Raw genomic sequence first — 57671 nt, forward strand, 5'->3', positions numbered from 1 at the left:
ACGGTCTCCCGCGTTCTCAACAATTCAGCCAATGTTTCCGCAAAAACGCGCAAGAAGATTGAGCTGGCCATTGCCGAACTGAAGTACGTCCCTAACCGTGTTGCCCAGCAACTGGTGGGGAAAGAGAGCAAAACGCTGGGGCTGGTTACCACCTCGCTGGCGCTGCATGCCCCGTCACAAATCGCCGCGGCGGTGAAGAAATATGCCAGTGAGCAGGGCTATCAGGTGCTGATTTCGATGATTGATGACGGTAGCGACAGCAGCATTCAGTACGCCATCAACGAGCTTAAATCCCAGCGCGTTGAACGCATGATTATCAACGCCCCGCTCGAAACGCCGGTGGCGGAAAGCCTGGTCGATGAGAACCCGGACGTGGAGTGCCTGTTCCTCGACGTTGACCCCTACAGCTCGGTGTTCAACGTTACCTTTAACCCAGCCGAGGGTGCGCGGGCCAGCGTGAAGTACCTGTACGATTTAGGCCATCGCCAGTTTTGTCTGCTCTCCGGCCCGGAGGACTCGGTACCTGCCCGTCTGCGTTTGAACACCTGGCGCGACACTCTCGCCTCCTACCAGCTAACCCCGCTGACGGTGCACCACGGACAGTGGGATGCGCAAAGCGGCTACCTGGCAACGCTGCAAATGCTACGCGAAACCCCGCAGACCACCGCTTTGTTGATCGCCAATGACCAGATGGCGCTGGGCGCACTCAGCGCTCTGCACCAGCACAAGCGCAAGATCCCACAGGACATTTCGCTGATTGGCTATGACGATACCTATGAGAGTGCTTTCTTCGAACCGGCATTGACTACAGTAGCTATAGATTTTGATTTACAAGGGAAAATGGCCGTCCAGCAGCTATTACAATCCGCAGAATCACCGCTGGCGTCACGCGCATCGACCATCCTGCCTAGCCGTCTGGTCATCCGTAACTCGGCAGGGCCGCTGCATAACCCCGAAACCGATCTCCAAAGTATCGCCGAACAGCTGCGTACTCTGGCGGATAAATTGACGCCAAAAATCTAAAAAGTCATACGCTCGCATAAATGATTAAGTGATCGCCATCGCTAATCGAGGCTAAACAGCCTATGCATTCGTGAAGCCAATCACAATTAAACGCCATAGGCATTGCGAGCCGATGGCGTTCAGATGTCAGATTAAAACAGAAATTGTTAACGTATGACATTTTTAAAACGAGACATACAAAAACAATATTCAGTGGGCGCATCACCGTTGTGGTGTGCCAGGGGGATGGTCTGATTTTTGATGAGGATGTGGCGATGCTACTACCCGGCAAGCGTAATTATATTCTGCTCAGCATTTTCGATTTTCTGTATCTTTTCGCCTGGTCAGCAACCATGGCGTTCTTCGTTATCTGGACCACACAACATTTAGGGATCAGCGCGACGCAAACCGGGCTACTTTATGCCATCAACGCCTTTATCGCGCTGCTGATGCAGCCGTTCTTTGGGTTTATCTCCGATAAATTTGGCCTGAAAAAACAACTCATCTGGATAATCGTCGCCCTGCTGCTGCCGGTCGGCCCGTTCTTTATCTACGTCTACGCTCCGCTGCTGGTACACAGCTTCTGGCTCGGCGCGATACTCGGCGGGATTTACCTTGGTATTATCTTTAATTCCGGCTGCGGTGTTATTGACTCTTATATCGACAAAATCTCGCGCCGCTACAGCTTTGAGTATGGCCGCGTGCGGATGTGGGGCTCGCTGGGCTGGGCGGCGGCGGCGTGGATCGTCGGTAAATATATCGACACGCTGCCTAACCTCTCCTTCTGGCTTGCCAGCTGTGCGATTGTGGCGGCGGCGCTGTGCTTTATGATGACCAAAATCGAGCTAACCGACGCGGAAATTCAAAAGACCAACTCGCTGAAAGCCGTCCACGCGCTGGAGTTGGCAAAAAACGGTCAGTTCTGGATGCTGCTCATTTTCACCTTGTTCGTCACGCAGATTTACGACACCTACGATCAGCAGTTCGCCCAGTATTTCTCCATGCAGTTCCCGACTAAAGAGGAAGGTAACCATTGGTACGGTATTCTCGCCTCCGTACAGGTATGCGGCGAAACGTTGTTCCTGTGCTTAATGCCGTGGTTTGTGAACCGCACCGGGGCAAAATGGGCGCTGGTGATTGCCGGAACCATTATGTCTGTGCGTATCGCAGGCTCAGCGATTCAACTGGGGCCAGTGTGGATTGCGGCGGTGAAAATGCTTCACGCTATTGAAAAACCACTGATTCTGGTATCGGTCTTTAAGTTCATCTCCGCTAACTTTGATAACAAACTGCTGTCGACGGTCTATCTGCTGGTGCTGTTCGTGGCATCCATCGCCACCGCTATTTATTCACCCATTGCCGGTTATCTGTATGACACCATCGGCTTTGCTGACACTTACCTGATTCTGGGCTCAATTGCTGGCTTTTTCACCCTTGTCTCGGTCTTTACACTCCGGGATGCACGGGTGGACAAACCCGTCATAGCACAACCGCAGGGGTCAACTCTCGCAGGATAAAATGGCTGGGGGACACTCGTCCCCCAGGTTTCAGGCGTGCGTCATGGACGACTCAGCATCCAGATTGCAGATGCTTTTGGTGAGCACCATCAGGCAGCGATCGAGCATATCAACATTTACTGCAATATAAGACGGGCAGTCGTAGCGCCCGCTCATCAAACAGACCGCAGCAGAAGCCATCGCCTCGCCCGCCTGTCGTATCATTTCCAGTTCATCAGGCAAGCAACACCGCTTAAGCAGTGCCGTATGCGCCCGTAATTCACGACACAAATCGAGCAGGTTAGTACGCAGATGATCGTTTTCACCGACTGACATATACCCCTTTGCCTTTCTTAACTGCAAATAAGCATCAAGGTCATTTCGCGCGTTGATGAGTTGCCCCATCAGCTTGCTTTTCAGTTTGCTTTCCATCATGCATTTACCTCCCTTGCCACCCATTGGCTTTATCATTATGAGATTACTTAACGTACAGGATGCTGCGCGATATCAATAAATCACCATTGGAAACAATTTTAACATTACAACAACCCGCGCAAATGGCGGCGGGCGGGCAAAGTAGCAGTAGAGAGTCGACGTAAAGCCGTGTAGAATCGCCCGGTTTTTCTTTTCTGTTTACTTTGTGAGCGTACTAGCATGCAACAACCGCGAATTGGATTCGTCTCCCTCGGCTGCCCAAAAAACCTGGTGGATTCTGAACGTATCCTGACCGAACTGCGTACTGAAGGTTATGACGTAGTGCCAACTTACGATGACGCCGATATGGTCATCGTCAATACCTGTGGCTTTATCGACAGCGCAGTTCAGGAATCCCTGGAAGCCATCGGTGAAGCACTAAAAGAAAACGGCAAGGTGATTGTGACCGGCTGCCTGGGGGCCAAAGAAGATCAAATTCGCGAAGTGCACCCAAAGGTACTGGAAATCACCGGCCCACACAGCTACGAGCAGGTACTGGAGCACGTCCACCACTACGCGCCGAAACCACAGCACAACCCGTTCCTGAGCCTGGTACCGGAACAGGGCGTGAAGCTGACGCCACGTCATTACGCCTATCTGAAAATTTCCGAAGGCTGTAACCACCGCTGCGCGTTCTGCATCATTCCGTCTATGCGTGGCGATCTGGTCAGCCGTCCGATTGGCGAAGTGCTGGCAGAAGCCAAGCGTCTGGTCGACGCAGGCGTGAAAGAGATCCTGGTGATTTCTCAGGACACCTCAGCTTACGGCGTTGACGTCAAACACCGCACCGGTTTCCACAACGGCGAGCCGGTGAAAACCAGCATGGAAAGCCTGTGCGAACAGCTGGCAAAGCTGGGCGTGTGGGTGCGTCTGCACTACGTTTATCCGTATCCGCACGTAGACAACGTCATCCCGCTGATGGCGGAAGGCAAAATCCTGCCGTATCTGGATATCCCAATGCAGCACGCCAGCCCGCGTATTCTCAAACTGATGAAACGTCCGGGTTCCGTTGACCGCCAACTGGCGCGCATCAAACAGTGGCGTGAAATCTGCCCAGAGCTGACTCTGCGCTCCACGTTTATCGTTGGCTTCCCGGGTGAAACGGAAGAAGACTTCCAGATGCTGCTTGACTTCCTCAAAGAAGCCCGCCTCGACCGCGTTGGCTGCTTCCAGTACAGCCCGGTTGACGGCGCATCGGCAAACGATCTGCCGGATCAGGTGCCTGATGAAATTAAAGAAGAACGCTGGAACCGCTTCATGCAGTTGCAACAGCAGATCTCTGCTGAACGTCTGCAAGAAAAAGTGGGCCGTGAGATTCTGGTCATGATCGACGAAGTGGACGAAGAAGGCGCGATTGGCCGCAGCATGGCCGATGCGCCTGAAATCGACGGCGCGGTGTACCTGAACGGCGAAACCCAGGTGAAACCAGGTGACGTTGTACGCGTGAAGGTTGAAAACGCCGACGAGTATGACCTGTGGGGTAGCCGAGTTTAACGGCAACTCATAAAAGTAGCGCCATCGGGCAGTAATACACAGATTGCCGGATGGCGGCAAAATGCCTTATCCGGCCTACAACTGTTTCTGAGCTGTAGGCCGGATAAGCGTAGCGCCATCAGGCAACATCCCCTACCCTTTCAGCTTAGGATCCAGCGCATCGCGCAGTCCATCTCCCAGCAGGTTAAACGCCAGCACCGTCAGAAAAATGGCCAGCGCCGGGAAGAGTGCCACGTGTGGCGCAATCACCATATCCGCACGCGCTTCATTAAGCATCGCCCCCCACTCCGGTGTAGGCGGTTGTGCGCCAAGTCCCAGGAACGACAGGCTGGCGGCGGAGATTATCGACACACCAATACGCATGGTGAAATAGACCACAATGGATGACACCGTGCCGGGCAGAATATGCTGGAACACAATGACGCTGTCGCTGGCACCGATACTGCGCGCAGATTCAATAAAGGTCTGCTGTTTGAGCACCAGCGTGTTGCCGCGTACCAGACGCGCGAACGCGGGAATGGAGAAAATCGCCACGGCGATAATCACGTTGGTCATGCCGCTGCCCATAATCGCCACCACCGCAATCGCCAGTAGAATGCCGGGGAAGGCAAACAGCACGTCGCAAATACGCATGATGATGCGATCCCACCAGCCTTCGTAGTAACCCGCCAAAAGCCCCAGCACCGTGCCGATAACGGAGCCAATCAGCACCGCAAATACACCGGCAGTTAACGAAATTTGCGCGCCAACCAGCACCCGACTGAAAATATCCCGGCCCAATGAATCGACACCAAACCAATGCATCAAAGACGGGCCTTCGTTCAGACGGTCATAGTCAAAGTAGTTTTCCGCATCAAACGGCGCTATCCAAGGCGCAACCACCGCCACGACGATCAACAGCAACACGAAAATGCCCGAGGCCATGGCGATCGGTTGCTGGCGAAAACGCCGCCAGAACTCGCGCCACGGCGTGCGTTTTTCACCTGTTTTCATCACCGGCATGGCATTGAGTACCGCCTGTCGACGCCAATTAAATAATCGCACGTTATTTGTACCTGATAGCCGGATTAATGGCGGCATAGAGCACATCCACCACTAAATTAATAAGAATAAACTCCAGCGAAAACAGCAGAACTTCAGCCTGAATCACTGGATAATCACGCATCTCCACTGAATCAACCAGCAGACGTCCTAGCCCCGGCCAGTTAAAGACTTTCTCGACCACAATCGAACCGCCAAGCAGGAAGCCGAACTGTAACCCCATCATGGTGACGACGGGGATCATGGCGTTACGCAGCCCATGCTTGAGCACCACCACTTTCTCGCTCACTCCTTTGGCGCGAGCGGTACGCATGTAGTCTTCGTTCAGCACATCGACAAACGAGGCACGGGTAAAGCGCGCCATCACCGACGCCACCGCCGCCCCCAGCGTTATCGAGGGCAGAATATAATGCTGCCAGCTATCGGCACCCACGGTCGGCAACCAGCCAAGCTCAACGGAGAAGACCTGCATCAACAGCATCCCGAGCGCAAATGCCGGGAAGGAAATACCGGTCACCGCCAGCGCCATCCCCAGACGATCCGGCCAGCGATTTCGCCAGACGGCAGCAGCAATCCCCGCCCCCATACCGAACAACACTGCCCAGGCCATACTGGCAAGGGTTAACCATAAGGTCGGCAGAAAACGGCTGGCAATTTCTTCCGATACCGGACGGCGCGACACCATCGACGTACCAAAGTCGCCCTGCACCGCGTGGCTAATGTAATGCCAGAACTGCACGTACAGCGGTTGATCCAGGCCCAGCTGCTGACGCACCATCGCAATAACCTGCGCATCCGCTTCTGGCCCTGCAATTAACCGCGCCGGGTCGCCGGGCAGCATATGAACAAATAAAAACACCAGCACGGCCACGATAAACAGCGTGGGGATAAGGCCGAACAGGCGCTTGATAACATAGTTGAGCATGACTCTCCTTGCCGATATTACCCCGCGCCATCATGACGCGAGGTAACCTCACTTACTTCAAATCTGCATCATCAAAGCTAAAGCCGGTATCCGGCATAATGTAGAACCCGGACAACGACTTACTGTGCGCGGAAACCAGTTTTTCCACCACCAGTGGCACCCACGGTGACTCTTTCCAGAGCGTATCCTGCACTTCTTTATACAGTCGTGCTTTTTCCTTGCTATCAGTGGTTTGCAGCGCCGCGGTCAGATCTTTATCGACCTGCGGATTACCGTAGAAGGCGGTGTTAAATTGGGTTGGCGGCCAGTTTGAGGAGGCAAACAGCGGCGACAGTGCCCAGTCAGCTTCACCAGTCGACGCCGACCAACCGGTATAGAACATCCGCACTCCGCTCTCTTTTTGGCCCTTACCTTCCACTTCCGCCGCGCGCTGCCCGGCATCCATCGCCGTGACCTGTGCCTTAATGCCAATTTGCGCCAGTTGCTGCTGGGTAAATTGCAGGACTTTCTGCGCAGTGCTGTGGTTGTGTGATGACCACAGGGTGGTGCTAAAACCGTTCGGGTAACCGGCTTCTTTTAACAGTTCGCGCGCTTTAGCCGGGTCATATGGCCACGGCTGATACTGCTGCGAGTAGGCGATAGACGGCGGCACTACACCGGTGGCCGGAGTGGCATAGCCCGCAAAGGCCACTTTGACCAGCGCCTGACGGTTAATCGCATAGTTAATCGCTTCACGCACTTTCGGGTTATCGAACGGTTTTTGCGTCACGTTCATGCTGATGTAGCGCTGCATGATGGACGGGCTGGCAACCAGCTCAAGCTGGCTGTTTTTTGCAAGCAAAGCCGCCTGCTCGTAAGGAATTGGGAAGGCAAACTGTGCTTCACCGGTTTGTAACATCGCCGCACGAGTGTTGTTGTCGACTACCGGACGCCAGGTAATCGAATCGAGCTTCGGCAGCCCTTTTTGCCAGTAATTGGCAAATTTGCTGACCTTCACAAAGTCAGTCTGATTCCAGGTTTGCAGCTGGTACGGCCCGGTGCCCACCGGATGGAAGCCAATCTCGTTGCCGTATTTTTTCAGTGCCGCGGGCGAAATCATCGCCGTGGCCGGATGGGCAAGAATATTGATAAACGCCGAGAACGGCTGCTTTAAGGTGATTTTCACCGTATTCGCATCCACCGCTTCGGTCTTATCGATATTTTTGTACAGGTTATAGCGCTTGAGGTGGCTTTCCGGGTTGCTGGCACGATCGAGATTTATCTTCACCGCCTCAGCGTTGAAATCGGTGCCATCCTGGAATTTCACGCCCTGACGCAGCTTAACGGTATAGACTTTACCGTCGTCAGAAACGGTGTAGCTTTCCGCCAGCACGTTTTTCAGCTTCATCTCTTTATCTAGGCCAAACAGCCCCTGATAGAACGATTTCGCCACCGCCTGCGACAGCGTGTCGTTGGCGTCGTACGGGTCAAGAGTGGTGAAGTTAGATCCTACCGCCACCACCACATCTTTTGCGGCGAACGCGGGAGAGGCGGCAAGTGCTGACGCAACCCCCAAAGCAACCAGCCATTTACCTGAAATGCGTTGTGTCATGTTGTCCCCTGCTTGTCGTTTTGACGTTTTATTATCGATTTACTAGCGCACTGCTTGCCGGCTCGCGGGCGACAAAATGCCCCGGCGAGACCTGTTGCAAAGCTATCGGTTCGACGACTTCACCCCGTTTGTAGATATTCCCCGGCAGTTCGTCCGACAGCAATACACGCTGCGGGCGACGATGCGCAGGATCAGCAACCGGCACCGCGGCCAGAAGCTTGCGGGTATACGGATGCTGCGGGTTTTCAAAGATAGCGCGGCGCGAACCCATTTCCACAATCCGCCCGCGATACATCACCGCCACGCGGTGGCTAATGCGTTCCACCACTGCCATATCATGCGAAATAAACAGGAACGCAATGCCCATATCACGCTGCAAAGAGAGCAGCAGATTAATAATCTGCGCGCGAATCGACACGTCCAGCGCCGAGACGGACTCATCGGCAATCACGACTTTCGGCTCAAGTGCCAGCGCCCGCGCGATGCAAATACGCTGGCGCTGTCCGCCGGAAAACTCATGCGGGTAACGCCACGCGTGCTCAGGCAACAAGCCGACACGCTGTAATAACCACTCCACCCGCTGCTGTAGCGCCTCACCTTTCAGGACGCCGTGAATACGCAGCGGCTCCATAATCGAGAATCCCACCGTATGGCGCGGGTCAAGCGACGCGTAGGGATCCTGGAAGATGAACTGGATATCGCGGCGCAGCGGTTGCAGCTCGCGAGCATCAAGCGTATCAATGCGTTCACCGTTAAAGGTGATGGTGCCGCTCTGCGACTCAACCAACCGCAGCAACGCGCGTCCGGTGGTTGATTTGCCACAGCCCGACTCGCCCACCAGCGACAACGTCTCGCCCGGCCAGAGATCAAAACTGACGTTTTCCACCGCATGCACTTCACGGGTCACGCGGTTTAGCAGGCCACCGCGCAATGGAAAACGGGTAACCAGATCGCGTACCTGGAGAATGGGCTCCCCTGCCACGACGGTATTTTGTGGTTGAGGTTCAATCGTCGGAGCGTTCACATCCAAGAAGCTTTTCGGATAATCGCTACCGCGCATCGCGCCCAACCGAGGAACCGCTGCCAACAAGCGCTTGGTGTAAGGGTGCTGTGGGGCATTGAAGATATCCTCCACGCTGCCGGTTTCTACCGCTTCGCCTTGATGCATAACCAAAACCCGGTCAGCAATTTCCGCCACCACGCCCATATCGTGAGTGATGAAAATCACCCCCATCGACATCTCTTTTTGCAGCACGTCAATCAGCTGGAGAATTTGCGCCTGGATGGTGACATCCAGCGCGGTGGTCGGTTCGTCGGCAATCAGCACCGCCGGACGGCACGACAGCGCCATCGCAATCATGACACGTTGACGCATCCCGCCAGAGAGCTGATGCGGGTAACGCGAAAGCACCGTCTGCGCTTCAGGGATCCGCACCTTATCGAGCATTTTTTTCGCCTCGGCCAGCGCGTCTTCACGCCCCATGCCCTGATGCAAACGAATCGACTCGGCAATCTGCTCACCGATGGTAAACACCGGGTTAAGCGAGGTCATCGGCTCCTGAAAAATCATTGCCACATCCGCCCCGCGGATGCCACGCATCTGTGCAGGCGTCTGCGACCGCAGGTCAACCACCTCACGGTTACGCCGCCGCAGCAGCATATGGTCGCAGGAAACCTGTCCACGGGACTGTTCCAGCAGACGCATCAGCGCCAGTGCCGTCACCGATTTTCCCGAACCCGACTCGCCGACAATCGCCAGCGTCTCACCACGATTAAGCGTCAATGAGAGTTGATTGACGACGCGAACGGACTGTTTGTCCTGACGAAACGCCACATTCAGGTTCTGAAGACTCAGTACCTGCGAAGCGTCAAGTTCGGCGGAATGTGGCACGCTAACTCCTTCTATTCCCGGTAAATACCGATAGTTGGCGTATCGCCGGCATAGGCCCAGGCACGATACATTCCTTCGCTGTTAAACGGCAGCACCACATTACCTTCACGGTCGATGGCGATAAGCCCGCCGCTGCCGCCCAGCGCCGGGAGTTTTTCCATCACCACGCGCTCGCAGGCTTCGAACAAGCTGAGGTTACCGTACTCCATCAGCGCTGCAATATCGTAGGCCGCAAGCGTGCGGATAAACACCTCGCCGGTCCCGGTACACGAAACTGCGACGCTGGCGTTATTGGCATAGCATCCCGCCCCGACAAGCGGGCTGTCACCCACCCGGCCGGGCAATTTATTGGTCATCCCGCCGGTGGACGTTGCCGCCGCCAGGTTGCCGTTGATATCGCGCGCCACGGCCCCGACGGTGCCCATTTTCTGGCGTTCGTCGAGCGGTGAGGCGTCGTGGTCGAGAATAAACTCGCCGTTACTCCGCGCTTGCTGAAGTTGCTGAAAACGCGCGTCGGTGGAGAACAGGGAATTATTCACCAGTTCCATACCTTGCGCCTGAGCGAAGGCTTCTGCACCTTCACCAATCATCATCACATGCGGACTATTCTCCAGTACCGAACGGGCCGCCAGGATAGGATTACGCAGATGTTTCACGCCAGCGACAGCACCCGCTTCGAGCGAATGACCGTCCATGACGCAGGCATCCAGCTCATGCGTTTCGGCGGCGGTAAATACCGAACCGATGCCGGCATTAAACAGCGGACACTCCTCCAGCTGGCGTACCGCCTCGGTTACCGCGTCCAGTGCGCTGGCACCCTCTTCCAGCATTCGTTGAACACTTTCGACAATATCAGAAAGCGCCGTCACGTATTCGTGCTCTTTTTGCGCTGAAAGTTGATGACGACTTATTGCTCCGGCACCGCCGTGAATCGCAATGACTGCCTTGCCCATTTGTTATCCCTTACGTCATTTTATTTATAAATATCATTATAGTGACTCAGCTCCTATATCAATTTTGAATATAGAAAGAGCGTCCGGTGATGTAAAGCTACACCACAGGTGGCATACAGTCTGCGGGGCTTTTCTGCCATAATGGGCGCATTCGAACGTTTCCCGCAGGAGTTTACACATGGATTTTACCGCCGGATTGATACCGCTTGATACCGCGCTGACGCAGATGCTAGACCAGATTACCCCGCTGCATGACCGCGAATCAGTCCCGTTGTTGCAGGCGTTCGGCCGCATTACCGCCAGCGATATCGTCTCTCCACTGGACGTACCGGGTTTTGATAACTCGGCGATGGATGGTTATGCGGTGCGCCTGGCCTGTCTTGCGGCGCAAACGCCACTGACCGTCGCGGGTAAAGCCTTTGCAGGGCAACCGTTCCACGGTGAATGGCCTGTAGGCACCTGCATCCGTATTATGACCGGCGCGCCGATTCCTGCGGGCTGTGAAGCCGTGGTGATGCAAGAAGAGACTGAGCAAACCGACGCGGGCGTGCGTTTCATCGCTAACGTCAAGCCGGGGCAGAATATTCGCCGTCGTGGTGAAGACATTGCCGATGGTGCAGTGGTCTTTCCTGCTGGCACTCGCCTGACGGTCGCTGAACTGCCGGTGCTGGCCTCGCTCGGCATTGCAGAGGTGAGCGTCGTTCGTAAAATTCGCGTCGCGCTGTTCTCTACCGGCGATGAACTCCAGTTGCCAGGCCAGCCGTTGGGCGATGGGCAAATTTACGACACCAACCGTCTGGCGGTGCACCTGATGCTCGAACAGCTCGGCTGTGAGGTGATTAACCTCGGCATTATTCGCGACGACCCTGAACAGTTACGCCAAACCTTTATCGAAGCGGATAAGCAAGCGGATGTAGTGATAAGTTCCGGCGGCGTGTCGGTGGGTGAAGCGGATTACACCAAAACGATTCTCGATGAACTGGGCGAAATCAGCTTCTGGAAGTTGGCGATTAAACCGGGCAAACCGTTCGCCTTCGGCAAGCTAAGCCACAGTTGGTTCTGCGGCCTGCCGGGCAATCCGGTATCGGCGGCATTAACGTTCTATCAACTGGTGCAGCCATTGCTGGCTAAGCTCAGTGCATGCAGCCAGGCCACTCAGGCCCCACGTCTGCGCGTGCGCACCACCGACACCCTGAAAAAATCCCCGGGTCGCCTCGATTTCCAGCGCGGTCTGCTGACCCGCAATGACAACGGCGAACTGACGGTATCCACAACCGGCCATCAGGGCTCGCATATTTTCAGCTCCTTTAGCCAGGGTAACTGCTTTATCGTGCTGGAGCGCGAGCGTGGTCGCGTGGAAGCCGGTGAATGGGTTGAGGTTGAGCCGTTTAACCATCTGCTGGGTGGCCTGTAATGACCCTGGAGCTAAGCGATGCCGAGATGCTGCGTTATAACCGGCAAATCATCCTGCGGGATTTTGATTTTGACGGTCAGGAGAAGCTGAAGGCATCGTGCGTATTGGTGGTGGGGCTTGGCGGTTTAGGCTGCGCAGCGGCGCAGTATCTGGCGGCGGCGGGTGCAGGGTTTATGACGCTGCTCGATTTTGACACCGTGTCACTCTCCAATCTGCAACGACAAACGCTGCACAGCGATGCCACTCTCGGCCAGCCAAAGGTTGACTCCGCGCGTGATGCGCTGGCGCGCATTAACCCGCACACTACGCTGGTTACCCTGAATGCGATGCTTGAAGAAGAAGCGCTGTGGGCGCTGATTGCCGAGCATGATGCCGTGCTCGACTGTACCGACAACGTCGCCATTCGTAACCAGCTTAACGCCGGTTGCTTCCAACATAAAATCCCACTGGTTTCCGGTGCAGCAATTCGCATGGAAGGCCAGATTTCGGTCTTTACATATCAGGACGGTGAGCCTTGTTATCGCTGCCTGAGCCGCCTGTTCGGTGAGAATGCGTTGACCTGCGTGGAAGCGGGTGTGATGGCACCGTTGGTAGGCGTGATTGGGTCGATGCAGGCGATGGAAGCGATTAAAGTGCTGGCCCATTACGGCACGCCAGCGGCGGGTAAAATCGTGATGTATGACGCGATGCGCTGTCAGTTTCGAGAGATGAAGCTGATGCGTAACCCGACGTGTGAAGTGTGTGGCCAGGCAGCAACAGATCACTCATTGTAGGCCGGATAAGGCGGCACGCCGCCATCCGGTAATCTGCTCAGTGCTGCCCGATGGCACTGCGCTTATCGGGCCTACGGCTCCACACAAGAAGCGGGTTCCGGTTTACAGCGACGTCCGTCCAAACGCCGTCTGCCAGTCCTGCTCAAACTTCGCCACCGCGGCATCTACTGCCGGATAGCTGATGAGCTGTTGCGCCACATCCAGCGGCAGGGTAATCGACTGACACCCTGCCAGCAGGCAATCCAGCGCCTGACGCGGGGTTTTAAAGCTCGCCGCCAGCACTTTTGACTGCGGCGCATGCAGCGTCAATAAATCCTGCAACTCAGCCACGGTCTGGATCCCGTTACCGCCCTGCGCATCCATACGGTTTACATACGGTGCTACGTATTCGGCGCCCGCTAATGCCGACAGCAGCCCCTGCGCAGCGCCATAGACCGCGGTGCCCAACGTAGGGATTTCTTCGGCTTTCAGCAATTTAATCGCTGCCAGTCCTTCCGCCGTTACCGGCACTTTCACTACCAGATCGGGGATAATTGCCCGCAGCTTATGCGCGTCAGCCACCATGCCGTCAGCGGTCGTCGCCATCACCTGCGCAAACAAGCGCCCTTTGCCGCCCATTGCTTCATACAATTCTGGCAACAGCACGTCCAGCGACTTTTTCCCGGCAGCCACAATACTCGGATTAGTGGTCACGCCCGCCAGTGGGAACACGCGCGCCAGTTTCTTCACAGCCACTACGTCGGAGGTGTCTAGATAGAGTTCCATGATGTTTCCTTAAACCGTGATATTCAGCATGGAATAACACTACCACAGCAAAACCTCATCCTAAGTTGACGCACATCAAGATAACTTTCATTCGAAAGTAATTTAATCTTTATACGAAAGATGAGGGCAGCATATGATTTTCAACATTCAGCGCTATTCCACCCACGATGGTCCAGGCATTCGCACCGTGGTCTTCCTGAAGGGATGTTCACTCGGCTGCCGCTGGTGCCAGAACCCTGAAAGCCGCGCCCGCGGGCAGGATCTCCTGTTCGACCCACGTTTGTGTCTGGACGGCTGCGACCTGTGCCAGAAAGCCGCGCCGACGGTGATTGAACGTGCGCTGAACGGGCTGGTCATTCATCGGGAAAAGCTGGATGACGCTCAGCTTGCCACGCTGACCGACTGCTGCCCAACCCAGGCATTAACCGTCTGCGGCGAAGAGAAAAACGCAGATGAGATTATGGCCACCGTCCTGCGCGACAAACCATTTTACGAACGCAGCGGCGGCGGCATGACGCTCTCCGGCGGCGAACCGTTTATGAATCCCGAACTGGCATTAACGCTGTTAAAAAGCGCGCACGAGCAGGGTATCCACACGGCGGTTGAAACCTGCTTGCACGTACCGTGGCGCTATCTGGAACCAGCACTGCCGTATACCGACCTGTTCCTGGCTGACCTAAAACATGTTGATGAAGCGCGTTTTAAACAGTGGACAGACGGCTCGGCTAAACGGGTACTCGATAACCTGAATCGTCTGGCCGCCGCCGGAAAAAACATCACGCTACGCGTACCACTGATTCAAGGCTTTAATGCTGATAAAGAGTCCATCAAAGCCATTACTGATTTTGCCGCCGACATGAACGTGGTGCGCGATATCCATTTTCTGCCTTACCACACGTTGGGTATCAATAAATATGCCCTGCTCGACCTTCCCTACTTCGCACCCGATAAGCCGCTAAACGACCCGGCACTGTTGGATTTTGCCCAACAGTATGCTCATGAAAAAGGGTTAACGGCGACACTACGAGGATAAAACTGATGACGATGCTAAAACTCGACAAATTAACCAGCCGTATTCAGGCCCATAAAAACGCGCTGGTGCATATCGTGAAGCCACCGGTATGTACGGAACGTGCGCGCCACTATACCGAAGCGTATCAGCAGCATCTGGATAAGCCGATTCCGGTACGCCGCGCGCTGGCGCTGGCGCATCACCTGGCGGAGCGTACCATCTGGATCAAACATGACGAGCTGATTATTGGTAATCAGGCGAGCGTTGTACGTGCGGCGCCGATCTTCCCGGAATACACCGTTAGCTGGATTGAAAAAGAGATTGATGACCTGGCGGATCGCCCAGGTGCCGGTTTTGCAGTCAGCGAAGAGGACAAACGCGTACTGCATGAAGTGTGTCCGTGGTGGCGTGGGCAAACCGTGCAGGATCGCTGCTATGGCATGTTCACCGACGAGCAAAAAGCACTGCTGGCAACCGGCATCATCAAAGCCGAAGGCAACATGACCTCCGGCGACGCCCACCTGGCGGTGAACTTCCCGCTGCTGCTGGAAAAAGGCCTTGACGGTATGCGCGCCAAAGTGGCCGAGCGCCGTTCGCGCATCAACCTGACGGTGCTGGAAGATCTGCACGGTGAGCAGTTCCTGAAAGGGATCGATATTGTGTTGGACGCGGTCAGTCTGCACATTACGCGCTTCGCCGAGCTGGCACGCAAGATGGCCGCTGAAGAGATCCGTGAAAGCCGCCGCGACGAGTTGCTGGCAATGGCAGCCAACTGCGATGTGATTGCTCACGAGCAACCGAAAACTTTCTGGCAGGCATTGCAGCTGTGCTATTTCATCCAGCTGATTCTGCAAATTGAGTCCAACGGTCACTCGGTGTCGTTTGCCCGTATGGACCAGTATTTGTACCCGTACTACCGCCGCGATGTTGAGCTAGAGCAGTCGCTGGAACGCGAGCAGGCCATTGAGCTGCTGCACAGCTGCTGGCTGAAACTGCTGGAAGTGAACAAAATCCGCTCCGGCTCGCACTCCAAAGCCTCCGCCGGTAGCCCGCTGTATCAGAACGTCACTATCGGCGGTCAGAAATTGGTGAATGGTGAAGCGCAGGATGCGGTTAACCCACTCTCCTACGCCATTCTTGAATCCTGCGGTCGCCTGCGTTCAACGCAGCCAAACCTGAGCGTGCGCTATCACGCGGGAATGAGTAACGATTTCCTCGACGCCTGCGTACAGGTGATTCGCTGCGGCTTCGGCATGCCGGCCTTCAACAATGATGAAATCGTGATCCCGGAATTTATCAAACTGGGTATCGAGCCAGAGGACGCTTACGATTACGCGGCCATCGGCTGTATCGAAACCGCCGTCGGCGGCAAGTGGGGCTACCGCTGCACCGGCATGAGCTTCATCAACTTCGCCCGCGTGATGCTGGCAGCGATGGAAGGCGGGCGCGATGCCACCAGCGGACAGGTGTTTCTACCGCAGGAGCACGCGCTGTCGAAAGGCAACTTCAGCAACTTCGATCAAATGCTGGGCGACTGGGATACGCAAATCCGCTACTACACCCGCAAATCCATTGAGATTGAGTACGTGGTCGACACCATGTTAGAAGAAAACGTGCACGATATTCTGTGCTCGGCGCTGGTTGACGACTGTATTGAACGCGCAAAAAGCATCAAGTCCGGTGGCGCGAAGTACGATTGGGTTTCTGGCCTCCAGGTGGGTATCGCCAACCTCGGCAACAGCCTGGCGGCGGTGAAAAAACTGGTCTTCGATCAGGGCATGATTGGCCAGCAGGAATTAGCAAGAGCGCTGGCGGAAGATTACGACGGCTTGACCCACGAGCAGTTGCGTCAGCGTCTGATTAACGGCGCGCCAAAATATGGCAACGATGATGACAGCGTGGATACCCTGCTGGCTCGCGCGTATCAGACTTATATCGACGAGTTGAAGCAGTACCACAACCCGCGCTACGGTCGCGGCCCGATTGGCGGTAACTACTACGCGGGCACGTCATCCATTTCGGCCAACGTGCCATTTGGTGCGCAGACGATGGCAACCCCGGATGGGCGCAAGGCCAAAACACCGCTTGCCGAAGGGGCTAGCCCGGCGTCGGGTACTGACCATCTCGGCCCAACGGCGGTGATAAGTTCGGTTGGGAAACTGCCAACGTCGGCGATTCTTGGCGGCGTGCTGTTAAACCAGAAGCTAAATCCGGCAACGCTTGAAAACGAGAGCGATAAACAGAAACTGATGGCGCTACTGCGCACCTTCTTTGAGGTGCATAAAGGCTGGCATATTCAGTACAACATCGTGTCGCGCGAAACGCTGCTGGAGGCGAAGAAGCATCCGGATCAGTATCGTGATTTAGTGGTGCGCGTGGCGGGGTATTCGGCGTTCTTCACCGCGCTGTCGCCGGATGCGCAGGACGATATTATCGCGCGTACTGAGCATACGCTGTAATTCACGGCCTCCCGGCGGCGCTGCGCTTGGCCGGGCTACTTTGTGCAAGTTTGTCTCCCGGCCAGCGTAGCGCCACCGGGGAAATTTTGTGTAAGTTTGTAGCCCGGCCAAGCGCAGCGCCGCCGGGTCTTTCGAATGAAATAAATTTGTGCTTTAGCTCACATTGTAATTAAATTGCTGCTGGCCGGAGTTACCCCAGGAGCATCCCGTATGACCGTTAAAGTTATCGTCACAGACATGGACGGAACTTTTCTTAATGACGCCAAAACCTACGACCGTTCACGGTTTCTGGCGCAGTTTGAACAGCTTCAACAGCGTGGCATTGAATTCGTCGTCGCCAGCGGCAACCAGTATTATCAGCTCATCACCTTCTTCCCGGAAATCCGAGACCGCATCTCCTATGTCGCCGAAAACGGTGCGTTGGTGTACGAACACGGACATGAGCTTTTCCACGGGGAACTGACTCGCCATGAATATCAAACGGTGATTGGTGAACTGGAAAAAGATCCGCAGCTCCATTTTGTCGCCTGCGGACTGGAAAGCGCCTATATCAGCGAAAATGCACCAGAAGAACTGGTGGCGCTGATGTCCAAACACTATTACCGTTTAAAGCGCGTGGCGAACTATCACGACATCGACGACAAGATGTTTAAATTCTCGCTAAACCTGCCAGACAGCCTTATTCCGGCGTTAGTCGATAAACTCCATATCTCCCTTGATGGCATTATGAAGCCCGTCACCAGCGGCTTCGGCTTTGTTGATCTCATCATTCCCGGTTTGCACAAAGCCAACGGTATCAGCCGCTTGCTAAAACGCTGGCAGATCTCACCGCAAGAGTGCGTGGCGATTGGCGACAGCGGCAACGATGCAGAAATGCTGAAACTGGTGAAGTACGCCTTCGCCATGGACAACGCCGCCGACAGCATTAAAGCCATCGCCGACTATCAGACCGACGATAACAACCACGACGGCGCGCTGAACGTGATTCAAGCTGTGCTGGACGGTACCACCCCGTTCTAATCTTAGCCCGGGCGAGGCGTCTACGCCGACCCCGGGGCGGCTCGGAGCCAAATCCCGGCATCGCTTCGCTCGAACGGGCTATTCCCACCTCAAAACATTAATCTTGCATTAACTTTATTTTAACCTAAAGTATCGCTTGTAATAAAAATAACTTTCGAATGAAAGATTGCGAGGTTGATATGACGGTTATCTTTACCCACGAAACGCTGCCTGCCGATCCTAAAGCGGCCATTCGTCAAATGAAACAAGCGCTGCGTGCGCAGATTGGCGACGTCCAGGCGGTGTTCGACCGCCTGAGCGCCACCATCAGAGCGCGGGTGGCGGAAATTAACGCGCTAAAGGCACAGAATCTGCCGGTATGGCCGGTGATCCCCTTTGCTGATATTGCCGCTGGAAATATCAGCGATGCCTCCCGCGCCGAAGTGAAACGCCGCGGCTGTGCAGTGATTAAAGGCCACTTCCCACGTGAACAGGCGCTGGCCTGGGATCGTTCGATGCTCGACTACCTCGACCTCAACCATTTCGACGATGTCTACAAAGGGCCGGGCGACAGCTTCTTCGGATCGCTGGACGCTTCACGTCCTGAGATCTACCCGATCTACTGGTCACAAGCGCAGATGCAGGCGCGCCAAAGCCCGGAAATGGCGCAGACACAATCATTTTTAAACCGTCTGTGGCAGGTAGAAAGCGACGGTAAGCAGTGGTTTAACCCGGATATTAGCGTGATTTATCCCGATCGCATTCGTCGCCGTCCGCCGGGCACCACCTCGAAAGGGCTCGGCGCACATACCGATTCCGGTGCGCTGGAGCGCTGGCTGCTTCCGGCCTATCAGCAGGTATTCGCCAGTGTCTTTAACGGCAATGTGGATCGCTACGATCCGTGGAATGCAGCACACCGCACCGAGGTTGAAGAGTACACCGTCGATAACACCACCAAATGCTCCGTGTTCCGCACCTTCCAGGGTTGGACGGCGCTGTCGGATATGCTCCCGGATCAGGGGTTACTGCACGTGGTGCCGATTCCCGAAGCGATGGCTTATGTGCTGCTGCGCCCGCTGCTTGACGATGTACCAGACGATGAACTGTGCGGCGTGGCGCCGGGCAGAGTCCTGCCGATCTCTGAGAAGTGGCATCCACTGTTGATGAGCGCCCTCACCTCCATTCCAGCGCTCGAAGCCGGTGATTCCGTGTGGTGGCATTGCGATGTCATCCACTCGGTCGCAGCGGTGGAAAACCAGCAGGGTTGGGGCAACGTCATGTATATTCCCGCCGCACCGATGTGCGCCAAAAACCTCGCCTATGCGCATAAGGTCAAAGCTGCGTTGGAACGTGGTGCATCACCGGGCGATTTCCCGCGTGAAGATTATGAGGCTGCTTGGCAAGGACGGTTTACGCTGGAAGATTTGAACGTCCACGGCAGGCGTGCGCTGGGGATCGAAAGTGCAGATTGAATAGCTGAGGAAAAGAACCCGGCGGCGCTGCGCTTAGCCGGGCTACGCAAATCGGGTTCCCAAGGGAACCCGAAGACATATTACTCGACGCCTTTGGTGCGCAGGTAATCTTCGTAGTTACCGGTGAAGTCCACCACGCGCTCAGGCGTAATTTCAATCACACGGGTCGCCAGTGAGCTGACGAATTCACGGTCGTGAGAAACGAAGATCAGGGTGCCCTGATACATTTCCAGCGCCATGTTCAGTGATTCAATGGATTCCATGTCCAGGTGGTTGGTTGGTTCATCCATCACCAGAATGTTCGGTTTTTGCATCATCAGCTTACCGAACAGCATGCGACCCTTTTCACCACCGGAGAGTACTTTCGCCGGCTTTTTGATATCGTCCTGGCTGAACAGCAGACGACCCAGGAAGCCACGAACGACCTGCTCGTCATCGCCTTCCTGTTTCCACTGACTCATCCAGTCGAACACGGTCAGATCGTTATCGAAATCTTCCGCATGATCCTGCGCGTAATAACCAATTTGCGCATTCTCAGACCATTTCACGGTACCGTGATCCGCAGTCAGTTCACCGACCAGCGTCTTCAGCATGGTGGTTTTACCCACGCCGTTGGCACCCAGAATGGCAAGCTTCTCGCCCACTTCCAGCAGCAGATTGATGTCTTTAAACAGCGGGCCGTTATCGAAGCCTTTCGCAAGTTCTTCAACTGCCAGCGCGTTACGGAACAGTTTCTTATCCTGTTCGAAACGAATGAACGGGTTCTGACGGCTGGAGGCCTTCACTTCGTCAAGTTTGATTTTATCAATCTGACGAGCGCGAGACGTTGCCTGACGAGATTTGGAGGCGTTGGCGCTAAAGCGGCTAACGAAGGATTGCAGGTCGGCAATCTGCGCTTTTTTCTTAGCGTTATCGGACAGCAGACGTTCACGCGCCTGGGTCGCAGCGGTCATGTACTCATCGTAGTTACCCGCGTATACGCGCAACTCGCCGTAGTCGAGATCGGCCATGTGGGTACAGACCATGTTCAGGAAGTGACGGTCGTGCGAAATGATGATCATGGTGCTGTCGCGATCGTTAAGCGTCTGCTCCAGCCAGCGGATGGTATCGATGTCCAGGTTGTTCGTTGGTTCGTCGAGCAGCAGGATGTCAGGGTTTGAGAACAGCGCCTGTGCTAACAGAACACGCAGTTTCCAGCCTGGCGCAACTTCGCTCATCAGGCCCCAATGCTGTTCAACCGGAATACCGACGCCCAGCAGCAGTTCGCCCGCGCGGGATTCCGCAGAGTAACCGTCCATCTCGCCGTAAAGCACTTCAAGATCGGCCACTTTATAGCCATCTTCTTCGCTCATTTCAGCCAGACCATAGATACGGTCGCGCTCTTGTTTCACTTCCCACAGTTCAGCATGCCCCATGATCACCGTGTCCAGCACCGTGAACTCTTCAAAAGCAAACTGATCCTGGCGCAGCTTACCGATGCGCTCGTTCGGATCGAGGGAAACGTTACCCAGCGACGGTTCTAAATCGTTGCCGAGAATTTTCATAAAGGTGGATTTGCCGCTCCCGTTTGCGCCAATCAGGCCGTAACGGTTGCCGCCGCCAAATTTGACGGAGATGTTTTCGAACAGCGGCTTACTGCCAAACTGCATGGTGACGTTGCTGGTAACTAACACGGGAGTATCCTGAAGAATGTGAAGAATGTGACAAACCGCCTATTGTGCCACAATCGGGAATAAAAAGCGCCCGCCTTCGCCAGAGACTAAAATGTAACCCAAGTGAAAAAAATGTGATTTCGTACACATCCGAATTCCCTGCGACAAGGAATGCACATATAATGCGCTCCTACCAACAGTCTGAATTCCCAAACAACGGCCGTAAGGGCACTGATACCTCGCACAACATGAACATTAAATTAACAACGCTTTTCGCTGCGGCGCTTGCTGTCGTAGGCTTCTGTAATTCGGCATCTGCGGTCACGTACCCGCTGCCGACCAACGGCAGCCGCATTGTCGGTCAGAACCAGGTTATCACCATTCCGGATGACAATAAGCAACCGCTGGAATACTTCGCTGCCCAGTATCAAATGGGCTTGTCCAACATGCTGGAAGCTAACCCCGGCGTGGATACTTTCTTGCCAAAAGGCGGCACCGTGCTGAACATTCCTCAGCAAGTGATTCTGCCTGATACCGTGCACGAAGGTATTGTGATTAACAGCGCAGAAATGCGTCTGTACTACTATCCGAAAGGCACTAACACCGTTATCGTGCTGCCAATCGGTATTGGCCAGTTGGGCAAAGATACACCTATCAACTGGACAACCAAGGTAGAACGTAAGAAAGCGGGTCCAACCTGGACACCAACGGCGAAAATGCACGCAGAATATAAAGCCGCAGGCGAGCCGCTGCCAGCCGTCGTTCCAGCAGGTCCAGACAACCCTATGGGCCTTTACGCGCTGTATATTGGTCGCCTGTACGCTATCCACGGGACTAACGCCAACTTTGGTGTTGGCCTGCGCGTCAGCCATGGCTGTGTACGTCTGCGTAACGAAGACATCAAATTCCTGTTCCAGAACGTGCCGGTTGGTACGCGTGTACAGTTTATTGATGAGCCTGTGAAGGCAACGACTGAGCCAGATGGTAGCCGCTTCATTGAAGTTCACAACCCGCTGTCTACTACTGAAGCACAGTTTGAAGAAGGTGAAGTCGTTCCGATTTCTCTGACTAAAGCGGTGCAGGCTGTCACCAGCCAGTCTGACGTTGATCAGAGCATTGTTGAACAGGCGGTGAAAAACCGTTCTGGGATGCCGGTTCGTCTGAACTGATAGGGCATCCGATGTGGATTGCCGGATGGCGGCTAAAGCCTTATCCGGCCTACATTCTGTAGCCGGGAACACACCAGAAATGGTGACAAAAAAATGGCGGGTTAATCACCCGCCATTTTTCTATCCATTATTGACGATAACAATCCCGCCGTGATCGTAACGATAGTGACAGTGCGCATACTCAAGCGGCGTGCCATCATCCAGATAGATAACCTGCTCCACTTCCAGAATCGGGTCGCCCGCTTCGCAGTTAAGATGCTCTTTATCTAGCTCCGTCGGCTTTAATGCCCGTACGACACGGTACGACCCCATCATTTTCAACCCCAGATTTTCCTGCAGGTACTGAAAAACTGAATTTTCCAGATGCTCTTTATTTAGCCCCGGCACCAGCGAGACGGGCATAACGGTAATATCCAATGAGAGTGGCTCACCGTTCAGCAGTCGTAAACGCACAAAATCGTAGATGGGCGCATCGGCATCAATCAGCAGAGAGCTCTGCTCCTTCTGTGTTGGGAAGCGCAGCTCGAAGCGAATCACCTGACTTTCCACTTTGCCCAGATGCCCCCAGGTTTCCGTCGCACCAGAATAATCGCTGCCATGAATGTCCCACTGCGAAAGCTGGAGGAAGTTTTTACGAACAAACGTTCCCAGCCCTTTGCGGGTGTAGATTAACCCTTCAACAATCAGCTGCCGCATCGCCTGCTGAATCGTCATGCGACTGGTGCCAAATTCTGCCGCCAGCGCAAATTGGTCGGGTAATGGCTCAGAAGCGGGATATTGCCGACTTATGATCCGTTTTTTGATTTCCCGCGCTATCGCGATGTACTTCGCTGCCATCACCCGCTCCTGTGGTTACATCTCTTCGCCGTTACTGTGTATGGCTTTTTTCAGCCATGCATAACTTTTCTTCGGTACACGGCACAAATCTTTCAAATCGTGGTTTTCGCGGTTGACGTAAACCACGCCATAACGTTTACGCATGTCACCCTGCGAGCTAAGAATATCAATCAGCCCCCAGCCCAGATAGCCAATGACCTGCGCGCCATCTTCGAAAATGGCCTCTTTCATGGCATTAATATGGTCGCGATGGTAGGCAATGCGGTAATCATCGGCAATCTGGTTTTCACCGTCCCACGATTCAATCACGCCAATGCCGTTCTCAATCGGGAACACCGGTAAACGCCAGTCATTGTAATAGCGGGTAATGATACTGCGAAAACCGAGCGGGTCTATCTGCCAGTTCCATTCGGTCGCTTTCAGGTGTGGATTCGGCTTGTCGCCAAACAACATGTAGTTATTGACCGGTGTATCTTGCGGGATGGGGTCGCTATCGAGCGTTCGGCTGGCGTAGTAACTGAATGCCATATAGTCATTCTTCATGGTTGCCAGCACCGCCAGGTCTTCGTCAGGATAAATATCACGCAGGCCCGCTTTATCGACAAAATACATCACTTCCGGGCTGTAGCCCTCGCCTGCAAATGCACGTAACAGGTTCTGGTTAAAGAACTCATCAAGCTGCCGGGCACAAAAAACATCACGCGGTTTGCAGGTCGCCGGATAGACCTGGGCGTGCGCCAGCATACCGCCCATCAGTTTGCCCGGTTTGGTTTCGTGCAGATAATTCGTCAGGTGGGCGTGCGCCATCATTACGTGATGCTGAATCTGATACAGCTCGCGCAACGTTTTATCGCCGCGCATATAGCCAGAAATCAGGAAAGCTTCTGGCATATGGTAAAGGTTTTGTTCGTTGAAGGTCAGCCACCAGGTCACGCGGTCGCCGAAGCAGTCGATCATTTTTTTACCGTAGCGGACAAAAGCCTCTAACACCCGGCGGTCGGTGAAACCGTTATATTTTTCGGCGAGCGCCAGCGGCATGTCGAAGTGGTAGAGACAGATCATCGGCTCAATGCCACGTTCAATAAGCCCGGTAATGAAGCGTTCGTAGAACGCAATGCCCTCTTCATTGAATTCACCGTCACCGGTTGGGCAAACACGGCTCCAGGCAATCTGGAAACGGTAGCAGTTCATGCCCAGATCTTTCATTAAATCAAAATCTTCTTCAAAGCGATGATAGGAGTCGGTTGCTACCTTCCAGTCAGACGCAAATTCCTTTGGTTCACGGATATCGTAGACCGACATGCCTTTGCCACCTTCATTCCAGGCGCCTTCTGTTTGCATGCTGGAGACAGAGTTACCCCACAGGAAATTGGCGGGCAGTGATGGTTTCATAGTACGGCTCCTATATGACTAGTCATTTAAAGTTAATGACTAGTCATATAGCCGGAAGGTGCAAAGATCCGCAAGCAGGAGGTGCGATTTTTGTGAGTCGGTGAGGGTTTTCCCGGAGTCACAGACGCTCGTCCGGGGTACTTTGTAGGCGTGATAAGCGGCGCGCCATTAGGCGCAACGGTACAGATTGCCGGATGGCAGCGTTGCCTTATCCGGCCTACAACAACCGGTAGCCCGGACGAGCGTCAGCGACTCCGGGTAGGTCAGCGCAAAAGTAGCAGCAACCCATACCCTACTGCCGCAGCCCATAGCAGCATCGGAATCGAATAAAGATGGAAGCGCCACCAGATACGCCGGTCAGCGGCCATGCGCAGTGCAATCAGATTCGCCAGCGAGCCTGGTAGCAGGCCAAAACCACCAACGTTTACCGCCCATGCCAGCAGCATTGACGGCGGGACATAGTTGAGCAGCAAGATGGTCGACGGCACGTTGCTTATGACCTGCGACAGCCCAATCGCCGTCAGCCAAAGCTGACCTTCGGACAAGCTGCTCACCCCCGCCAGTGACTGTTGTAACACCGGGAGTTCCGTTAGCAAGTAGACATCAATAAACATCGCTATAAAGACCAGTAGCAGCGTCCAATCAACGCTTAGCACCACTCGTCGAGCCAGCAGCAAGAATCCGACGGCGATGATAACAAGCCCCCACAGCTCCTGCTGCATCTCCAGCGCGGCGAGGAAAATCAGATAGAACGCCAGACAACTCCACACCAGCAAAGGCTGCCATGACGGTGTGCGGTCACTACTTTGAAACGCGAGTTTTTTGGCCGGGAAACAAAACCAACATAGCACCAGCAGGGTTGCCATCATGGCCAACGCCAGCGGGAGCATCTGCCCGGTAAAGGCCGGGAACGTCAAACCAGAACGCCCCCACAACAAGATATTTTGCGGATTGCCGATAGGCGTTAGCAGCGAACCAGCATTGACCGCCAGCGCCTCGAAGATAATCATCCGGTTAATGGGCAGCGCACACCATTTTTTTAGCGTCAGGGTCAGCGGCACAACGATGAACAGTGCCACATCGTTGGTCAGAAACGTCGACAGTAGCGCCGCCGCCAACACCATAAACAGCGCCAGCTGGCGTTCAGTGGCAAAGCGGCGCGCCATTTTACGTCCCAGGACATCAAAATAGCCGCTCTGCTCAACGCCCTTGGTCAGCAGCATCAGGCCGCTCAGAGTAACAATGGTGTGCCAGTCAATGACCGCGGGCCAATGTGCTGGCGTAAAGGGCACAAAAAAACTCAGCAAAATGCCGATGATAATCAGCAGATGCAGGAAACGGTCGCGCATCAGCGACCGAATAAAAGGGAGATTCATTCAGCGTAATGCCCGTGCTTCTCGGTAAACTGGCGGAACATGTCCAGCGTTTCCTCGCTAACATGATGTTCAATACCTTCCGCATCGCGGCGGGCGGTCTCGGCGCTGATACCCAGCACCAGCAGGAAGTTCTCCACCACCTGATGACGCTCACGGCTTTCTTGCGCCAGCTTTTCCCCTTCCGGGGTGAGGAAAACGCCGCGCCATGGGATCTGCTCAATCAAGCCGACTCCCGCCAGCCGTTTGAGCATTTTCGCGACCGTCGGCTGCGATACCCCAAGACGTGCGGCCATATCAACCTGACGCGCTTCTCCCACCTCGCGGATCAGATCAGAAATCAGCTCAACATAGTCGTCAATCAGCTCCCGACGGTGCGCTTCACGAACCTGACGAAACCCTTCAACGTGCTCTTCGACATTCACCAGCTGCGTCACTTTTTTTGTTATTGGCGTACCTGCGCGACGGCCCATAGAACTTCCTCATCTGTGTGACGCCTTAACGCGTCATATCAAGTGAGCCCATTGTAATGGATTGTGACTCGAGCACAAAAATTTAACGTTTTAGCCATAGCTATAAAATATAGCCTATGCTATATCTGTATGTAATACGAACGCTCATCACGGAATGACGAGCCGGAAGCAGGAGGAACCATGAACGAATTCAAGAGGTGTATCAGCGTGTTTAGCCACTCTCCATTTAAAGTCCGTTTGATGTTGATCGAAATGCTGTGCGACCTGTTCAACAACAAGCCACAGCAGGACAAACCGTCCCGCTAAGCGGCGTCGCGACGCCGCTTCATCACCCTGTCACATTCCGCTGGCAACCTACCCGTTTGAGCTAAAAACCCCGCTTATTTTCTGGTTTTGTAAGCCCCATCCCAAAACAATTCGTTATCAGTAGTTGACCCCGTTATAAGCTGGCTTTATCTTCTTGCAGCCCTGTACTTTGCATCCCCCTTTTCACGCATCGTCTGGTCACTAAAGAACCCTTGACGCCAGGGGACGCACATGGCGTTTTTATAGTTGCGATTTATGAACCTAACCCTGAAAGAATCCCTCACCGCACGTGTGCTTGCTGTTAGCCTGTGGCCAGGACTTTATTTTTTACAATCACTGCTGATTAACCTGTCGCTGGGCTACTCTTTCACGCAGCTATCTGGCTATGGCTGGGATCTGATGTATGCCGCGGCATTTACCTGCGTCTTACATCTGCTATGGCGTACAGCGCCCAGAGTTCAAAAGGTCATTCTGGGGGTATACTCGCTTGTCGCCGCGCTTTACTTCCCTTTCAGCCAGGCTTACGGCGCTCCCAATTTCAATACCCTGTTGGCGATGCACTCCACCAACATGGAAGAATCGACGGAAATCTTCACCATTTTCCCGTGGTACAGCTATCTGGTGGGTCTCTTTATCTTTGCGCTCGGCGTCATCGCTGTCAGACGTAAGGTGGGAAATAAGCCGCGCTGGCGCCTTGTGGAGACGCTGTGTCTTCTGTTTAGCATTGGCGTATTCTTTGTTCAGCCTATCCAAAACCAGCTCTATGGCGGTGTCTTCAAGCTAAAAGATACCGGCTACCCGGCTTTTCGCTTTGTGAAAGACATTATCGTGAATAATCATGAAGTGCTTGATGAACAGCAGCGAATGGCCGCGCTTTCCGGAGTGAAAGATACCTGGAATGTGGTCGCCGTGAAGCCGAAATACCATACCTATGTGGTGGTGATCGGCGAAAGTGCACGCCGTGATGCGTTAGGCGCTTTTGGTGGACACTGGGACAACACGCCGTTTGCCAGTTCGGTTAACGGTAATCTGTTCACCAATTACGTTGCCGCCAGCGGTTCAACGCAAAAATCATTGGGCCTGACTTTAAACCGGGTAGTGGACGGCAAGCCGCTGTATCAGGATAACTTTGTTACCCTCGCCAACCGTGCAGGCTTTCAGACCTGGTGGTTCTCAAACCAGGGCCAGATTGGTGAGTACGACACCGCCATCGCCAGTATTGCGAAACGCGCCGATGAGGTGCAGTTCCTGAAAAGTGGGGATTTTGAAGCGGATAAAAATACCCGCGATGAGGCGCTGGTAAAAATGACCGCTCAGGTGCTCGCCACCCAGCGTAGCCAGCCGCAGCTGATTGTTCTGCACCTGATGGGTTCGCACCCACAGGCCTGCGATCGCACTCAGGGCAAGTATGAACACTTTGTTCAGTCAAAAGAGACGTCATGCTATCTCTATACCATGACGCAAACCGACAACCTGCTGAGCCAGCTCTACACTCAGTTGCGCAGCAATACCGATAGCTTCTCATTGGTCTATTTCTCCGACCACGGTCTGGCATTTAAAGAACGCGGTAAAGCGGTGCAGTACCTGGCGCACGATGATAAGTATCAGCAGAACTTCCAGGTACCGTTTATGGTGCTCTCAAGCGATGATAAAACGCATAACATCATCAAGGCCCGCCGCTCGGCCAACGATTTCCTGAGCTTCTTCTCACAGTGGACAGGCATTCAAACCAAAGAGATCGTGCCGAAATATCGTTTTATCTCGAAGCAAAAAGCCGGCAAGGTCTTTATTACCAATTTCCGCTTACAAAAAGTGGATTACGATACGCTGAAAACGGATCTCTTTGATCCAAAGAGTTAAACCTTCCGCGATCTCTTGCGCTATCCGTTACATCTTGTTCAGGTTAACGGATAGCACATTTTCTTAACATTGCATTACTATACTGTCCTCACGCCCGCTTCTTATAGGTCAAACGATGACAGTGCAACGCCTCACTTCTGACTGGCGAATCCCGGGTGCGGGATTGGCGACTCTCCTGCTACTGGCTGTCGCCTTCAGTTTGCACGCGCACTGGAGTGTTTTTATTCAGTGGTGTCTGGCGACACAAATTACCCTGCATCGCTATCTGGTGATGTATCTGCTTGAGATACATAATCACCAATACAGCGGTGGACTGTGGCTGCTTGGCGGCGCATTTTTGTATGGCGTACTGCATGCTATCGGGCCCGGACACGGTAAATTTATCGTCACCACCTACCTCAGCACCAATAAAGAAAGTCTGTTTGCCGCCCGCGCGGTACCGTTTATTGGCAGCCTCATGCAAGGCGTAAGCGCGATTGCGTTTGTGTTTATTCTGGCCATTGGACTCAATCTGGCGTCCGGCGATGTCAGCATCAGCCGCTGGTTTGTCGAAAAAATCAGTGCTGTCATGATTGGCTTATTCGGCGCATTTATTATTTATCAGGCATGCCAGAACCTGCGTCCGCGCAGACCCATCATCTCGTCCCTCAAACCGCTTCATACGCATGATGAACACTGCGGCTGCGGGCATCATGGCGTGGGAATAACGCTAGCTGAGAGCGACTGGAAGACGCGTCTGGGCGTCATTCTGGCTATTGGTGCACGCCCGTGTAGTGGCGCGATTATGATTCTCATGTTCGCCAATGCGCTCGGCATGGTGACATGGGGGATGGCAGCGGTTATGACCATGGCGCTGGGGACGGGATTGTCGATTCTGGGGCTATCGCTAGCCGTACGTTACGCACGTGAGCGTACCGTCGCCATTTTTGGCGATGCACCGCGTCATCATTGGCTGATGCCGGCAGTCAAAATCGTGGGGGGCGTGATGCTTGTTCTCTTCGCCACCGTGCTGTTCGTGACGGTGATTCCGATAAGCGCTAACGGCGACTACATTGCAGCGGGTTGTTGAATACGGCGGGAAATTGGTTTACAACAGACATTAAAAAAGGGGTCATAAAGACCCCTTTTATCATCACCGAAGTGATTAGAAGCGGTAACCTGCACCAACAATCCAGGTACCCACGTCAACGCTACGAATGCGAGACTGCTCGTAAGAGAAGTCCAGAGCAACGTTTTCGATTGGGTTGAACTGCAGGCCAGCGCCGTAGGAGAAGCCGTAGTCGCTGGTGCTGTTGTTGTCAGGGAAGTTGTTACCCTGTGCTTTACCGTAGCCGACACCGACTACACCGTAGATGCTTGCCCAGTCGTTCAGACGGTAAGCAGGACCCGCAGTGATGCCGTAGTACTGACCTTTAGTGTACAGGCCGTTCTGGGTGTCACTTTTTTCGGTGTAGGTGAAAGAGCTGATCACACCCAGTGGGCTGTTGTCAGCTTCGTAGCGATATTTCAGGTTGAAGCCGCCAGCTTTGTTAGCGACGCCCTGCATATCACTCTGAGCGTAACCACCGGTAACGGTGGAGGTTGCAGCTACTGCAGTACCTGCGGAAACAGCCAGAACTGCGGCCAGTGCTGAAAGACATGCAATTTTTTTCATAACCACCTCAAATGTGCTTCTAATAAGTCCTAAGATTCAAATATATCAAAAATTGTTAAGAAACTCTTTGGGATGAGTGATGTCTAAGGGTACCGACGTTGTAACAATTATTTTCCATTCGTCGCTATCCCATTCATTACACTCATCTTTTTACCTTAATTATTGTTACTAAAACGGTAAAAAATAAATTTAAATTTCCAGACAATTCCTAATTTTAAAGACGAAAAAAACATCGACTGAGGAAATTCTACTCGTTCCCCACCATTTTTTTTTCAACAAACCCTCAACCGTAGTGCACTATTTCAATTACACTGCCGGTTTTACCTCCTTTGACAAAAATTGACAGGAATACAATGCCCGGCACGTCTCGCAAGCTACCGTCATGGTTACCCATACTCGTCATCTTAATTTCTATGATCTCCATTCAGAGCGGCGCATCGCTCGCTAAGTCACTGTTCCCACTGATAGGTGCGCCCGGCGTCACCGCGCTGCGTCTGGCACTGGGCACGTTGATTCTGGTGGTGGTATTTAAGCCGTGGCGCCTGCGTTTTGCCAAAGAGCAACGTCTTCCTTTGCTATTTTACGGGTTGTCTCTTGGCGCCATGAACTACCTGTTCTATCTCTCGCTGCAACGCATTCCGTTAGGGATTGCGGTCGCGCTTGAATTTACCGGCCCGCTGGCCGTGGCGCTGTTTTCCTCGCGCCGTCCGGTTGACTTCATCTGGGTGATTCTGGCGATTACCGGCCTGTGGTTCCTGCTACCGCTGGGTCAAGATGTCGCGCATGTTGATCTCACCGGTGCACTTCTGGCGCTGGGTGCAGGTGCGGGTTGGGCCGTCTATATCCTAAGCGGACGCCGCGCGGGTGAGGAACACGGGCCAGCCACAGTCGCCATGGGTTCGCTTATTGCCGCCATCGTGTTTGTCCCCCTCGGAGCCTTCCAGGCCACCGACGCGCTGTGGCACTGGTCGCTGCTTCCGATAGGACTCGCCATTGCTATTCTTTCTACCGCTCTCCCCTACTCGCTGGAGATGATTGCCTTAACGCGGTTGCCAACGCGAACCTTCGGTACGCTGATGAGTATGGAGCCCGCGCTGGCGGCGCTATCCGGGATGGTTTTCCTTGGCGAAATGCTGACGTTTAACCAAACTCTTGCGCTGGGTGCCATCATTATGGCGTCAATGGGTTCAACGCTCACCATGCGGCAGGAAACCAAAATCGAGAAAGTCGATATAAGTTAATCTACGTTATTATGCATAGTGCGTACCACTATGCATAATAACAATAAAAAAATGCATGGTTATTTAATCCATATCAATTAATATATTTTCACAAATAGTTCATCGCGCCAAAAAAAACAATAAGCAACTGTTTAAAAACGAATTTTTCCCTCCCATTCGTCATTGCTATCAGATCCATAGGCAGAATCAGAAAATACCGTTCCGCTGTGGTGCTATACTTGTTTTCGTTAATTCATGAGGACGCAGATACACTTGCTTTTATATGTGTATCAGATCAAGAGGAAATATGATTATGAGTACTGCAAAACTGGTTAAAACCAAAAACGCCCAACTTCTCTATACGCGTAACGATGTTCCGGAAAGCGAAAAACAGGCTACCGTTGCATTGCTCAACCGTCAGGTTCTTCAGTTTATCGATCTGTCACTGATTACCAAACAGGCTCACTGGAACATGCGCGGCGCAAACTTTATTGCCGTTCATGAAATGCTGGACGGATTCCGTACCGCATTAACCGATCACCTGGATACGATGGCCGAGCGTGCCGTACAGCTTGGTGGTATCGCGCTTGGGACAACTCAGGTCATCAACGCCCAGACCCCGCTGAAAAGCTATCCACTGGATATCACCAGCGTGCAGGATCACCTGAAAGCGCTGGCGGAGCGTTACGCAATTGTGGCGAATGATGTTCGTAAAGCAATTTCTGAAGCCAAAGACGAAGACACCGCTGATATCTTCACCGCAGCATCACGCGATCTGGATAAATTCCTGTGGTTCATTGAAGCCAATATCGAATAACCATAAGTAAACGTGATGACCGCCCGGCAGCTCTGCCGGGCCTCTTTGCACTATTAAAGTGCAGCCAGATGACAACAAACCCCACCAAAGTAAACAACTTGTAATAGTCACTTCACACAATCGTTAATAAAAGATTGTTTTGTCCCCTGCGTTTGCGCTAAAAAACACCATACTTAACAACACATTTTTTCTGCACCAATTTGGCGCCCCAATATGGTGCGTTAAAACATTTATCTGACCGATATTGTGCATTAAGAAAAGTATTATCTGTTAAGAAACAATGCATTGTGAAGTTGGCACGATTTTTTCATAAGCCGATTGTTCTCGCAGGGGATCGCCCCGTGGATATAAAAGGAAATGCTATGAAGTCAATGTTTAAAGTTTCACTGGCTGCACTCACCCTGGCTTTTGCCGTTTCTTCTCAAGCCGCAGAGAAACAACTGGTTGTCGCAACGGATACCGCATTCGTTCCGTTTGAATTCAAACAGGGTAATCAATATGTCGGCTTTGATGTTGATCTGTGGGCGGCAATTGCGAAAGAACTGAAACTGGATTACACCCTGAAGCCAATGGACTTCAGCGGCATTATCCCAGCGTTGCAGACTAAAAATATCGATCTGGCGCTGGCTGGTATTACCATCACCGAAGAACGTAAAAAAGCGATCGATTTCTCTGATGGCTACTACAAAAGCGGCCTACTGGTGATGGTGAAAGCCAACAACAACGACATCAAGAGCGTTAAAGATCTCGATGGCAAAGTGGTTGCGGTTAAAGGCGGCACCGGTTCCGTTGATTACGCGAAAGCCAATATCAAAACCAAAGACCTGCGTCAGTTCCCGAACATCGACAACGCCTATATGGAACTCGGCACTAACCGCGCTGACGCGGTTCTGCACGATACGCCAAACATTCTGTACTTCATCAAAACCGCCGGTAATGGTCAGTTCAAAGCCGTTGGTGAGTCTCTGGAAGCACAGCAGTACGGTATTGCGTTCTCTAAAGGCAACGACGAACTGCGTGAAAAAGTTAACGGCGCGCTGAAAACGCTGCGTGAGAACGGCACCTACAACGAAATTTACAAAAAATGGTTCGGTACTGAGCCAAAATAATAAGTCAGACCTGCCAACGGCCGCCAGCGGAGTAACCCAAGGCGGCACGCTGGCGATTCCCCAGCCCTGGCTGGGGATTTGTTTTTTCACCACGGTAACAGGAACGTATTATGCAGTTTGACTGGAGTGCCATCTGGCCCGCCATTCCGCTTCTGATCGAAGGCGCCAAGATGACTTTGTTGATCTCGGTCCTCGGTCTGTTCGGCGGTTTGATTATCGGCCTGGTCGCGGGTTTCGCCCGCTCTTTCGGTGGTTGGGTAGCCAACCATATCGCACTGGTGTTTATCGAAGTCATTCGCGGAACACCCATCGTCGTGCAGGTGATGTTTATCTACTTCGCCCTGCCTATGGCATTTAACGATCTGCGCATCGACCCATTCTCAGCCGCCGTGGTCACCATTATGATCAACTCCGGCGCCTATATTGCGGAAATCACCCGCGGTGCGGTGCTGTCGATTCATAAGGGTTTCCGTGAAGCGGGCCTGGCGCTGGGCCTGTCCCGTCGCGAAACTATTCTCCACGTGATCCTGCCGCTGGCGCTGCGTCGTATGCTGCCGCCGTTAGGTAACCAGTGGATCATCAGTATTAAAGATACGTCGCTGTTTATTGTTATCGGTGTCGCCGAATTGACGCGCCAGGGCCAGGAAATCATCGCGGGTAACTTCCGCGCACTGGAAATCTGGAGCGCCGTTGCCGTCTTCTACCTGATCATTACGCTCGTTCTGAGCTTTATTCTGCGTCGTCTTGAAAGAAGGATGAAAATCCTGTGATTGAATTTAAAAACGTCTCTAAGCATTTTGGTCAAACCCAGGTGCTGCATAACATCGATCTTGATATTAAACAGGGTGAAGTGGTGGTGATCATCGGGCCGTCAGGCTCCGGTAAATCCACTCTGCTACGCTGCATCAACAAGCTCGAAGACATCACCAGCGGCGATCTGTTCGTTGATGGTCTGAAGGTTAACGATCCCAAAGTTGACGAGCGCCTTATTCGTCAGGAAGCCGGGATGGTATTCCAGCAGTTTTACCTGTTCCCGCATCTGACGGCGCTGGAAAACGTGATGTTTGGCCCGACCCGCGTCCGTGGTCTGAAAAAAGATGCGGCGGAGAAGCTGGCAAAAGATCTGCTCGCGAAAGTCGGTCTGGCTGAGCGCTCGCATCACTATCCGTCTGAACTGTCTGGCGGTCAGCAGCAGCGTGTGGCTATTGCCCGTGCGCTGGCGGTTAAGCCGAAAATGATGCTGTTTGATGAACCAACCTCTGCGCTGGATCCGGAACTGCGTCATGAAGTGTTAAAAGTGATGCAGGATCTGGCGGAAGAAGGTATGACGATGGTCATCGTCACCCACGAAATCGGCTTTGCTGAGAAAGTGGCTTCTCGCCTGATCTTTATTGATAAAGGGCGTATTGCTGAGGATGGTAATCCACAGGAGCTGGTGAAGAATCCACCGAGCCAGCGTCTGCAAGAGTTCTTACAGCACGTTTCGTAATAGCACGCCGTTTATTCCTGTCGGGATAAACGGCGTTTTTCGTTTAGCGTTTACGCGCCAGGAAGCGGCGACGCTTTTCGTCATCCATAAAGGACCACGCAATAAAGCGGCTCTGCTTCTGCCCTTGTGCCATCTCTTTCTTCACCACCTTCACCGCGCCTACATCAGTTAACGCACGATACAGTGGCGGCAGGTTTTCGCCTTTGGATACCAGTGAAGTGAACCACATCACCTGATGGCCAAAATCTTTACTCTCGGCAATCATCTGCTTGATAAAGGCCACTTCGCCGCCTTCGCACCACAATTCCTGCTGCTGGCCACCGAAGTTCAGCGCACCATCACGTTCTTGTCCCAGATTGCGACGCTTACGCTCGCCACCCGCACGCGCCGCGGCGGCTGAGTCGTGGAACGGCGGGTTACACAAGGTAGCGTCAAACTGCTCGTTTTTATGAATAACGCCGTTAAACATCGCGGTAAGATCTTTCTGGCGACGCAGACGGATCATGCGATTAAGCGCTGGGTTAGCACCGAGAATCGCCTGCGCGCTGGAGAACGCCTGCGAATGCGTTTCGCTGCCGGTAAAGCGCCAGCCGTACTCATGCGCGCCAATCAGCGGGTAGATGCAGTTCGCGCCAACGCCGATGTCCAGAATGCTGGCACCTTTAACCACGTTGCCGCTTTCATCACTGAGCAGATCGCCAAGATGATGGATATAGTCGGCGCGTCCCGGCACCGGCGGGCACAGAAATCCTTCTGGGATGTCCCAGTCTTTTACGGCGTAAAAATGTGCCAGCAGGGCTTTATTCAGCGTCTTCACCGCCTGTGGGTCAGCGAAATTAATCGTCTGCTCCCCAACCGGGTTGAGGGTAATAAAATCGCTCAATGCCGGGCAGGCTTCGCACAGCGCGGTCAGATCGTAGCGATTATGATGGCGGTTGCGCGGATGCAACCCCGGCTTTTGGGTAGTCATGACTTTCTCCTGTCGTATTGCCGCGTAAGATACCCGTTGACGGCGGTGCGGTAAATAAGGGAGTCTGGTTTCCTGCGATTAAATGACAGGTGCGCTATGTATTTTTATCAGCCTTCACAGGGGCACGGACTGCCGCACGACCCGCTCAATGCGATTGTCGGGCCACGACCTATCGGTTGGATTGCCTCCGTTGATCTCCAGGGGCGGCCAAATCTTGCACCCTACAGTTTTTTTAACTGCTTTAACTATCGCCCACCGATCATCGGTTTCGCCAGCAGCGGCTGGAAAGATAGCGTGCAGAATATTGTCGACACCAAAGAGTTTGTCTGGAACCTGACCACCCGTGATTTAGCGGTGGCAATGAATGAAACCTCCGCCACGTTGCCTCACGGCGATGATGAGTTTGTCCGTGCAGGGTTGACTGCTGCCCCGAGCCGTCTGGTAAAGTCTCCGCGCGTTGCACAAAGCCCGGTTAACTTTGAGTGCCGGTTGTCGCAGTGCATTCAGTTAACCCGTGCGGACGGCGACGCCGTCGATACCTGGCTGGTACTGGGCGAAGTGGTTGGGATCCATATCGATGAATCGCTGCTGGAGAACGGTATCTACCAAACCGCCCGCGCACAACCGGTTCTGCGCGCCGGCGGCCCTTCGGCGTATTACACAATCGATGAGAGCCACCGTTTTGATTTGATTCGGCCTGACGCACGTTAGGTTGTCAGGAATCCCGGGGGGCGCTTGTGCTCGAACGGGTAAACCCGGCGGCGCTGCGCTTGGCCGGGCTACGAACACGGACTCATTCGTTCGCTCAGTATAAAAATATGCACGAATGTAGCCCGGCCAAGCGCAGCGCCGCCGGGAAAATTCATCGCCGTTCTCCCCTATCTATTGTATCAACACAACCCCCCCAATCATCAGGATACAGCCCACACCTCACATCCCGATGAAACGATGAAAACGGCCATTCATTTACCGATTTTACCCAGCCATGTTTCACCGGATTGAAATAGCAATAATCTACATGCCGTCGATAATCGACCTCATCACGAATGGTGTGCTCCCAGAACCGGGGTTGCCAGATATCCTGCATCTTCAGCGCCTTCGTAAAACTCTTTTTTATCATTCTCCAGCGCTGCGAGAAATCACCATCGCCCGACGGCAACGTCCAGATACAGTGCATATGTTCGGGGAGCACAACCCAGGCATCAATGGTAAACGGCTGGATGCGCTGGGCGTCGGATATGGCTCTCTTTAAGGCGGTGATGTGGCTCGTCAGCAGGTAACTGCGTCGGTTGCGCAAGTTGACGGTGAAAAACCAGGTGCCTCCGGGCAGGTGGTGGCGACAGTAGTGAACCATTAGCGTTATTTCCTGCATTAAAAACTCATTCCGATAACGTAGTTCCCGGGCAAATCCTACGCAATTCATCAGTTTCTCTTCTGGAAAGCGCTACGCAAACTTTTCCACCGAGCATCCCCGGGGTCGGCATAAATGCCTCGCCCGGGCTACCACCAGCCTCGGGGCGGCGTGAACGCTTCGCCTGGGCTACAAACATGCACGAATGTAGCCCGGCCAAGCACAGCGCCGCCGGGAAGCCCCTGCTAAACATGTAACCTTTATGTATAAAAAATGAAGAAACTGTAAAGCTATGTATTTATTTTTTCCCAAATGAGTGTTAAAAAGTTACGCGATTTGATAATGCTTCTCACAATCATTATCAACATCATTTAATAAAAATTAAGCAACCTGCAGTGGCAAAGGGGATATGACGTACCCGATTGTCATCATTAACATCGTTAGTAATAATTATAAGACGCTCATTGATATGGAAAAAAATCGCACTACCCCGTTCAGTAGCTTTAGTTCTCTGACCATTTTCACCGGTCTATGCATTGGCTTGACCCCCGCCGCTCAGGCAGCTGAAAGCAAAGAAAAGAGCGCCGGTGATACGCTGGTTGTTGAAGCACAGGCCCCTTCTTTGTACGCGCCAACGAAATCGGCCGATCCAAAATTCAGCCGCCCGATCGCTGATACCACCCGTACCGTGACCGTGATTTCCGAACAGGTGATTAAAGATCAGGGGGCAACAAACCTGACTGACGCACTGAAAAACGTGCCGGGCGTGGGAGCATTCTTCGCAGGGGAAAATGGTAACTCATCAACCGGTGATGCCATTTACATGCGCGGCGCGGATACCTCCAACAGTATCTATGTTGACGGCGTTCGCGATATCGGTAGCGTGACCCGCGACACGTTCAACACTGAACAGGTAGAAGTGATCAAAGGGCCATCAGGATCCGACTATGGCCGCAGCGCACCGACCGGCTCAATCAACATGATCAGCAAACAGCCGCGTCTGGACTCAGGTATCGATGCGTCAGCAAGCGTCGGCAGTGCGTGGTATCGCCGCGGCACGCTGGATGTTAATGAAGCCATCGGCGACACAACCGCCGTGCGCTTAAACGTAATGGGCGAGAAGACGCATGATGCGGGTCGCGATAACGTCAAAAATGAGCGCTATGGCATCGCCCCTTCCATCGCCTTCGGCCTTGGCACCCAAAACCGCCTGTACCTTAACTATCTGCACGTTAAGCAGAACAATACCCCGGATGGCGGCATCCCTACCGTAGGCCTGCCGTAGGCCTGCCGGGCTACTCTGCCCCTAACGCGGCAACCTCAGCGCTGAACTCATCCGGCAAAGTAGACACGCATAATTTCTACGGCACCAACTCCGATTACGATGACTCGACCACCGATACGGCGACGATGCGTTTCGAGCACGATTTCAACGACACCACTACGATTCGTAACACCACCCGCTGGTCGCAGATTAAGCAGGACTACATGATGACGGCGGTGATGGGCGGCGCAAGCAATATTGGCCAACCGAATCCTAATGACGTCAATAGCTGGACCTGGTCACGTCTCACCAACACCAAAGATGTCAGCAATAAGATCCTCACCAACCAAACCAACCTGACGTCGAAGTTCTACACTGGCTCTATCGGCCACGATATCAGCACCGGCGTGGAATTTACCCACGAGCAACAGACCAACTACGGTGTTTATCCGTTTACCCCACCACCGGTAAATCTGTATAACCCAAATAGCAATATTTCCCTGGGTGGCCTGCAACGTAGCGGGGCCAACGCTAACGGTCAGACCGATACGTTCGGTATCTACGCCTTTGATACGCTGCAAATTACTCAGGATTTCGAGCTTAACGGCGGTATTCGTCTTGATAGCTATCACACCGAGTACGACAGCGCCTCTCTGTGCGGCGGCACCGGCCGTGGCGCAGTAGCCTGTCCGGCAGGCGTGGCGAAAAACTCTCCGGTGACTACCGTTGATGCAACCAAGTCTGGCAATCTGGTGAACTGGAAAGCAGGTGCGCTGTATCATCTGACGAAAAACGGCAACGTTTACGTCAACTACGCCATCTCCCAGCAGCCTCCAGGCGGCAGCAACTTTGCGCTGGCAGCGGGCGGTAGCGGCAGCAGCGCCAACCGTACCGACTTTAAACCGCAGAAAGCCAAAACCAGTGAAGTGGGCACCAAGTGGGAGGTGCTCGATAAGCGCCTGTTGCTGTCGGCAGCCGTCTTCCGTACCGATATTGAAAATGATGTTGAAGCTAACGACGATGGCACCTACTCGCAATACGGGACGAAACGCGTAGAGGGTTATGAACTGTCGGTTGCCGGGAATATCACCCCAGCCTGGCAGGTAATTGGTGGCTTCACTCAACAGCACGCAACTATCCGTGAGGGCGTAAATGCCGCCCAGGACGGCTCGTCATCACTGCCATACACCCCAGAGCATGCCTTTACGCTGTGGAGCCAATATCAGGCCACTGACGCCATCTCCATGGGCGCAGGCGCACGTTACATCGGTAGCATGCACCGCGGTAAAGATGGCGCCGTCGGGACACCGTCCTCAAGCGAAAGCTACTGGGTTGCCGACGCTAAACTGGGTTACCGCGTCAACAGTACGCTCGACCTGCAGTTGAACGTTTACAACCTGTTTGATACCAACTACGTTTCCTCCATTAACAAAAGTGGTTATCGCTACCACCCGGGCGAGCCACGCACCTTTGCGTTAACGGCTAACGTTCACTTCTAAGTTTTACCGTGGGGCGCAAGCCCCACTTTTTTAAGGAGAGTTCCCATGATGTACCGCATTCCCGGCGTGCTTAATGCGCAGGAGGTTCGTCATCTCATCGATGAACTTAATCAGGCTGATTGGGTAGACGGCAGAGCAACCGTCGGTGCGCAGGGTGCGCAAGTGAAAAACAATCAACAGGTGGACACCCGCAGTGAGCGCTACGCAACGCTGCAAGCGCACGTGCTGGCAGCGGTCAATCGTCACTCACTATTCTTTGCCGCCGCGCTACCAAAAACGATTTCAACGCCGCTGTTTAACCGCTACCAGCAGCAAGAGACTTATGGTTTCCACGTCGATGGCGCTGTGCGTCAGCATCCGCAAAGCGGCTGGATGCGTACCGATCTTTCCGCGACGCTGTTTTTATCCGACCCGGAAAGCTATGACGGCGGAGAGTTAACTATCAATGATACTTACGGCCAGCACTCGGTGAAGCTTCCTGCGGGCGATTTGGTGCTTTACCCTTCGAGCAGCCTACATTGCGTCACACCGGTGACACGAGGCGTGCGGGTGGCATCATTTATGTGGATCCAATCGATGATCCGCGATGATAAGCGACGTGCAATGCTGTTTGAGCTTGACGGTAATATTCAGTCTTTAAAAAACCGTCACGGTGAATCGGAAGAGGCGCTGTCATTGCTTAATCTCTACCACAATCTGCTACGGGAATGGTCAGAGATCTAAACACAGCGAATATAACTCAAATTATGTGAAGAAGATGGGCAACTTGAGATAAGCGAAGCGGGTGTCCATTCTTCTACTCTCATTTGATAGACAGAAGGGAGATAAAAGTTTACGGTAGCAGACCTAACAAGAATATAGTCCTGTCATTTACCCTTAAAACCAGCTTTGATGACAAATCCATACCGTTACATACAGAGTAATCGGTTATCTTTACGAGCATGCTTTTTGATAAATAAAGTGGCAAATTGTGCCCTCGATAGCCTTCACCTTCCCCGATTCCCGACAAAACCATTCATGTCGTGAATAATTTATTAATAATCAATAAATTAATAATCATTCAAATTATTTGATTATGGTAATCAATTCTCTTCGATTTATTCCATCGAATAAAAACGTGATACTTATCACATCGACAGAACATCGTCCCCTGAACAGAATCACCTGCGAGAGATAAGATTATGAAAAACATTAAATATGCTGTTGCTGCTATCGCCCTGTCTACTCTGTCCTTTGGTGCTTTCGCAGCCCAACCGGTCACGTCGACTCAGGCACAAACAATGAATGAAGTGGGTACCGTATCTGTTGTGGGTGCTAGCACTCTGGATGGTATGGAAGCTCAGCTGGCGCAGAAAGCTGCCGCAGCAGGCGCGACCGGTTACACCATCACTTCTGCTAACACCTATAACAAAGTTAGCGGTACTGCGGTTATCTACAAATAATCGCCCAACTCTGTTATATCCCGTAGGCCTGACCTCTTACGGATGCTCCAACCCTCATTGGAAATGTTAATACCCTTTTTTGCCTGGCCGCCACGCCGGGCTTTTTTTTGCGTGGAATTTGAGGTAGGGAGTGTTCCCGGTGGCGCTGCGCTTGGCCGGGCTACAAATAGGCACAAAGGTAGCCCGGCCAAGCGCAGCGCCGCCGGGTCAGAGCACTTAATATCTCTGCGCGATACGCGTTAAACCATCTTCAAGCGAACCGACTTCACCTGTTGCCAGCAAACAACAGGCCATCTGCGTTTTCAGCGACTGCGGCACGGGCTCTAAGCCTGCCACACAACGTTCAATCCAACGCGCCGTCGTTTGCGGATCTTTTGCCGACGGTAACACCGCCGCCTCGTCAGACTGTTCGCTTTGCCGTTCGTGAACCACTCGCGCGCCCTGCGCATCAATCAAGGTAATCTGTGGGCAACGCTGCGGATTGGCATACACCTCCCCTTCCGTCCCGTGCATCAACAGGCTACGACCGCCGATATCGCTAAAGAACTGAGCAACCTTGGTGACATACTCCGGGTGCGACACGCTCGACAGGCGCAGCGCGGCGTCTTCGGCAAACGGTGTGGCGAGTTTAGCCAGCGAGTGGGCGCTGTTACGCACGCCCAACTGCCAGCGCATCGCCAGCTGTTTTTCTATCGGCGGGCACAACGCATTAACTGGAATATAGACCGGTTGATGACCGTCGAGCTTCGCTTGCGCTTGCCCGGCGTGAAGCGTTGGTTCAATGCCCATCAGTTCAAAAATGGTTTCCGTTAGCACGCGCGTCGGATCTTCGCTGACGCCATGTACTACGACCGGAAAACCCAGCTTATGCAGCAGGATCGCTAGTAACGGCGTGAGGTTGGCCTGTTTACGCGCACCGTTGTAGCTCGGGATAACAATTGGCATCGGCTTGCCTGCCGGCGGCGTCAGGCGAAGGGTTTGTTGCTGCATCGCGTCATAGAAGCCCAGCATCTCCGCTTCGCCTTCGCCCTTAATACGCATGGAAAGCAGGATGGCCCCCATTTCCAGATCCGGAACGTCTCCTGAAAGCATTCGCGTATATAAGCCGCACGCGGTATCCCGGTCCAGGTCGCGAGCGTGATTTTTGCCTCGCCCGATCTCTTTAATGATTTTGCGGTAATCCATGTGCGACTCCTTTTGAATACTCATTCGACAGCAGCATTTTCGCGAAAAACCCAGGTCGCCTGATGGCGGCTTTGCCTTATCAGGCCTACTCTCGACCAGGCTACCGTTTTTTACGGCGCGGCGTTTTGGCTTTTGGTTTTAATGCTTTTACTTCCGGCACTTCCGGCCGTTCAATCGGGAAAACCGGTAATGCATTCAGTAAACGCTGACCGTAGTTTTTGGTCAACAACCGTTTATCGTAGATGATCACTTCGCCCCAGCAGCTGTGGCTACGAATAAGACGACCTACCTGTTGAATCAGGTTAAACGAGGCGCTCGGTAAACTCTGCACCTCGAAAGGATAGCGGTTAAGGCTTTTCAACCACTCGCCTTCGGTAATCACCACCGGGCTGTCGATGGGTGGGAAGGCAATTTTATGAATATGCACCTGGCTTAGCAGCTCACCTTTTAGATCAAGCCCCTCAGCAAAAGATTGTAGCCCAACCAGCACGCTGTACTCGCCGCTCTCCACCCGCTTACGGTGCAGCTCTACCAGCCGGTAGCGAGGCTGATCGCCTTGTACCAGTAACATCAGGCGCAGGTCGAGAACATGCTCCAGGAAGCGCTGCATCGCGCGTCCGCTGGCAAAGAGCACCAGCATGCCATGATGTTTTTTACTCTCAACCTGCTGACGGAAATAGGCCGCCATCTCAGCAATATGCTGCTCTTCGTTATCGATAAGCGGTTCATACTGCATCTGCGGAATAATGATTTTACCCTGTTCAACATGATTGAACGGAGAGTCCAGCGCCACAAAGCGGTCGCCCGCTTTCTCTTTCAAGCCGCTCATTTCCTGCAAACGTGAGAAACTGTTGAGTGAACGTAGGGTCGCTGAGGTCACGACGATATGCGGTACGCTGCGCCACAGTAGACGTTCAAGCTGATCGCTGACGCGAATCCCCACACAGTGGAACCAGACATGCATCTGACCATCGCGCATATCACGGGTGGCCCATTTGGTGACCGGCGCGCCCGAAGCCTGGGCCAGCGACGCCAGCCGCCACAGCTTGCTCTGGGATTCAAACATCCCCAACGCGCGGTTCATCTGCAAAATAATTCGGTGCAGACGCACCACATCGTGGCTGCCGGTTTTTTCGCTAAGATCGTTTAAAAACAGCTCCGCCAGCCCGCGCAGCATTTCGGTAAGCTTTGCCAGGCGCTGGCAGATTTCCATCACCTCAGTAGGCAACTCCCCCATTGGGAAGCGATGCTCAGCTTCCTGGGTGGCTGGAAGATACAGGTTGAGAATGTTATTTAGCGAGGCAATAAGCTCGTACAGTTCTTCACTATGGGCGGTCAGCCGTTCCGGCAATGCCAGCGGCGGCGTGGTTTTCGGGCGGAACTGCTCCATGCAGGTTGCCACCAGCTTGCCAAAAAGATCGAGCTGAAGTCGATACCACGGGGCGGTAATTTCTGCGCTCATCTCCAGCGCATCGCGGGCGACATCCGGCAGATGATGCCCTTCATCAAGCACCAGCAGCAGGTTTTTCGGCTCTGGCAGTACCGCTTCACTCTCCATCGCCGCCATCACCAGCGCATGGTTAGCCACCACCACTTCCGCCTCCTGAATCTCACGGCGGGCAACAAAGAACGGGCATTCGCGATAGTAATGACAGTTACGGTTCAGGCAGCTGGCTTTATCCGTGCTCAGGCGTCGCCACAGGTCGTCATCAATCGCGATATCGGTGTGATCGCGCAGGCCGTCCCACTTGTAGCTGTCCAGATCGCCTTTTAACTTCGCGCAGCGCTTCTGCTCTTCCTGATTATTCGCTGTCAGTTCATCTTCTAAGAATGCGAGCAGGTCTTGCTGGTTCGGCTCAGTGCTGGCAAGTGCCGACAGGTTGCGCGTACATACGTAGCGGCCGCGACCAAAGGCTGCGGTAAAGCGTAAATCGGGGATGATTTTTCGCAGCAGCGGCAGGTCTTTGCTGAAAATCTGATCCTGCAATGCGACGTTGGCGGTGCTCACCACCAGCGTTTTCTGTTCTTCCCGTGCGATAGCGATGCCGGGAATCAGGTAGGACAAGGTTTTCCCGACACCGGTCGGAGCCTCGATAGCCAGATGCCGCCCCTCTTCCCCGGTCAGCGTTTTCGCGACGTCCGCAATCATCTGTCGCTGCGGCGCACGGGGGATAAAGTCGGGGATCTGTTCCTGGAGCGCCTTGTACCAGGCGGCGATTTGCGCTTTTAGCGCAGCGGTCAAAGCCATGAGAAAACCTGAGATACTGTATAAACAGCCACTATTGTGACATCTTCTGGCGGTTGCCGCAAAAAAGAAAGCCCGGCTTTCGGCCGGGCTCGCAATTTACTGTGCTGGGGTAATTCTACGCGGGCGACGCGGTGGACGCGGTTTGTCGCTAGCCGGTTTGCCGTCCGCACTGCGCGGCTTGGCTTTCGGTGCCGCGCCGTCGGTGCGACGCGGTGACTGCTGACCACGACCGGCGCCTTGACCTTGACCCTGGCCCTGACGACCACGACCGCCGCCGTTGCCGTTGCCGCCATTACCACCGCCACGCTGCTGGCGGCCGTTCTGAATCGGCTCAGCCTTGATAGACGGATCCGGCTCATAACCTTCCAGCGCAATGCGCGGGATCTCTTTTTTCAGCAGACGTTCGATATCACGCAGCAGTTTAATTTCATCCACGCACACCAGAGACAGCGCTTCACCGGTTGCAGCCGCACGACCCGTACGACCGATACGGTGAACGTAATCTTCCGGCACGTTTGGCAGCTCGAAGTTCACCACGTGTGGCAGTTCTTCGATATCCAGACCACGAGCGGCGATATCGGTCGCTACCAGCACACGGATGTCACCGGATTTAAAATCAGCCAGCGCGCGAGTACGAGCACCCTGAGATTTGTTGCCATGGATAGCGGCGCTGCGGATACCGTCTTTATTCAGCTGTTCAGCCAGGTGGTTAGCACCGTGTTTGGTACGGGTGAACACCAGCACCTGCTGCCAGTTACCTTCGCCAATCATCTGTGACAGCAGTTCGCGTTTACGCTTTTTGTCGACCATATGAACATGCTGCGTCACCTGCTCGGAAGCGGTATTGCGGCGCGCGACTTCAATTTCCAGCGGGTTGGTCAGCAGTTTTTCAGCCAGACCTTTAATGTCGTCGGAGAAGGTCGCAGAGAACAGCAGGTTCTGACGCTTAGCAGGCAGTTTGGTCAACACGCGACGGATGTCGTGGATGAAGCCCATATCCAGCATGCGATCTGCTTCATCCAGTACCAGAATCTCAACCTGATCGAGTTTCACGGCATTTTGATGTTCCAGATCCAGCAGACGGCCCGGCGTTGCCACCAGCACGTCAACGCCGCTGCGCAGCTTCATCATCTGTGGGTTAATGCTCACACCACCGAAAACCACCAGCGAACGAATGTTCAGATAGCGGCTGTATTCGCGAACGTTCTCGCCAATCTGTGCGGCTAGCTCACGCGTTGGGGTGAGGATCAGCGCGCGTACCGGGCGACGGCCTTTTACGTGTGGCTCACGAGAGACCAGCGTTTGCAGCAGCGGCAGGGTAAAGCCTGCCGTTTTACCGGTACCGGTCTGGGCGCTCGCCATCAAGTCACGGCCCTGCAGTACAGCAGGGATCGCCTGCTTCTGAATGGGGGTGGGTTCCTGGTAACCTTGCTCAGCAACGGCACGCAGAATTTCGGGGTTCAGTCCGAGGGAATCAAAAGACATACATACTCCACACCCACCCCGACCGCACGCGGTGTAGTTTTCGAGGGGATAAAAAACGAGGGAATGACAAAAACCACAATGTCATGAAGGGGCGGAGTGTAGCAGTTTTTGTGATACACCGCATAAATTATCCCCTTAACGCTGGAAAACAAGATTATTCACCGGACTGGACAAGATTAAAAACCCAGCATAATCTTAATCAATCGATTGATTAATTATTGGTGACGGGATGAATGTAACACCGATAACCAGCAAAGGTGAGCAAGCTAAAAGCCAGCTTATTGCTGCCGGGCTCGCCCAATTTGGTGAGTATGGCCTTCACGCCACCACGCGTGATATTGCCGCTGAAGCCGGGCAGAACATTGCCGCCATCACCTACTATTTTGGCTCAAAAGAGGATTTATACCAGGCCTGCGCGCAGTGGATTGCCGACTTTATCGGTGAGAATTTCCGTCCACACGCCGAAGCAGCCGAACAACTCTTCGCGCAAGTCGAGCCTGACCGGGAAGCGATGCGTGCATTAATCCTTCGCGCCTGCCAGAACATGATTTTATTGCTGACCCAGGATGACACGCTCAACCTCAGCAAGTTTATCTCTCGAGAACAGCTGTCGCCGACTGCCGCCTATCAACGTATCCACGACCAGGTGATTGCCCCGCTGCACGCGCACCTCACCCGGCTAATAGCCGCCTATACTGGCTGTGATGCCAACAGTACGCAGATGATCCTCCACACCCACGCGCTGCTGGGTGAAGTACTGGCCTTCCGCCTCGGACGGGAAACCATTTTAATGCGCACCGGCTGGTCACAGTTTGATGCCGACAAAGCCGAGCAGATTTTCCAGGTCGTGACCTGTCATATCGATTTTATTTTGCAAGGATTAACCCAAAGGAGCCTGAAGTGATGAAAAAACCGGTTGCCCTTATTCTGGCCGTTGCCGTTCTTGTCGCGCTGATTGGCGGCGGGACGTGGTGGTATCAGAGCTTGCAAAATAACGGTCTGACGCTGTACGGCAATGTCGACATTCGCACCGTTAATATGAGCTTCCGCGTCGGCGGGCGCCTGCAATCTCTGAACGTCGATGAAGGCGATGCGATAAAACGTGGGCAAACGCTGGGGCAACTCGACAAAGCCCCCTATGAAAACGCGTTAATGCAGGCCAAAGCCAACGTTGCCACCGCGCAGGCGCAGTACGACCTGATGATGGCGGGCTACCGGGCGGAAGAGATCGCTCAGGCCTCCGCCGCCGTGAAACAAGCGCAGGCCGCGTATGATTACGCACAAAGCTTCTTGCAGCGCCAGCAAGGGCTGTGGAATAGCCGCACCGTTTCGGCAAACGATCTGGCCAACGCTCGCTCCTCACGTGACCAGGCCTTCGCCACGCTGAAATCTGCGCAGGATAAATTAAGTCAGTACCGCGCCGGTAATCGTCCGCAGGAAATTGCCCAGGCCAAAGCCAACCTGGAACAGGCACAGGCGCAATTGGCCCAGTCCACGCTGGATCTACACGATACGGTGTTAACCGCCCCGTCTGACGGCACATTATTAACCCGCGCCGTTGAGCCGGGCAGTATGCTCAGCGCGGGCAGTACGGTCATGACGCTCTCCCTGACGCATCCGGTTTGGGTGCGCGCCTATGTCGATGAGAAGAACCTGAACCAGGTACAGCCGGGGCGTGAAATTCTGCTGTATACCGACGGTCGCCCGGATAAGCCGTATCACGGCAAGATTGGTTTCGTCTCGCCAACCGCCGAGTTCACGCCGAAAACGGTCGAAACGCCAGACTTGCGTACTGACCTCGTCTACCGTCTGCGCATTATCGTCACCGATGCCGACGACAGCCTGCGTCAAGGGATGCCGGTCACGCTGAGTTTTAGCGACGAGCCGCGTCATGAGTGAACATCTAATCCAGCTACACGGGCTGGTTAAACAGTTCGCCGGGATGAAAAAACCGGCGGTCGCTCGGCTGGATTGCACCATTCAATCGGGTTACGTCACCGGTCTTGTCGGGCCGGACGGCGCGGGGAAAACCACGCTAATGCGCATGCTGGCGGGGCTGCTAAAGCCCGATGAAGGCAGCGCCACGGTGCTGGGGCTTGATCCCATTAATGACGATAGCGCCCTGCACGCGGTGATGGGCTACATGCCGCAGAAATTCGGTCTGTACGAAGATCTGACGGTGATGGAGAACCTCAATCTCTACGCCGACCTGCGCAGCGTGACCGGTGAAACCCGCGAAAAAACCTTCGCCCGGCTGCTGGAGTTTACCTCGCTCGGCCCGTTTACCTCGCGGCTGGCAGGCAAGTTATCTGGCGGTATGAAGCAGAAACTGGGGCTGGCCTGTACGCTGGTTGGCGAGCCGAATGTGCTGCTGCTGGACGAACCCGGTGTCGGCGTTGACCCTATCTCACGTCGTGAACTGTGGCAGATGGTGCACGAACTGGCGGGCGACGGAATGCTGATTCTGTGGAGCACCTCCTATCTCGACGAAGCCGAGCAGTGCCAGGACGTGCTGCTAATGAACGAAGGTGAGCTGTTGTATCAGGGCGAGCCCACCGCCCTCACCCGCACCATGGCGGGTCGCAGCTTCCTGATGCACAGCCCGGCGGAAAATAACCGCAAGCTGCTGCAACGTGCATTAAAGCAGGAAATGGTGAGCGACGGCATGATTCAGGGACGTTCGGTGCGCGCGATCCTCAAAAAATCGGCCACCGCAGAGGATCTGAAACGCGCACCCGGTATGCCTGAGCTGGAAATCGAAGAGACCACGCCACGCTTTGAAGATGCGTTTATCGATCTACTCGGCGGCGCGGGTACCTCAGAATCTCCACTGGGCGCGATTCTGCATACCGTAGAGGGGACGCCTGACGAAACGGTGATTGAAGCCAAACAGCTAACCAAAAAATTTGGTGATTTTGCCGCCACCGATCACGTCGACTTCGCCGTTAAACGCGGGGAAATTTTTGGCCTGCTGGGGCCAAACGGCGCGGGAAAATCAACCACCTTTAAGATGATGTGCGGTCTGCTGGTGCCCACCTCCGGCAATGCGCTGGTGCTGGGGATGGATCTGAAAACCGGTTCGGGCAAAGCGCGTCAGCACTTAGGTTATATGGCGCAGAAATTCTCGCTTTACGGCAACCTGACCGTTGAACAAAACCTGCGTTTTTTCTCCGGCGTGTATGGCCTACGTGGTCGCGCGCAGAATGAGAAAATCCGCCGTATGAGCGAGGCCTTTGGCCTTGATGAAATTGCCCGGCATACCACCGACGCGCTGCCGCTGGGCTTTAAGCAGCGTCTGGCGCTGGCCTGTTCGCTGATGCACGAGCCAGATATCCTGTTTCTCGATGAGCCGACTTCCGGCGTTGACCCCCTCACCCGCCGTGAATTCTGGCTGCACATCAACAGCATGGTAGAGAAAGGCGTCACCGTGATGGTGACCACCCACTTTATGGACGAGGCGGAGTATTGCGATCGTATTGGCCTGGTTTATCGCGGCAAATTAATCGCCAGCGGTACACCGGACGATTTAAAGGCGCAGGCGGCGGACGAGCAGCAATCAGACCCCACGATGGAGCAGGCATTTATCACACTCATCAATGACTGGGATAAGGAGCATGCCGATGAGCGCTAAAGGGCTATCATGGAGGCGCGTGCGGGCGCTGTGCGTGAAAGAGACGCGACAGATTATCCGCGACCCCAGCAGTTGGTTGATAGCGGTGGTGATCCCGCTGCTGCTGCTGTTTATCTTTGGCTACGGGATTAACCTCGACTCCAGCAAACTGCGCGTCGGCGTGCTGCTGGAGCAGCAAAGTAAAGAGGCGCTGGATTTTACCCACACGCTTACCGGTTCCCCCTATATTGACGCCACCATCAGCGATAATCGTGCTGAACTGGTAGAGATGATGCAGGCCGGGCGTATTCGTGGGCTGGTGGTTGTGCCGGTTGATTTCGATAAGAAGATGGCGCGCGTCGGCGACGATGCGCCGATTCAGGTGATAACCGACGGTAGCGAACCGAATACCGCCAACTTTGTACAAGGCTACGTCGAGGGCATCTGGCAAATCTGGCAGCAACAGCGTGCGGAGGATAACGGCCAGACCTTCGAGCCACTTATCGACGTGCAGACGCGCTACTGGTTTAACCCGGCGGCCATCAGCCAGCACTTTATTATCCCCGGGGCTATCACCATCATTATGACGGTGATTGGCGCAATCCTCACCTCGCTGGTGATTGCCCGCGAGTGGGAGCGCGGCACCATGGAGGCGCTGCTCTCTACCGAAGTGACTCGCGTGGAATTGCTGCTGTGTAAGCTTATCCCCTACTATTTCCTCGGTATGCTGGCAATGCTGCTGTGTATGCTGGTATCGGTGTTTATTCTCGGCGTGCCGTATCGCGGGTCGCTGATTATTTTGTTTTTCATCACCAGCCTGTTTTTACTCAGCACGCTGGGGATGGGGCTTTTGATTTCGACGATTACCCGCAACCAGTTTAACGCCGCCCAGGTGGCGCTGAACGCCGCATTTTTACCGTCGATTATGCTGTCCGGATTTATTTTCCAGATAGACAGTATGCCCGCGGCGATTCGCGTGGTGACTTATATTATTCCGGCGCGTTACTTCGTCAGTACCCTGCAAAGTCTGTTTCTGGCGGGCAATATTCCGGTGGTGCTGATTATCAACACGCTGTTTTTAATCGCCTCGGCGGTGATGTTTATTGGCCTGACGTGGATGAAAACCAAACGTCGGTTGGATTGATACCCGTCCCGGCGGCGCTGCGCTTGGCCGGGCTACATTTGAGCACATTTGTACCGGGGATGATGGAGAACTCGCATGTTTTACCGTTTATGGACGCTTATCCGCAAAGAACTGCAATCGCTGCTTCGCGAACCGCAGACCCGCGCGATTTTGATCGCGCCGGTATTAATTCAGGTGCTGCTGTTCCCGTTTGCCGCCACCCTTGAGGTAACCAATGCCACTATCGCCGTTTATAACGAAGACAACGGCAAGCACGCCGTCGAGCTGACCCAACGCTTTGCTCGCGCCAAAGCCTTTACCCACGTGTTGCTGCTAAAAAGTCCGCAGGAAATTCAGCCGACCATCGACACGCAAAAAGCGCTGCTGCTGGTGCGCTTCCCGGCCGATTTCTCGCGTAACCTCGATACCTTCCAGACCGCGCCCATGCAGCTTTTACTCGACGGACGTAACTCCAACAGCGCCCAGATCGCCGCGAATTATCTGCAACAGATCGTCAAAAACTATCAGCAGGAGTTGATGGAAGGCAAAGCGAAACCGAACAACAGCGAACTGGCTGTTCGCAACTGGTATAACCCGAATCTTGACTACAAATGGTTCGTTGTGCCGTCGCTTATCGCCATGATCACCACCATCGGCGTGATGATCGTCACGTCGTTATCGGTCGCGCGTGAACGCGAACAGGGTACGCTCGATCAACTGCTGGTGTCACCGCTCGCCACCTGGCAGATTTTCGTTGGCAAGGCGGTTCCGGCACTGATTGTCGCCACCGCACAGGCGAGTATCGTTCTCGGTGTGGGAATTTGGGCGTATCAAATTCCCTTCGCCGGGTCGCTGGCGCTGTTCTACTTCACGATGGTGATTTATGGGTTGTCGCTGGTGGGGTTTGGCTTGCTGATCTCGTCGCTGTGTTCAACTCAGCAGCAGGCGTTTATCGGCGTCTTTGTCTTTATGATGCCGGCCATTTTGCTGTCGGGGTATGTGTCGCCGGTGGAAAATATGCCGATGTGGCTCCAGCATCTGACGTGGATAAACCCTATCCGCCATTTCACGGATATCACCAAGCAGATCTATTTGAAGGATGCGAGTCTGTCGATTATCTGGGGAAGCTTGTGGCCGCTACTGTTCATAGCGGCCACGACGGGATCAGTGGCGTACGCGATGTTTCGCCGCAAGATCGCCTGAGGTTTTCTCTTTAACCAGCAGCGAGAATACGGCGGGGCCTGCAAGGATTGCCAGCCCGGCCAGCGCCAGCAGGTAGTTGTTGTGCAGAACGCGGGACAACAGCCAAAGGGCAATCATCGCTGCGCCAAAGTACCAGGTGGTGGTCAGTTCTTCAAACACATCGGCGACGTCTCGCCAACGTTTATCATGGTGGCGCTGCAGCGCCAGCATCAGTAATACGCTTACGGCGTACAGCACGCACAGGCCTAATCCAACGCGCACCAGCGCGCCGCTCATCCAGCCCATAACCAACACGGCGACGACCAGTAAATGCAACATAATCTGCCAGCAACCTAGCCCAGTTGCGACACGAATTCTTTGTTGCCACTTCATGGCTTCTCTCCTGAAGAATTTTATTTGCTTATTCAGAGTACTCAAGTCTACGGAAAATTCCGTAAAGACGCCTCTTTTTGTGACAGCAGTGTCACATTTTCGTTCATATTGTGGAAAAACGTGATTAAACCTTCGCCAAACGAGGGGGTAAAACGGAGGTGAACTCCCGGCACAAGGGTGATCAGCCGGGATAATAATCATCCGGTATGCCTGATAAGCGTAGCGCCATCAGGCATACCCACACAGGTTGCCGGATGGCGGCATCGACTTATCCGGCCTACAGATTTAGCGGCGGTTACCGAAAATACGCAGCAGCATCAGGAACAGGTTAATGAAGTCGAGATACAGCGTCAGCGCGCCGAGGATAGCGTACTTGCGCAGATTTGATGAATCACGGACATCAATTTGTTCACCGATATTTTTCAGTTTCTGGGTGTCGTAGGCAGTTAGACCAACAAACACGATGACCCCAATGTAGGTAATCGCCCACATCAGCGCATCACTTTTCAGCCAGAAGTTGACCAATGATGCCAGCACGATACCAATTAATGCCATAAACAGCATATTGCCGAAGCCGCTGAGATCACGCTTGGTGGTGTAGCCGTACAGGCTCATGATGCCAAACATACCGCCGGTCACCACGAAAGTGCTGGCGATGGACGAGTAGGTATAGACAATAAAAATACTGGAAAGCGTCAGCCCGGTGAGCGCCGAATAAAGCATAAACAGCGTTGTCGCCATGCCCGCACTCAAACGCTGTACCATGCCTGAGAGCACGAAAACCAGCGCCAGTTGGGCGATAATCAGCCCAAAGAAGGTAATTTTGCTAGAAAAGACAAACATCATCACTGCGGGGGTATTTGCCGCATACCACGCAATAAACGCGGTCAGCAAAAGCCCGCAGGTCATCCAGCCGTAAACCTGCGCCATATACGTTTGCAGACCTGAACGGGCCTGCACAATTGAATCAGAGCGAGGGAATCGTTCCATGACGTTCTCCTGAAGTTAAAAGAGTCTGAAGTAAGTGTACTCTACCAGCGTTCGGCTGCTTGCTTATCGCTGTCGCGCGCGTCTACCCAGCGTTCCCCTTCCGGCGTAGCTTCACGTTTCCAGAACGGTGCGCGGGTCTTTAGATAGTCCATGATAAATTCGCCCGCGTCAAAGGCGCTGCTGCGATGCGCGCTGGTCACACCAACAAATACAATCTCATCACCCGGCCACATCTCGCCAATTCGGTGAATCACGGTCACGCGCCCCAGCGGCCAACGTTCGCGCGCGGCCTCGACAATCTCAGCCAATGCCTTTTCAGTCATACCGGGGTAATGCTCAAGAGTCAGCGCTTTAACGCTGTCGCCGAGGTTATGGTTACGCACTTTGCCGGTGAAGGTGACCACCGCGCCGTCTTCATCACGGGCAGCAAGCCAGGGATATTCATCCCCGACGCTAAACGGCTCATGGCCGACGACAATACGCGTTTCGCTCATCTTAGCCTCCCGTGACCGGTGGGAAGAAGGCCACTTCGTCACCGTCGACAACCGGATGTTCAAAGCTCACCAGCGTCTGGTTTACCGCCGCCAGCAGTTTGCCCTCTTCCAGCGCCAGCGCCCAGCGTCCTTCTTGCGCCACTAAATGCTGGCGCACGGCTTCTACGGTGGCAAACTCAGATGTCAGCGCCAGCGAATCAGTGCCGACAAGCTCACGAACCTGGGCAAAAAACAGCACATTAATCATGAGCATCCACCTTGAAATCCCCTGATTTTCCGCCGCTTTTCGCCAACAGGCGAACCGGGCCGATCACCATATCTTTTTGTACCGCCTTGCACATGTCATAAATGGTCAGCGCGGCAACTGAGGCAGCGGTCAGCGCTTCCATCTCCACGCCGGTTTTGCCGGTCAGGCGGCATAATGATTCAATGCGCACGCGGTTATGTTCTGGCTGCGCTTGCAGGTTGACTTCAACCTTGCTCAGCATCAATGGATGACACAGTGGGATCAAATCCCAGGTGCGTTTCGCGGCCTGAATGCCGGCGATACGCGCGGTAGCGAACACATCGCCTTTGTGGTGACTGCCTTCAATAATCATCGAGAGAGTTTCTGGCAGCATGGTGACAAACGCTTCAGCGCGCGCTTCACGAACGGTTTCCGCTTTGGCAGAGACATCCACCATATGGGCTTCACCCGCCGCGTTAATATGGGTCAGTTGCGACATCGTTTTATTTCTTCAGATGAGGGTGGAAGTTACACGGAGCCGTACGGGCATCCAGCTGTGGAGCAATTATGTTGTCCCACGCGGTACGACAGGCTTTGGTGGAGCCCGGCATGGCGAAAATCAGCGTGCGGTTAGCCATCCCCGCGACCGCGCGCGATTGCAGCGTAGCGGTGCCAATCTCTTCAAAAGAAAACATGCGGAACACTTCACCGAAACCTTCAATTTCGCGGTCAAACAGCGGCAGTAGTGCTTCAGGAGCCTGATCGCCATCGGTCAGGCCGGTGCCGCCGGTAATCAATACAACCTGCACGTCGTCGCGGGCAATCCACGCGGAGACCTGGGCACGAATCTGGTAACGGTTTTCTTTAACGATCGCCTTGTCGACGACCTGATGCCCGGCTTCGAGGGCAGAATCACGCAGGAAATGACCAGAGGTATCATCCTCTTCGCCGCGACGGTTAGAAACGGTAAGAATAGCAACGCGTGTCGGGATAAATTCAACGCTCACCTGACTCATTTAATAGCTCCTTGATGACGAATCATCCACCGATATAGGATAAATTCTGGGTAATTCCGGTATTGCCCTGGTGTAGGAAGTGGGTCTGTTTTTTATGCGTTAAAGCTTCAGCAATGCGATCTTCCAGCGCCTGCTGCTGAGCGTCTTGCGCCAGCAGTTCACGCAGATCCACGCCGCCGTCGCCAAACAGGCACAGATGCAGCTTCCCAACGGACGATACGCGCAGACGGTTACAGCTGGCGCAGAAGTCTTTTTCATACGGCATAATTAAGCCGATTTCCCCTTCGTAATCGGGATGGCAAAAGACCTGCGCCGGGCCGTCGCTGCGCTGACGGATTTGATGGATCCAGCCGCGCTGGAGCAACTGATCGCGCAATACCATGCCTGAGATATGGTGTTTGCGGAACAGGTCGCTGCTGTCGCCGGTTTCCATCAGTTCAATAAAGCGGAGTTGAATGCGGCGCGGTTTGATCCACGCCAGAAAGGTGTCGAGCTGGTGATGGTTCACGTCGCGCATCAGCACGGTGTTAACCTTCACTTTGTCAAATCCGGCAGTAAAGGCGGCATCGATGCCGTCCATCACCTGGCGGAATTTATCCTGACCGGTAATCGCGTGAAACTGACGCGCGTCCAGACTGTCCAGGCTGACGTTTAACGCCGTCAGACCGGCATCACGCCAGGCTGCGACATCTCGCGCCATCCGGTAACCGTTGGTGGTCACGGCAATCTGACGGATAGAAGCGTTCTCTTTCACCGCCGCAATAACATCGGTAAAGTCACGACGTAAAGTCGGCTCGCCGCCGGTCAACCGGACTTTTTCCGTACCCAACGCAGAAAAGGCGCGCGTCACCCGACGAATTTCGTCCAGCGACAGAAATCCTTTGTTGGTGACCCCATTGGGCTGGTAGCCATCAGGTAGGCAGTAGGTGCAGCGGAAATTGCATACGTCGGTAATCGACAGGCGCAAATAGAAAAATTTGCGCGCAAACGCATCAGTGAGTTGTGAAGCCATAGACACCTTTCCAAATACGGGAGGCGAGATCATTTCTTCCTTCGCCCTGGCGACAGAGTCTGTCGCGGCCAAAACGCCGTATTTTTCAACTTAGGCGCAGAGGCTAGAGTGTGTTGTTTAGTCTAAAAAACTAAACCAGGTTATGCCGAATAGTAGCGCGAGAATAACAGTTTCGCCATTTTCGCTTTCGCTGTATAAAGTCATACATAGCGAACCTATCCTGCATTTTCCGTACAGAATACGCAAAAATCCCCTTTTTGCATTGATATACGTCATTTTGACTGGGATGGAGCATCGTCTTTTAGAGGTAGTTAGGCTAATGTAAGCACGTTTTTCACTATAAGGAAGTTGTATGCGCAATCGCACTTTTGCCGATCTGGACCGCGTCGTCGCACTGGGCGGCGGACATGGACTTGGACGCGTAATGTCATCCCTGTCATCGCTTGGCTCACGTCTGACCGGCATCGTTACCACCACCGATAATGGCGGTTCTACCGGACGTATTCGTCGTTCGGAAGGCGGTATTGCCTGGGGTGATATGCGCAACTGCCTTAATCAATTAATTACCGAACCCAGCGTTGCGTCGACAATGTTTGAGTATCGTTTTAGCGGTAATGGCGAACTTTCCGGGCATAACCTCGGAAATCTGATGTTAAAGGCGCTGGATAACCTGAGCATAAGGCCTTTAGAAGCTATCAACTTAATTAAAAACCTGCTCAAAGTGGAAGCTTCGCTGATCCCAATGTCCGAACAGCCGGTGGATTTAATGGCAATCGATAGCGAGGGTCATGAAATCTACGGTGAAGTGAATATTGACCAACTCAAACTGCCGCCGCAGACGCTGATGCTCACCCCACAGGTCTCAGCAACGCGTGAAGCGGTAGAGGCCATTGCCGAGGCAGATTTAATACTTATCGGCCCGGGCAGTTTCTACACCAGCCTGCTGCCGATTTTACTCCTGCCCGATGTAGCTCAGGCGATGCGCCGCACGCCAGCGCCAATGGTTTACATTGATAATCTTGGTCGCGAGCATAGTCCGGCCGGCGATCTAAGTATTGAGACCCGAATT

52 protein-coding genes, 1 pseudogene and 1 riboswitch (2 of these 54 only partly in view) are annotated in these 57671 nt (G+C 53.9%); of the genes and pseudogenes, 28 read left to right on the top strand and 25 right to left on the bottom strand.

Features of this window, described 5'->3' with window-relative positions; all coding sequences use genetic code 11:
• Window positions 1–1023 carry the 3' portion of a LacI family DNA-binding transcriptional regulator gene (locus U0026_RS15305; RefSeq protein WP_062774999.1) on the top strand. Its footprint begins 60 nt before the window's first position, so only the last 1023 of its 1083 coding nucleotides appear in the window; the start codon falls outside the window, past its left edge; it ends in the stop codon at window positions 1021–1023.
• Between the two features lie 254 nt (window positions 1024–1277).
• On the top strand, window positions 1278–2519 hold the full coding sequence (locus U0026_RS15310) for an oligosaccharide MFS transporter (protein ID WP_062774997.1): 1242 nt from the start codon (window positions 1278–1280) through the stop codon (window positions 2517–2519).
• 30 nt (window positions 2520–2549) lie between these two features.
• Here the strand turns inward: U0026_RS15310 and U0026_RS15315 are convergent, their stop codons facing one another.
• Entirely contained in the window at window positions 2550–2933 is a 384-nt protein-coding gene (locus tag U0026_RS15315) for a biofilm formation regulator BssR (RefSeq protein ID WP_062774995.1), read from the bottom strand.
• Window positions 2934–3152: 219 nt separating this feature from the next.
• On the opposite strand from U0026_RS15315, the gene rimO reads away from it, so the two are divergent.
• Window positions 3153–4466: a 30S ribosomal protein S12 methylthiotransferase RimO gene (rimO, locus tag U0026_RS15320; RefSeq protein WP_062774993.1), complete on the top strand. Its 1314-nt coding sequence runs from the start codon at window positions 3153–3155 to the stop codon at window positions 4464–4466.
• 132 nt (window positions 4467–4598) lie between these two features.
• On the opposite strand, the gene gsiD is transcribed toward rimO, so the two are convergent.
• From gsiD to iaaA, 5 genes are read right to left on the bottom strand one after another with little or no spacing between them, the layout of a single operon-like run.
• Window positions 4599–5510, bottom strand: a complete 912-nt coding sequence (gene gsiD, locus U0026_RS15325; protein ID WP_073971128.1) for a glutathione ABC transporter permease GsiD — start codon at window positions 5508–5510, stop codon at window positions 4599–4601.
• Between the two features lies 1 nt (window position 5511).
• A complete protein-coding gene (gene gsiC, locus U0026_RS15330; RefSeq protein WP_062774990.1) occupies window positions 5512–6432 on the bottom strand; it encodes a glutathione ABC transporter permease GsiC in 921 nt (306 codons plus the stop codon).
• Window positions 6433–6484: 52 nt separating this feature from the next.
• The gene (gene gsiB / locus U0026_RS15335; RefSeq protein ID WP_062774987.1) at window positions 6485–8023 is read right to left on the bottom strand and encodes a glutathione ABC transporter substrate-binding protein GsiB; all 1539 of its coding nucleotides are present in this window, start codon (window positions 8021–8023) and stop codon (window positions 6485–6487) included.
• Between the two features lie 31 nt (window positions 8024–8054).
• On the bottom strand, window positions 8055–9914 hold the full coding sequence (gsiA, locus tag U0026_RS15340) for a glutathione ABC transporter ATP-binding protein GsiA (protein WP_062774986.1): 1860 nt from the start codon (window positions 9912–9914) through the stop codon (window positions 8055–8057).
• A gap of 11 nt (window positions 9915–9925) precedes the next feature.
• On the bottom strand, window positions 9926–10867 hold the full coding sequence (gene iaaA / locus U0026_RS15345) for a beta-aspartyl-peptidase (protein ID WP_062774984.1): 942 nt from the start codon (window positions 10865–10867) through the stop codon (window positions 9926–9928).
• A gap of 178 nt (window positions 10868–11045) precedes the next feature.
• Here iaaA and moeA point away from each other — a divergent pair, with 178 nt between their 5' ends.
• Both moeA and moeB read left to right on the top strand, forming a co-directional pair.
• On the top strand, window positions 11046–12281 hold the full coding sequence (gene moeA, locus U0026_RS15350; protein WP_062774982.1) for a molybdopterin molybdotransferase MoeA: 1236 nt from the start codon (window positions 11046–11048) through the stop codon (window positions 12279–12281).
• Window positions 12281–13054 carry a molybdopterin-synthase adenylyltransferase MoeB gene (gene moeB / locus U0026_RS15355; RefSeq protein WP_062774980.1) on the top strand — a complete coding sequence of 258 codons (774 nt, stop codon included), beginning with the start codon at window positions 12281–12283 and terminating at the stop codon, window positions 13052–13054. The genes moeA and moeB overlap by 1 nt, the downstream gene beginning before the upstream one ends.
• Before the next feature lie 102 nt (window positions 13055–13156).
• Here moeB and fsa read toward each other — a convergent pair whose 3' ends face one another.
• Window positions 13157–13819: a fructose-6-phosphate aldolase gene (gene fsa, locus U0026_RS15360; protein ID WP_062774979.1), complete on the bottom strand. Its 663-nt coding sequence runs from the start codon at window positions 13817–13819 to the stop codon at window positions 13157–13159.
• Window positions 13820–13952: 133 nt separating this feature from the next.
• Here fsa and U0026_RS15365 point away from each other — a divergent pair, with 133 nt between their 5' ends.
• From U0026_RS15365 to U0026_RS15380, 4 genes are all read left to right on the top strand, one after another.
• Entirely contained in the window at window positions 13953–14852 is a 900-nt protein-coding gene (locus U0026_RS15365) for a glycyl-radical enzyme activating protein (protein WP_062774977.1), read from the top strand.
• Window positions 14853–14857: 5 nt separating this feature from the next.
• Window positions 14858–17290: a formate C-acetyltransferase/glycerol dehydratase family glycyl radical enzyme gene (locus U0026_RS15370; protein WP_062774976.1), complete on the top strand. Its 2433-nt coding sequence runs from the start codon at window positions 14858–14860 to the stop codon at window positions 17288–17290.
• Between the two features lie 210 nt (window positions 17291–17500).
• The gene (locus U0026_RS15375; RefSeq protein WP_062774974.1) at window positions 17501–18310 is read left to right on the top strand and encodes a Cof-type HAD-IIB family hydrolase; all 810 of its coding nucleotides are present in this window, start codon (window positions 17501–17503) and stop codon (window positions 18308–18310) included.
• A gap of 179 nt (window positions 18311–18489) precedes the next feature.
• On the top strand, window positions 18490–19761 hold the full coding sequence (locus U0026_RS15380) for a DUF1479 domain-containing protein (RefSeq protein ID WP_062775076.1): 1272 nt from the start codon (window positions 18490–18492) through the stop codon (window positions 19759–19761).
• 80 nt (window positions 19762–19841) lie between these two features.
• On the opposite strand, the gene U0026_RS15385 is transcribed toward U0026_RS15380, so the two are convergent.
• Window positions 19842–21434 (bottom strand): ABC-F family ATPase, encoded by a 1593-nt coding sequence (locus U0026_RS15385; protein WP_062774973.1) that lies wholly within the window; start codon window positions 21432–21434, stop codon window positions 19842–19844.
• A gap of 227 nt (window positions 21435–21661) precedes the next feature.
• Here U0026_RS15385 and ldtB point away from each other — a divergent pair, with 227 nt between their 5' ends.
• Window positions 21662–22582 carry a L,D-transpeptidase gene (ldtB, locus tag U0026_RS15390; RefSeq protein ID WP_062775074.1) on the top strand — a complete coding sequence of 307 codons (921 nt, stop codon included), beginning with the start codon at window positions 21662–21664 and terminating at the stop codon, window positions 22580–22582.
• 120 nt (window positions 22583–22702) lie between these two features.
• Here the strand turns inward: ldtB and U0026_RS15395 are convergent, their stop codons facing one another.
• The 4 genes from U0026_RS15395 to mntR all read right to left on the bottom strand — a co-directional run bounded on the left by U0026_RS15395 (window position 22703) and on the right by mntR (window position 26657).
• A complete protein-coding gene (locus U0026_RS15395; protein WP_062774971.1) occupies window positions 22703–23419 on the bottom strand; it encodes a GntR family transcriptional regulator in 717 nt (238 codons plus the stop codon).
• A 15-nt stretch (window positions 23420–23434) separates the two neighbouring features.
• Window positions 23435–24811: a glycoside hydrolase family 1 protein gene (locus U0026_RS15400; protein WP_062774969.1), complete on the bottom strand. Its 1377-nt coding sequence runs from the start codon at window positions 24809–24811 to the stop codon at window positions 23435–23437.
• Window positions 24812–25074: 263 nt separating this feature from the next.
• On the bottom strand, window positions 25075–26187 hold the full coding sequence (locus U0026_RS15405; RefSeq protein ID WP_062774968.1) for an anion transporter: 1113 nt from the start codon (window positions 26185–26187) through the stop codon (window positions 25075–25077).
• Entirely contained in the window at window positions 26184–26657 is a 474-nt protein-coding gene (gene mntR, locus U0026_RS15410) for a manganese-binding transcriptional regulator MntR (protein ID WP_062774966.1), read from the bottom strand. The genes U0026_RS15405 and mntR overlap by 4 nt, the downstream gene beginning before the upstream one ends.
• Before the next feature lie 180 nt (window positions 26658–26837).
• Between mntR and mntS the strand changes: the two genes are divergently transcribed.
• The 3 genes from mntS to U0026_RS15425 all read left to right on the top strand — a co-directional run bounded on the left by mntS (window position 26838) and on the right by U0026_RS15425 (window position 29892).
• Window positions 26838–26963, top strand: a complete 126-nt coding sequence (gene mntS, locus U0026_RS15415; protein ID WP_062774965.1) for a manganase accumulation protein MntS — start codon at window positions 26838–26840, stop codon at window positions 26961–26963.
• A gap of 255 nt (window positions 26964–27218) precedes the next feature.
• Window positions 27219–28823: a phosphoethanolamine transferase gene (locus U0026_RS15420; RefSeq protein WP_062774963.1), complete on the top strand. Its 1605-nt coding sequence runs from the start codon at window positions 27219–27221 to the stop codon at window positions 28821–28823.
• A gap of 115 nt (window positions 28824–28938) precedes the next feature.
• Window positions 28939–29892, top strand: a complete 954-nt coding sequence (locus U0026_RS15425) for a nickel/cobalt transporter (protein WP_062774962.1) — start codon at window positions 28939–28941, stop codon at window positions 29890–29892.
• Window positions 29893–29967: 75 nt separating this feature from the next.
• On the opposite strand, the gene ompX is transcribed toward U0026_RS15425, so the two are convergent.
• On the bottom strand, window positions 29968–30477 hold the full coding sequence (ompX, locus tag U0026_RS15430) for an outer membrane protein OmpX (protein WP_062774960.1): 510 nt from the start codon (window positions 30475–30477) through the stop codon (window positions 29968–29970).
• A 353-nt stretch (window positions 30478–30830) separates the two neighbouring features.
• On the opposite strand from ompX, the gene rhtA reads away from it, so the two are divergent.
• The 5 genes from rhtA to glnQ all read left to right on the top strand — a co-directional run bounded on the left by rhtA (window position 30831) and on the right by glnQ (window position 35112).
• Window positions 30831–31718 carry a threonine/homoserine exporter RhtA gene (gene rhtA, locus U0026_RS15435; protein WP_062774959.1) on the top strand — a complete coding sequence of 296 codons (888 nt, stop codon included), beginning with the start codon at window positions 30831–30833 and terminating at the stop codon, window positions 31716–31718.
• 292 nt (window positions 31719–32010) lie between these two features.
• Window positions 32011–32514, top strand: a complete 504-nt coding sequence (gene dps, locus U0026_RS15440; RefSeq protein ID WP_052284751.1) for a DNA starvation/stationary phase protection protein Dps — start codon at window positions 32011–32013, stop codon at window positions 32512–32514.
• 362 nt (window positions 32515–32876) lie between these two features.
• Window positions 32877–33623 carry a glutamine ABC transporter substrate-binding protein GlnH gene (glnH, locus tag U0026_RS15445; RefSeq protein ID WP_062774957.1) on the top strand — a complete coding sequence of 249 codons (747 nt, stop codon included), beginning with the start codon at window positions 32877–32879 and terminating at the stop codon, window positions 33621–33623.
• 110 nt (window positions 33624–33733) lie between these two features.
• A complete protein-coding gene (gene glnP, locus U0026_RS15450) occupies window positions 33734–34393 on the top strand; it encodes a glutamine ABC transporter permease GlnP (RefSeq protein ID WP_062774955.1) in 660 nt (219 codons plus the stop codon).
• On the top strand, window positions 34390–35112 hold the full coding sequence (glnQ, locus tag U0026_RS15455) for a glutamine ABC transporter ATP-binding protein GlnQ (protein WP_062774953.1): 723 nt from the start codon (window positions 34390–34392) through the stop codon (window positions 35110–35112). The genes glnP and glnQ overlap by 4 nt, the downstream gene beginning before the upstream one ends.
• Before the next feature lie 43 nt (window positions 35113–35155).
• Here glnQ and rlmF read toward each other — a convergent pair whose 3' ends face one another.
• Window positions 35156–36082, bottom strand: coding sequence for a 23S rRNA (adenine(1618)-N(6))-methyltransferase RlmF (rlmF, locus tag U0026_RS15460; RefSeq protein WP_062774951.1), 927 nt, complete (start codon window positions 36080–36082; stop codon window positions 35156–35158).
• 96 nt (window positions 36083–36178) lie between these two features.
• Between rlmF and U0026_RS15465 the strand changes: the two genes are divergently transcribed.
• Window positions 36179–36793, top strand: a complete 615-nt coding sequence (locus tag U0026_RS15465; RefSeq protein ID WP_062774949.1) for a flavin reductase family protein — start codon at window positions 36179–36181, stop codon at window positions 36791–36793.
• A gap of 151 nt (window positions 36794–36944) precedes the next feature.
• Here the strand turns inward: U0026_RS15465 and U0026_RS15470 are convergent, their stop codons facing one another.
• The gene (locus tag U0026_RS15470; RefSeq protein ID WP_062775072.1) at window positions 36945–37436 is read right to left on the bottom strand and encodes an REP-associated tyrosine transposase; all 492 of its coding nucleotides are present in this window, start codon (window positions 37434–37436) and stop codon (window positions 36945–36947) included.
• A 466-nt stretch (window positions 37437–37902) separates the two neighbouring features.
• Here U0026_RS15470 and U0026_RS15475 point away from each other — a divergent pair.
• From U0026_RS15475 to ybiJ, 3 genes and pseudogenes are all read left to right on the top strand, one after another.
• Window positions 37903–40196: pseudogene (locus U0026_RS15475) on the top strand (catecholate siderophore receptor Fiu).
• Window positions 40197–40241: 45 nt separating this feature from the next.
• Window positions 40242–40919, top strand: coding sequence for a PKHD-type hydroxylase YbiX (ybiX, locus tag U0026_RS15480; RefSeq protein WP_062774948.1), 678 nt, complete (start codon window positions 40242–40244; stop codon window positions 40917–40919).
• A gap of 458 nt (window positions 40920–41377) precedes the next feature.
• Window positions 41378–41638 (top strand): DUF1471 family protein YbiJ, encoded by a 261-nt coding sequence (ybiJ, locus tag U0026_RS15485; protein ID WP_062774946.1) that lies wholly within the window; start codon window positions 41378–41380, stop codon window positions 41636–41638.
• A gap of 216 nt (window positions 41639–41854) precedes the next feature.
• Here ybiJ and ybiB read toward each other — a convergent pair whose 3' ends face one another.
• The 3 genes from ybiB to rhlE form a co-directional block, all read right to left on the bottom strand.
• On the bottom strand, window positions 41855–42823 hold the full coding sequence (ybiB, locus tag U0026_RS15490; RefSeq protein ID WP_062774944.1) for a DNA-binding protein YbiB: 969 nt from the start codon (window positions 42821–42823) through the stop codon (window positions 41855–41857).
• A gap of 100 nt (window positions 42824–42923) precedes the next feature.
• The gene (dinG, locus tag U0026_RS15495; RefSeq protein WP_062774942.1) at window positions 42924–45071 is read right to left on the bottom strand and encodes an ATP-dependent DNA helicase DinG; all 2148 of its coding nucleotides are present in this window, start codon (window positions 45069–45071) and stop codon (window positions 42924–42926) included.
• Window positions 45072–45167: 96 nt separating this feature from the next.
• Window positions 45168–46556 carry an ATP-dependent RNA helicase RhlE gene (gene rhlE / locus U0026_RS15500; RefSeq protein WP_062774940.1) on the bottom strand — a complete coding sequence of 463 codons (1389 nt, stop codon included), beginning with the start codon at window positions 46554–46556 and terminating at the stop codon, window positions 45168–45170.
• 229 nt (window positions 46557–46785) lie between these two features.
• Here rhlE and cecR point away from each other — a divergent pair, with 229 nt between their 5' ends.
• From cecR to U0026_RS15525, 5 genes are all read left to right on the top strand, one after another.
• Complete coding sequence (gene cecR / locus U0026_RS15505) at window positions 46786–47460, top strand: transcriptional regulator CecR (protein ID WP_062774938.1); 675 nt, start codon at window positions 46786–46788, stop codon at window positions 47458–47460.
• Window positions 47460–48455: a secretion protein HlyD gene (hlyD, locus tag U0026_RS15510; RefSeq protein WP_062774936.1), complete on the top strand. Its 996-nt coding sequence runs from the start codon at window positions 47460–47462 to the stop codon at window positions 48453–48455. The genes cecR and hlyD overlap by 1 nt, the downstream gene beginning before the upstream one ends.
• Window positions 48448–50187, top strand: a complete 1740-nt coding sequence (locus tag U0026_RS15515; RefSeq protein WP_062774934.1) for an ATP-binding cassette domain-containing protein — start codon at window positions 48448–48450, stop codon at window positions 50185–50187. Before hlyD ends, U0026_RS15515 begins: the two co-directional genes overlap by 8 nt.
• Window positions 50177–51310: an ABC transporter permease gene (locus U0026_RS15520; protein WP_062774932.1), complete on the top strand. Its 1134-nt coding sequence runs from the start codon at window positions 50177–50179 to the stop codon at window positions 51308–51310. The genes U0026_RS15515 and U0026_RS15520 overlap by 11 nt, the downstream gene beginning before the upstream one ends.
• 75 nt (window positions 51311–51385) lie before the next feature.
• Window positions 51386–52492, top strand: coding sequence for an ABC transporter permease (locus tag U0026_RS15525; protein WP_062774930.1), 1107 nt, complete (start codon window positions 51386–51388; stop codon window positions 52490–52492).
• Here the strand turns inward: U0026_RS15525 and U0026_RS15530 are convergent.
• The 7 genes from U0026_RS15530 to moaA all read right to left on the bottom strand — a co-directional run bounded on the left by U0026_RS15530 (window position 52454) and on the right by moaA (window position 56602).
• The gene (locus tag U0026_RS15530; RefSeq protein WP_062774928.1) at window positions 52454–52864 is read right to left on the bottom strand and encodes a YbhQ family protein; all 411 of its coding nucleotides are present in this window, start codon (window positions 52862–52864) and stop codon (window positions 52454–52456) included. The two genes, U0026_RS15525 and U0026_RS15530, sit on opposite strands and share 39 nt — an antisense overlap.
• A gap of 285 nt (window positions 52865–53149) precedes the next feature.
• Window positions 53150–53854, bottom strand: a complete 705-nt coding sequence (locus U0026_RS15535) for a Bax inhibitor-1/YccA family protein (RefSeq protein ID WP_035892249.1) — start codon at window positions 53852–53854, stop codon at window positions 53150–53152.
• Window positions 53855–53895: 41 nt separating this feature from the next.
• Complete coding sequence (gene moaE, locus U0026_RS15540; RefSeq protein WP_062774927.1) at window positions 53896–54348, bottom strand: molybdopterin synthase catalytic subunit MoaE; 453 nt, start codon at window positions 54346–54348, stop codon at window positions 53896–53898.
• A gap of 1 nt (window position 54349) precedes the next feature.
• Window positions 54350–54595, bottom strand: a complete 246-nt coding sequence (gene moaD / locus U0026_RS15545; protein WP_062774925.1) for a molybdopterin synthase sulfur carrier subunit — start codon at window positions 54593–54595, stop codon at window positions 54350–54352.
• Window positions 54588–55073, bottom strand: a complete 486-nt coding sequence (gene moaC / locus U0026_RS15550) for a cyclic pyranopterin monophosphate synthase MoaC (protein ID WP_062774923.1) — start codon at window positions 55071–55073, stop codon at window positions 54588–54590. Before moaC ends, moaD begins: the two co-directional genes overlap by 8 nt.
• 4 nt (window positions 55074–55077) lie before the next feature.
• Window positions 55078–55590 (bottom strand): molybdenum cofactor biosynthesis protein B, encoded by a 513-nt coding sequence (gene moaB / locus U0026_RS15555; protein WP_062774921.1) that lies wholly within the window; start codon window positions 55588–55590, stop codon window positions 55078–55080.
• Window positions 55591–55612: 22 nt separating this feature from the next.
• Complete coding sequence (gene moaA / locus U0026_RS15560; RefSeq protein ID WP_062774919.1) at window positions 55613–56602, bottom strand: GTP 3',8-cyclase MoaA; 990 nt, start codon at window positions 56600–56602, stop codon at window positions 55613–55615.
• Window positions 56590–56723: riboswitch (molybdenum cofactor riboswitch) on the bottom strand. (Overlaps the previous gene by 13 nt.)
• Window positions 56724–56954: 231 nt before the next feature.
• Here moaA and yvcK point away from each other — a divergent pair.
• Window positions 56955–57671, top strand: partial view of a uridine diphosphate-N-acetylglucosamine-binding protein YvcK gene (gene yvcK / locus U0026_RS15565; RefSeq protein WP_062774917.1) — the 5' portion only. The gene runs 189 nt beyond the window's last position; 717 of the gene's 906 nt are visible here — the first part of the coding sequence; it begins with the start codon at window positions 56955–56957; its stop codon lies off the right edge, out of view.

Source organism: Kluyvera intermedia, from assembly GCF_034424175.1.
Lineage (GTDB): Bacteria > Pseudomonadota > Gammaproteobacteria > Enterobacterales > Enterobacteriaceae > Kluyvera > Kluyvera intermedia.

Coding starts and splice junctions, on each gene's coding strand:
- mntS (WP_062774965.1), top strand. CDS start 26,838: ATGAACGAATTCAAGAGGTGTATCAGCGTGTTTAGCCACTCTCCATTT.
- fsa (WP_062774979.1), bottom strand. CDS start 13,819: ATGGAACTCTATCTAGACACCTCCGACGTAGTGGCTGTGAAGAAACTG.
- ybiB (WP_062774944.1), bottom strand. CDS start 42,823: ATGGATTACCGCAAAATCATTAAAGAGATCGGGCGAGGCAAAAATCAC.
- mntR (WP_062774966.1), bottom strand. CDS start 26,657: ATGGGCCGTCGCGCAGGTACGCCAATAACAAAAAAAGTGACGCAGCTG.
- U0026_RS15535 (WP_035892249.1), bottom strand. CDS start 53,854: ATGGAACGATTCCCTCGCTCTGATTCAATTGTGCAGGCCCGTTCAGGT.
- ompX (WP_062774960.1), bottom strand. CDS start 30,477: ATGAAAAAAATTGCATGTCTTTCAGCACTGGCCGCAGTTCTGGCTGTT.
- iaaA (WP_062774984.1), bottom strand. CDS start 10,867: ATGGGCAAGGCAGTCATTGCGATTCACGGCGGTGCCGGAGCAATAAGT.
- moaC (WP_062774923.1), bottom strand. CDS start 55,073: ATGTCGCAACTGACCCATATTAACGCGGCGGGTGAAGCCCATATGGTG.
- U0026_RS15515 (WP_062774934.1), top strand. CDS start 48,448: ATGAGTGAACATCTAATCCAGCTACACGGGCTGGTTAAACAGTTCGCC.
- U0026_RS15405 (WP_062774968.1), bottom strand. CDS start 26,187: ATGAATCTCCCTTTTATTCGGTCGCTGATGCGCGACCGTTTCCTGCAT.
- cecR (WP_062774938.1), top strand. CDS start 46,786: ATGAATGTAACACCGATAACCAGCAAAGGTGAGCAAGCTAAAAGCCAG.
- U0026_RS15315 (WP_062774995.1), bottom strand. CDS start 2,933: ATGATGGAAAGCAAACTGAAAAGCAAGCTGATGGGGCAACTCATCAAC.
- dps (WP_052284751.1), top strand. CDS start 32,011: ATGAGTACTGCAAAACTGGTTAAAACCAAAAACGCCCAACTTCTCTAT.
- gsiB (WP_062774987.1), bottom strand. CDS start 8,023: ATGACACAACGCATTTCAGGTAAATGGCTGGTTGCTTTGGGGGTTGCG.
- moaE (WP_062774927.1), bottom strand. CDS start 54,348: ATGAGCGAAACGCGTATTGTCGTCGGCCATGAGCCGTTTAGCGTCGGG.
- rhtA (WP_062774959.1), top strand. CDS start 30,831: ATGCCCGGCACGTCTCGCAAGCTACCGTCATGGTTACCCATACTCGTC.
- hlyD (WP_062774936.1), top strand. CDS start 47,460: ATGAAAAAACCGGTTGCCCTTATTCTGGCCGTTGCCGTTCTTGTCGCG.
- glnH (WP_062774957.1), top strand. CDS start 32,877: ATGAAGTCAATGTTTAAAGTTTCACTGGCTGCACTCACCCTGGCTTTT.
- U0026_RS15375 (WP_062774974.1), top strand. CDS start 17,501: ATGACCGTTAAAGTTATCGTCACAGACATGGACGGAACTTTTCTTAAT.
- moaD (WP_062774925.1), bottom strand. CDS start 54,595: ATGATTAATGTGCTGTTTTTTGCCCAGGTTCGTGAGCTTGTCGGCACT.
- dinG (WP_062774942.1), bottom strand. CDS start 45,071: ATGGCTTTGACCGCTGCGCTAAAAGCGCAAATCGCCGCCTGGTACAAG.
- U0026_RS15365 (WP_062774977.1), top strand. CDS start 13,953: ATGATTTTCAACATTCAGCGCTATTCCACCCACGATGGTCCAGGCATT.
- moeB (WP_062774980.1), top strand. CDS start 12,281: ATGACCCTGGAGCTAAGCGATGCCGAGATGCTGCGTTATAACCGGCAA.
- U0026_RS15400 (WP_062774969.1), bottom strand. CDS start 24,811: ATGAAACCATCACTGCCCGCCAATTTCCTGTGGGGTAACTCTGTCTCC.
- U0026_RS15470 (WP_062775072.1), bottom strand. CDS start 37,436: ATGGTTCACTACTGTCGCCACCACCTGCCCGGAGGCACCTGGTTTTTC.
- U0026_RS15370 (WP_062774976.1), top strand. CDS start 14,858: ATGACGATGCTAAAACTCGACAAATTAACCAGCCGTATTCAGGCCCAT.
- gsiC (WP_062774990.1), bottom strand. CDS start 6,432: ATGCTCAACTATGTTATCAAGCGCCTGTTCGGCCTTATCCCCACGCTG.
- U0026_RS15420 (WP_062774963.1), top strand. CDS start 27,219: ATGAACCTAACCCTGAAAGAATCCCTCACCGCACGTGTGCTTGCTGTT.
- rlmF (WP_062774951.1), bottom strand. CDS start 36,082: ATGACTACCCAAAAGCCGGGGTTGCATCCGCGCAACCGCCATCATAAT.
- moaA (WP_062774919.1), bottom strand. CDS start 56,602: ATGGCTTCACAACTCACTGATGCGTTTGCGCGCAAATTTTTCTATTTG.
- moaB (WP_062774921.1), bottom strand. CDS start 55,590: ATGAGTCAGGTGAGCGTTGAATTTATCCCGACACGCGTTGCTATTCTT.
- U0026_RS15310 (WP_062774997.1), top strand. CDS start 1,278: ATGCTACTACCCGGCAAGCGTAATTATATTCTGCTCAGCATTTTCGAT.
- rimO (WP_062774993.1), top strand. CDS start 3,153: ATGCAACAACCGCGAATTGGATTCGTCTCCCTCGGCTGCCCAAAAAAC.
- U0026_RS15465 (WP_062774949.1), top strand. CDS start 36,179: ATGTATTTTTATCAGCCTTCACAGGGGCACGGACTGCCGCACGACCCG.
- moeA (WP_062774982.1), top strand. CDS start 11,046: ATGGATTTTACCGCCGGATTGATACCGCTTGATACCGCGCTGACGCAG.
- glnP (WP_062774955.1), top strand. CDS start 33,734: ATGCAGTTTGACTGGAGTGCCATCTGGCCCGCCATTCCGCTTCTGATC.
- U0026_RS15520 (WP_062774932.1), top strand. CDS start 50,177: ATGAGCGCTAAAGGGCTATCATGGAGGCGCGTGCGGGCGCTGTGCGTG.
- U0026_RS15530 (WP_062774928.1), bottom strand. CDS start 52,864: ATGAAGTGGCAACAAAGAATTCGTGTCGCAACTGGGCTAGGTTGCTGG.
- U0026_RS15380 (WP_062775076.1), top strand. CDS start 18,490: ATGACGGTTATCTTTACCCACGAAACGCTGCCTGCCGATCCTAAAGCG.
- ybiJ (WP_062774946.1), top strand. CDS start 41,378: ATGAAAAACATTAAATATGCTGTTGCTGCTATCGCCCTGTCTACTCTG.
- ldtB (WP_062775074.1), top strand. CDS start 21,662: ATGAACATTAAATTAACAACGCTTTTCGCTGCGGCGCTTGCTGTCGTA.
- ybiX (WP_062774948.1), top strand. CDS start 40,242: ATGATGTACCGCATTCCCGGCGTGCTTAATGCGCAGGAGGTTCGTCAT.
- U0026_RS15525 (WP_062774930.1), top strand. CDS start 51,386: ATGTTTTACCGTTTATGGACGCTTATCCGCAAAGAACTGCAATCGCTG.
- U0026_RS15425 (WP_062774962.1), top strand. CDS start 28,939: ATGACAGTGCAACGCCTCACTTCTGACTGGCGAATCCCGGGTGCGGGA.
- U0026_RS15395 (WP_062774971.1), bottom strand. CDS start 23,419: ATGGCAGCGAAGTACATCGCGATAGCGCGGGAAATCAAAAAACGGATC.
- rhlE (WP_062774940.1), bottom strand. CDS start 46,556: ATGTCTTTTGATTCCCTCGGACTGAACCCCGAAATTCTGCGTGCCGTT.